We start from the raw sequence: 57,671 nt of genomic DNA on the forward strand, positions 1-57,671 counted from the left end.
AAGAGAACAGCTATTCACGGAAGTTATAAAGACTTGCGTCAATCATCTTAATTGAACCGCCGTATACGGAACCGTACGTACGGTGGTGTGAGAGGACGGGAGTTAATCGCTCCCTCCTACTCGATTGGAGAAAAAACAGCTAGTGAAAGGAAGGGGTTATTGCTAAATTCATGAAAAATAGCCAAAGGGAAAAAATAGCTTCACGAGGGAACGGATAATAGTCAACTTCAAGAAGATAATAGTCAAAGTGGCTGCGATAATAGTCAACCTCGAGAACATAATAGCCAAAGGGAAAAATCAGCTACAAGAGAGAATGGATAATAGTCACTTTCGAGGAGATAATAGTCAAAGTAGCTGCGATAATAGTCAACCTCGAGAATATAATAGCCAAAGGGAAAAAACAGCACCACGAGGGAACGGATAATAGTCAACTTCAAGGAGATAATAGTCAAAGTGGCTGCGATAATAGTCAATCTCGGGAATATAATAGCCAAAGGGAAAAATCAGCTACGAGAGAGAACAGATAATAGTCAACTTCGAGGAGATAATAGTCAAAGTGGCTGCGATAATAGTCAATCTCGGGAATATAATAGCCAAAGGGAAAAAACAGCTACGAGAGAGAACGGATAATAGTCAACTTCGAGGAGATAATAGTCAAAGTGGCTGCGATAATAGTCAATCTCGGGAATATAATAGCCAAAGGGAAAAAACAGCTACGAAAGAGAACGGATAATAGTCAACTTCGAGGAGATAATAGTCAAAGTGGCTGCGATAATAGTCAAACTCGGGAATATAATAGCCAAAGGGAAAAAACAGCTACGAAAGAGAACAGATAATAGTCAACTTCGAGGAGATAATAGTCAAAGTGGCTGCGATAATAGTCAAACTCGGGAATATAATAGCCAAAGGGAAAAAACAGCTACGAGAGAGAACGGATAATAGTCAACTTTGAGGAGATAATAGTCAAAGTGGATGCGATAATAGTCAAACCCGGGAACATAATAGCCAAAGGGTAAGCATGCCTATTTAAAGAAGGCCATCTAGAACCCCCCAGACTCTAGATAGCCAAAATATACTTTCATATCCTAACGATTGAGAATATCTTCTGGAATAATATAATATCTTCCTTTTTTATTACCCACCGTTTTTAAATTTAGTCGAGACAATATTTTAGAAGATGCATACATTGATTCTACATGGAAAAACTCCCTAAACTCTTGATTCGTAATCCGGTCGCTAATCAATAATCGATAATCATCTAACGCTCTTAGAAAAGCTTTTCTACTTTGAACGCCGCACTGCGGACAAGACCAAATTCCTCTTTTGTAAGTCATGACCACACTATAATTGCAATTTTCGCAAAGCACTCCTTTTCGGATTCTCTCAACACTGATATTTAAATCAAAATCTCGTGTGACCACATTAGAAAGAAGATATTTCGCTAATTTATCCAATTGACTGGTAGTAAGTTTACTTTCGTTCCGAACTAGACATTTTTTGATAAATGAACGTAACCCGCTCGCATGAAAAATTGGAGGAGATTTCGGAACATTTCCGATAATGGAAGAAGGATTTGCCATGACAACTGCTTTCTCAATTGGTAAGAAAATTTTTAATTTCGATAAAATCCGTTGAAATAATTCTTCATGGCGATGCAATTGATCAAAAGGATTCGTTAAAATATCTTCTGTGCCTGTTGGACGAGTGCGAGTGAGTTGATGTTTCTGTTCATCATAATCAACCCGGCCAGAAATATTTTTCACTTCCAAAATTAACAAAAAGTGTTTCGTTAATAGAACCGTATCCACTTGATGAGAAAATCCAAATTCATTTTCAATTTCATAATTAAAAAATAAGTAATGTTCATTCAAATATGGCATTTCAAACCATTCACGGTCGACTCTGTGCTCACCCTCGTATCCATACTTTAGCCGTGTCAAATAATCTTGAAAGTAAGTGAAGTCTCGATCATTTGCATCTAATCTGCGTAAAAGAGCTTCTATAATGATAATGCTTTTTGGAGTTTTTCGATCCAATAAAAGCAACGTATCACCCCCTTTATCCAACATAATAAAACCTGGAGTATCAAAAAGGAATAAATTTCCTGAAACTTTTATTTTGGACGGAAAAAGGCTGTGAAAATCAAAGTTTACCCTGCCTTAAACTAGCCATAAAAAAAGCAAGATGACGAATCACCTTGCCTCCATACAAATATAGAACTGCTTATTCTTCCACTTTTCCAGCTTTCTTTGACCAATAGGTTGCAAGTATCGGTCCGGAAATATTGTGCCAGAAGCTGAAGATGGCACTTGGTACTGCAGAAATTGGATCAAAATGTGTTGCCGCTAAACTTGCACCTAATCCAGAATTTTGCATTCCCACTTCGATGGCAACAGCTTTTTTGTCTTCATAATCCATGCGGAAAATTTTCGCTGCTAAATATCCAAGAGCGTAACCTAATCCGTTATGTAAAATTACGACAGCTAAAATTAATAAACCAGATTCGATAATTTTATCGCGGCTGCCTCTTACGACTGCTGCAACAATTAACACAATTGCAACAACCGAAATTGTTGGCAGAATATCGATGCTTTTTGCAACAACTGGTTTAAAGAATATTTGAGCAAGAATCCCTAAGATTATCGGAATTAAAACAACTTTTACGACAGACATAAACATGGCCATAAAAGATACTGGCAGCCATTCACTTGCTAAAAAATAAATTAATGCAGGTGTTACAATTGGTGCAAGCAACGTTGTAAATGACGTAATTGTTACAGATAATGCCGTATTCCCTTTCGCTAAAAATGTCATAACGTTTGAAGCAGTACCGCCAGGACAACATCCAACTAAAATCACTCCGACAGCAATTTCAGGTGGAAGTTGGAAAGTTTTCGCTAATACAAAAGCAAGCAACGGCATGATAGTAAATTGTGAAATGATTCCAATAATAACTCCTTTAGGGTGTTGCAAAACGAGTTTAAAATCATCTAATTTTAATGTCATCCCCATACCGAACATGACAATTCCGAGAAGCGTCGTAATCCAAGGTGCAATCCATGTGAAATATTGTGGAACCCACATTGCGAGAGCAGCAGCTAATAATACCCAAAGTGCAAAGGTATCTCCTGCAAATTTCCCGATTTTTTGAAACGTATTCATCGAAATCCTCTTCTTTCTATTAAATTTGTGAGTGGAATTTATTTTATGAGAATAATATAGAAAAATCAATAAATTTCTGAAAAAATAGAACTTTTAGAATGAAATGAATTATGAAAGCGTTTTAAAAATAACTGTTTTGATAAATATTTTTTCAATTTTTTAACATTGTTGTAACGGAGAATCGTTTTTGATATACTAACTATTAGTGTAAAAGTACTGTTCGTTCAGGAGGTGGGACTAGTGCATACTGTATTATTAGTATTATTAATTCTTGTGTCTCTTGCTTTAATCGCCGTAGTATTATTGCAATCTGGTAAAAGTGCAGGTTTATCAGGTGCCATCTCTGGTGGAGCTGAACAACTATTCGGTAAAACGAAAGCTAGAGGAATGGATTTAGTTTTACATAGATTGACAATTGTTCTTGCAGTATTATTTTTCATTTTGACATTGTTAATAATTAAATTTTAATGGATAAAATAAAAGTCTAACCGAGCATGGTTAGGCTTTTTCATTTATAATGGAGTAGAGTTTGAGAAAAATTTGCATACTCGTGAAAATACTGGCATCAATTCAACAAGATTCACATATAATTGGAGGATTTTATGAAAATTAAAGAGCAACAACCATTCTTTTTTCAAGCAGGAAAGAGGGCAGTATTATTGCTTCATGGATTTACAGGAAGTTCATCCGACGTACGAATGCTAGGTCGTTTTCTTGAGAAAAAAGGTTATACATGCTTTGCCCCTCACTACCGTGGCCACGGTGTACCGCCAGAACAACTAATTGAAACAGGTCCAAAAGATTGGTGGGAAGATGTTGTTAAAGCATACGAAACCTTAAAAGAAAAAGGATATGAACAAATTGCCGTTGCAGGTTTGTCTCTTGGCGGTGTGTTATCACTGAAGCTTGCCATGAACTTCCCTCTCAAAGGAGTCATCACCATGTGCTCTCCTATGACAATGAAAACGACGGATATCATGTTCAAAGGTGTTATCAAATATGCAAAAGAGTATAAAAAATATGAGGGAAAAACAGAACAACAAATTAGTGAAGAAGTTGAAGCTATTCGCCAAAAAGGAATGCCAAGCTTACCTGAACTGCAGCAATTCGTGCAAAATGTTCGAAATGAACTGGATTTAGTGTATGCACCGATTCTAGTCATTCAATCAAGAAACGACGAAATTATTGACCCGAAATCCGCTCATATTATCTATGAAAATGTGGAATCCTTAAATAAAAAACTGATTTGGTTTGAAGAGTCCGGACATGTCATTACATTAGATAAAGAAAAAAATCAACTGCATGAAGTAATCTTCGAATTTCTAGAAAGCCTAGATTGGGAAGATTAACTCATTTCGAAATAAAGGAGGGAAATCGCAGTGTTCAGTGAGCTAGAACAAAGAATATTTAATTTAATGAAGGAAGAAGATTATAAGCCGCTTAAAGTGGATGAGCTAGAAGAAGTGCTCGGTATCGAAAGTGCGGATGAATTTAAGGAATTAGTAAAAGCGCTCGTACGCATGGAAGACCAGGGATATATTGTACGCTCCCGTTCGAACCGTTACGGCTTGCCGGAACGAATGAATTTGCTTCGCGGGAAATTTATTGGCCATTCTAAAGGCTATGGATTTGTGGTGCCAGAAGAAGAAGGATTAGATGATATTTTCATCCCTCCACATGAAGTCAATGGCGCATTAAATGGAGACATTGTGCTAGTTCGGGTATTGAAAGAATCTTCAGGCGATAAGCGAGAAGGTACAGTCATTAAAGTGGTAGAACGTTCGAAAACAACGTTCGTTGGTACGTATCAAGCAAATCGAGGATTCGGATTTGTTGTGCCGGATGATAAACGCTTAAACATGGATATTTTCGTTGCCAAAGAAGATTCAATGGGCGCTGTGGACGGCCATAAAGTCGTTGTGGAAGTGACGAACTGGCCAAGCGAAATCAAATCGGCTACAGGCGTCATTATTAAAATTTTAGGGCATAAAAATGACCCGGGCGTCGATATTTTATCTATCATTTATCAGCATGATATCCCGCCAGAATTTCCAGATGAAGTGCTCAAAGAAGCGGCAAAAGTTCCAGATACTATATCGGATGAAGATTTGGTGGGACGCAGAGATTTACGAAATGAAACGATTGTTACAATTGACGGCGCTGATGCGAAAGACTTGGACGATGCGGTGACGGTCACGAAAAATGAAGATGGTACTTACAAATTAGGCGTTCACATAGCGGACGTAAGTTACTATGTGAAGGAAGGGTCTCTCATCGACCAAGAAGCATTTGAAAGAGGAACGAGTGTTTACTTGGCGGACCGAGTCATTCCAATGATTCCCCACAGGTTATCAAATGGCATATGCTCATTAAACCCTCAAGTCGACCGCTTGACGATTTCCTGTGAGATGATTATTGACCAAAACGGACAAGTCATTGAACATGAAATATTCCCAAGCGTGATTCGTACAACAGAGCGGATGACTTATCGAGATGTTTATAAAATATTAGAAGAGGAAGATGAGGAGCTTATCGAGCGGTACAAACCTCTCGTTCCAATGTTTAAAGAGATGGCAGAATTAGCTTCGATTTTACGTAAAAAGCGCATGAATCGAGGAGCAATCGACTTTGACTTTAATGAAGCAAAAGTCGTTGTGAACGAAGAGGGGTGGCCAATTGATATCGTTTTACGTGAACGCACAGTTGCTGAACGAATTATTGAAGAATTCATGCTTTGTGCAAATGAAACGGTAGCAGAGCATTTCCACTGGATGGAAGTTCCTTTCTTATATCGTATCCATGAAGATCCGAAACCGGAAAAATTACAACGTTTCTTTGAATTTATCACAAACTTCGGCTTAATTGTAAAAGGAACAGGTAATTCCGTTCATCCGAAAGCGTTGCAAGAAATTATTGAGTCCATTGATGGATTGCCAGAAGAACCGGTGATTTCGACAATGTTGCTACGTTCATTGCAACAAGCAAGATATTATCCAGAATCTTTAGGACACTTTGGTCTATCCACTGATTTTTATACGCATTTCACATCACCGATTCGACGTTATCCAGACTTAATTGTTCACCGACTAATTCGGACGTATTTATTTGAAGGGGACGTTTCAAAAGAGACAATCTTTAAGTGGGCTCAAGAAATGGAAGACATTGCGGACCATACTTCTGAACGTGAACGAAGAGCGGTAGATGCAGAGCGGGATGTAGAAGCATTAAAGAAAGCCCAATACATGTCAGATAAAATTGGCGAAGAATTTGTTGGAATTGTTTCTTCTGTCACAAGCTTCGGTATTTTCGTAGAGCTTCCAAATTCGATTGAAGGGCTCGTGCATATTACAAACTTAACAGATGACTATTATCATTTTGATGAACGCCAAATGATTATGGTGGGCGAATATACAGGACGCATCTTCCGCATTGGAGATGAAGTGAAAGTCCGCGTTGCCAACGTGAATTTGGACGAGTCTTCTATTGATTTTGAAATTGTAGATATGGTGAAATCTTTCCATAAAACGCGAAAAGAAGCTCCAAAAGTCATTCATGCAACTCGTAAACAAAAAAGAAGAAGAGACGATGACGAGGAGGAACGCGGTCGTAGCAGAAAAGGCAAACGGAAAGAAAAATTTTATGAAGGCGTCGCGAAAAAAGGGAAGAAGAAAAAGAAACGAAGATAGATGGTAGAAAATTCGACAAATAACTGTCGAAGAATTATACTAGAGGCTGTTGGAAAAATACTTTAAAATAAAGGAAAGTATTTCTAACAGCCTTTTATTTGTGTGTGAAGAGAGGTGTAAAATATGCCAAAAGGAATCGGAAAAGTCATTGCGCAAAATAAAAAAGCAAATCATGATTATTTTATAGAAAAAACCTTTGAAGCAGGCATGGTATTGCAAGGAACGGAGATAAAGTCCATTCGTTCTGGCCGTGTGCAATTGAAAGATTCATTTGTTTTAGTTCGAAACGGTGAAGCATGGATTCACAACATGCATATCAGTCCTTATGAACAAGGAAACCGCTTTAACCATGATCCATTAAGACAGCGAAAACTATTACTACATAAGAAGGAAATTGCAGAACTTGCTGGTGCCGTAAAGCGCGATGGCTACACAATTGTGCCATTAAAAATTTATATTAAAGACGGTTATGCAAAACTGATGATTGGTCTTGGTAAAGGTAAGAAGAAATACGATAAGCGTGACGATGAACGGAAGAAAGAAGCAAAACGAGAAATGGAACGCGCGTTGAAATTGAAAAATCAATATTAGTTGGTTAAATATGAAACCGTGTTTGTGGTCAGATAAATGATAAAAATAATAGATTTATAATATAAATTTATTCGGGATACTTGAAAAAAGGTTAGGATTCAAGTATAATGTATGTACATCAGCCAGTTTGAACGTTCTAAACGTTTACCGTCGTTGCATTATGCAAACCCTTTATAACATGAAGGGGACGTTACGGATTCGACAGGAATGGTTCAAGCTTGAGCTGCGCGTCGGAGGGCTCGTCTTCGTCACTAACGGCAGTTAAATATAACTGGCAACAAACAATCTTACGCTTTAGCTGCTTAATTGCTGAAGCACTCTAATCAACCATCGCCCATGTGGTTGCATTAGGGTTCATCCTGAGTGGGCTACGGCGAGTGCCTTGCTTGGGGCACTGGCAAGAGATCTCACAAGCTAGCGTGCAGGACGCCTGTTTGTCGGCAGAATGTAACGCGAAACTTCAGTAGACAAACTACACGCGTAGATGCTTAAGTATTGAAGTTTCTGGACGCGGGTTCGACTCCCGCCGTCTCCATAATTGAATTTCGTACTATTTAAATGAGCGCCAAAATCCTTTAATGATAAGGATTTTGGCGTTTTTGGTGCGCCTGGCATGGGTGTAATCTATAGGGTGTAAGTCCCGAACTGTGAAGGCAGAAGTAACAGTTAGCTTAACGCAAGGGTGTCCGTGGTGACGCGGAATCTGAAGGAAGCGAGCGGCAAACTTCCGGTCTGAGGAACACGAACTTCATATAAGGCTAGGTATCATTGGATGAGTTTGCTAAACAAAACAAAGTCCTTTCTGCCAAAGGTGGTACAGAGTAAATGAAGCAGATAGATGGAAGGAAAGATTACATTCTTACCCGGGGAGGTCTGGCGGATATGTGAAGTACGCTTCATAACCTACTTAGTGATAAGTAGCTGAACCGTCAGAAGTCAGCAGAGGTCATAGTATTAGTTGGTTTAGAACTACTAAGAAGGACCGAACAATTAAGAGAGAATAGCCCTTGGCATTCAGTGAGTCATGATGAACACAGAAAACGTAGTACCTCACTTGAGGAAGGAAGCGGTGAATCCCGTGGGAGACCTCTTGGAGGGTGGAGTGACCACTGGCATAAAGAGAACAGCTATTCACGGAAGTTATAAAGACTTGCGTCAATGATCTTAATTGAACCGCCGTATACGGAACCGTACGTACGGTGGTGTGAGAGGACGGGAGTTAATCGCTCCCTCCTACTCGATTCGTATAAAAATTGTGTTTTTGTTAAGCTAAAAATGAGCCACCAACGCAATTGAAATGAGAGCCACTTTATATCAAAATAGTCCTAACTGTAAATAGTTAGGAGGATATAGAGGTGATTAGTTTGGAGAAAAAGCAATTAGTACTGATTGAGTACAATCAGCACAATATGAGCCAACGTCAAATTGCAGAAAAGCTCAAAATGTCTCGTAATACCGTAAAAAAATACATTGAGCAAGATCTAGCAGCTAGACAACAAGACACAAGGAATTTACCAATTACAGATAATTACGTTACGTCTCCAGCATATAAAAAGCGTAATGGAAAAAAGAGAGCTTTAACAAACACAGTGATGAAACGTATTCGCGAAATGATGAAACAGAACAAAAATAAGCGTGAAGTGAATATGCATAAGCAACAATTAAAGATTATTGATATACATGAAAAACTTTTAGACGAAGGTTTTAAAATTGGCTACACTACGGTTCGCAACTTCGTGAATCGTGAGGAAAAGAAGGAAAAAGAAGTCTTCATTCGTCAAGAGCCAACAGCTGGTCGTGAAATTGAGTTTGATTGGGGAGAAGTAAAATTATTCATTGACGGTAAGCTAAGAAGTCTTTCAATGGCTGTATTTACGTTAGCCTATAGCAATGATCGTTATGCCCGACTCTATGAATCGGAAACAATGGTTTGTGTACAGGATGCACACGTAAAATGTATTGAAGCCTTGGGCTTCGTACCGAATGTTTTTACATACGACAATATGCGTACCGTCGTCAAAAACTTTATTGGTTACGACCGCTTTATTACCGACGGTATGAAAAGTTTATCTTTGCATTATCATTTTCAGATTCGACTTTGTCAGCCTCGTAAAGGCAATGAAAAAGGCCACGTAGAGCGAAGTGTAGAATATATACGCCGGAAAGCATTTGCGCACCGTGATACGTTTACTTCTTTAGAAGAGGCACAGGAATATTTAGTTTCGATCATCGAAAAATTAAATCAACGTCCTCATTATTTGAAGGAGAAAACACATCATGAATTGATGTTGGAAGAAAAAGCTGAACGTGCTGGTAGCTTAACAGCTGCACCATTCGATCCGGCAGAATTAGTAGAACTACGTGTGGACAAATATAGTACTGTTACCTATCGGCACAACCGATATTCTGTACCTGAGGGGCATGTAGGAGAATATATTAAGTTAAAAGCTCGTGCTGAGGAAGTGCTTCTGTTTAGTGAAGGTGAATGTATCGCAAAGCATAAACGAAGCTGGCAAGTGCATGTCTGGGTGATGAATATTTACCACTATTTAAACACGCTACAAAAGAAAAAAGGTGCCTTAGCCCAAAGTGAATGTTTGAGCCAAGCACCAAAACAAATAAAAAATATCTACCAACGTTATTATATCGGAAATGAAAAAGATTTTCTAGAGCTGCTTGTTTATACCAAAGAACGAGATTGCCTAGCAAGAGTATTAGAAGTCATTACTGAACTAGAAAAGAACCCTTTGGTTCAACTAACAACTGAAAAAATCATTTTCTTAGCAGAACAATCAGCGGAAGTACGTACTGTTCTAACTGGCCAAGATGATGTCGCCAGCCAATCCTTAGATAATCTCTCTTCATTAGCAGCGTTATTTCATTCTAAAGGAACAGGAGTGGTTCATTAATGGACAAGCAAAAAGAAATGATTGATATGTGCAAAGAATTACGTTTACCAAGTATTCGTTCTTTACTTGAACAGGAAGTCTTACTTGAACAATATACATCGCCAGCTGAGTTTCTTTATTTCGCTTTAAAACAAGAAATGGAGGATCGTTACGTACGAGCAAAAGCTAACCGAATTCGATTAGCCAATTTTCCAGAGAAAAAACTGTTAGAAGAATTAGATGTAGAGGCACTGCCGCAAAATGCGGCGGTCCGCCTTCCTCATTTGAAAGAGCTAAAGTTTATTCAGGACAAGCAGAATGTGTTATTAATTGGCTCACCTGGTACTGGTAAAACCCATCTTGCGATTGGATTAGGAATCGAGGCCTGTTTAGCAGGCTATAAAGTGTATTTCACGAGTGTAGCCTCACTTGTGAATCAATTAAAGGAAAGCCGTTCCGCAAGAACGTTACGCTCGTTTGAATTGAAATTTGAAAAGTATGATTTAGTCATCATTGACGAACTTGGCTACATTTCGTTCGATAAAGAAGGAGCAGAGCTTCTGTTTACGCACTTATCGTTACGTGCCGGTCGAGCAGCAACGATTATTACAAGTAACCTCACATTTGAACGTTGGGAAGAGGTCTTCCATGATCCAGTTTTAACCTCAGCGTTAACCGATCGACTCACGCATCGTGCACACATCATTAACATGATTGGTGGATCTTACCGAATTTTAGAAACGAAAGAATGGATGGAACAGAGCAACTTTTAGTGGCTCACATTTTAATTAACAATTGGCTCAAATTTAACTTGCGAAATACAAAAATGTTCGTCATTAAATAAATTGATCACTTTTATATTGTTAGAAATACAGCAATTTTTGGTCACGACACTCGTTTATAACGTGAAATGGACTAACAATGTTTACAGAAATAACTTGTTACGCAATTTTAAGTAGGTAGGAACACCACAAAAATACTATGCAATTTAATGTGACATTTTGAAGCTGTGTTTAATGATTTAATCATCAAAGACATGGTAACAAGCTGTTGTTTAATACGTTAACGTCCCATGAAAGACTTTCTCTTCTTTTACTTATTATGGATATCACATTCTTTTTTAATTAAAACTTAAATCTGTGATTTTAAAAAATAAAAAACAAAGATCCCCTGATTAATTTTTAAATATCATGAATAATTGGTTATTATTTACAATGTTAAAATAATATTTATTATTGTTATTCATTCTTCAGAAAATATACATCTTTTTTCCAATCTGATGGCTTTATGCTGTTCAAAACTTTGTGTTCCACCTCTGGTGTCCAATAGATTTTCAGTTTATTTCTTGCACGAGTAATAGCAGTATAAAAGATATTATGGGTTATTAACTCGTCGATTTCGTCTGTTATAACGATTTTAACAGAATTATATTCTAGACCCTGAGCTTTATGGATTGAAACAGCATATGCAACTTGAAATGGAACGATCGCTTTTGAAGAGTCATCGTCATCTTCATCTGTACTTTTTAATTTATTTACACAAAAACGTATTATAGAATTTCCGTTATTAGTATAATCCAATAATTCAAAATCTTGATTGAAAGCATCTATCTCATTTAACGATTTGTCGAGTTCTATATCAAATTGAATGCGCTCAGAAATCTTTCCACGATCAAGAATTTCAATTCCAACAATTCGTCCTTTCATATTATTATAAATTACTGGTTCAAAACGTTTTGATTCATTGAACAAAATCGGGTCATTAACTTTATACTGTTGAATTCCCCAAGATATCGCGGGGTTTGGATTGCTTTGTTGTAAAAATCGATTTATGTTATTAATTCCGTAAAGTCCATCATAGTTAAGACAAAGAATAATTTCGTCATCTTCTGCAGGTGTGAAAATAGAACTGTCCAAGGAAGTGGAATATTCTTGGCGAGTAATTAATTCAAGTATAGTATCATCCATTTTACGAACTTTTTCCCATAATGTAAGAAGTGCTGAATTTTTACTTCTATAAGGCTTAGTTAATTCAAAGACCGAAGTTTTAGGAACAAATGCTTGTGCAACACTGAACCAATTTCCAAATCTTATAGATGATATTTGATAAGAGTCACCAACTAATATTAATAAATTAAATGTGGCTTTGTTAAGAATTTCTCTCATATCACGGTTACTTACTGTACTACATTCGTCTATTATTAGTAAATCATAGTCATTAGTATTCCTCTGATTTATAAGAAACTTTGTAATTGTTGAAAATGTACATTTCGAAGCTGTAATTTTCCGTTTTAAATTATCTACAGCAGGATTTGTTTGTGCTAAAAAAAGTTTTCTCTTATCTGCAAATAAATGAGCTAAATGATTAATGAAAGTAGATTTGCCTGTCCCCGCTGAGCCATATACTAAAGCTACTCGTGAACTTTCGAACATACGAATTAAGGCTTCTTTTTTTTCTTCGCAATCGATAACATAATTAGAATCATTTAACCATGCCTTTACGGAGTTTGAATAATTTTGGATTCCATTTTTTGATAAGTTTTCAAGTTTATTAATAATGAATTTGGTATCATTTTTATATCCATTTATAATAATGTGACTATTTTTTATAACTAATTTGCTATTTTCAAGATGTCCATGCCATAGAGTAGAGTTATATTTTTCAACAAGTGATGGTAAATTATCAAATCTAACTATTTCCTTTATGGGTGTAAAAAGCTGCCCTTTTATTTCAGTATTGTTCCTTACTAATCGAGCAAGCAATTCATGTTGTCGTTGAGTGGCATCGATACAATAAAATAAATCTCCTAATTTTGGGTTATGTTCTACTAGAGAGAAATTAAAAGGAATTCTATCGAAAGGTAAGCAGCTATTTTTTGCATAAAGTCCAGATAAATTATCATTTGGATATGTATCTAATTGTTTCTTTATTATTTTGTTTCTCATATGAAAAAGTAAATATTTTAGAAGGTTACTACCTGAGGCATTTGCTTTTATTATTTCACGACAACGTTCCAAGTCATTGAAGAAAATAATTTCTTTAGATCGTTGTGTTGCTTGTAGCTTTACTTTTTGAAATTCTTTTTCTGGAAAGTCAATGAGTTCTGTTAAAGTAAATCCTGTTGATGTTAAAAATCGTGAGATTCCAAGTTGTTCAGAATAGCCAGTCTTAATATTTGTTCCTCTAATTATCCTAGTAAAATTCTTAAACTCACAATCTCTAATTGCAACTTCCCAACCTACTATAATAATTATGGGCATTGTTTTACCAAGGATTTCAATACTATCGTAGTCCAAGGAAAACTTCACAGCATAATTATCTGTTATTTCTAAATTTGTAAAAGCAATAACCCGATCAAACTTACTGGCATAATCGACAGCTGGTGTAAAAGTCACTTCATAGTAAATACGTTGATCAACAAAAAAAGGCTTAATTTTTTGAATATAATATTTCTCGGAATTTTCAACCTTTTTTATGGTGTGTTTTTCTATCTTTTTAGCAATTTTTTCATAGTATTCTTGTAATGTTGAATTATTGTTCAATGGAAATTTATCAAGGTTACTAAGAACTTCCAGAGAAAACTTTTCATATAGCAGTTTCTTAATTTTTAATAAATATTCGTAATATTTCAACATTAAACGCTCAGAATTTTCTTCGTCAAGTGTATAATGTGAAGCCACTATCTGCAAATAATCATGAAACCGTCGTAGCACTTTCAAATCACCACGAGATTTTACAAAATCAATAGCTTTACATATATTTTCATAACTATTTTCTATGTCTTGACCGTTAGCATAAAATTTTAACATAATATGCTCTACAAAGTTGCGTAATTGAGAAAGAATATCTTGAGAAATCTCGCCTCTTGAAAAAGTACCATAGGTGTCTATGTGACGACAAATTGCATTATCTATTATTAAAATCTTTTTATCAATTGGTAATAATGTTTCTAAGTGCAATTAGAATCACCTCTAATAAAAATATTTAAATAACGTTTAAGAATTAGGAAATTAACAAGAAATATAGAATATTATGGAATATTATATGAAAATTGTAAATATATTATTCTATTTGTTAAGGTGAAATCCGTTTTTCGCTATAAGATAGAACCTGAATTTTCTTTGTTTTTAAACTTTTAATTTGTAGGAGAATAATTACGTAAAAAACACTTGCATTTATGCTAAAGACCGAATATTATTAATTCTGTTGTTTTAAATGTTCGTATTTAGGGGGCTGAACTTTTTGTTTCGACTACAAGAAAATAATACTACTGTAAAAACTGAAATTTTTGCAGGTTTAACAACTTACTTAACAATGGTATATATCGTTATCGTTAACCCTTCGATTCTAGCGATTTCTGGTGTTCCTAGTGAACAAGTATTCACAGCGACAATTATTGCGGCAGTATTTGGTACATTATGGTTGGCGCTATTTGCCAATTATCCAATTGCAATGGCTCCGGGTATGGGGCTGAATGCATTCTTTACGTTTTCGGTTGTCCAAGCGTCTAAAGGCGAAATTGACTATATGACAGCATTTTCTGCTGTATTTGTAGCGGGTATTATTTTCTTTATTATTAGCTTAACGCCTTTACGACAAATGCTCGTTAAAGCCATACCGAATAATTTAAAATTAGCTATTACTGCTGGTATCGGTTTATTCATCGCTTTCATTGGTATGCGATCAGCAGGCATCGTGACAGATGACGAAGCGACATTAGTCCGATTAGGAGATTTATCAAGCCCTATGGTTTGGTTAACAATTGTAGGGGTTCTAGTTACGGCTATTTTCATGATGTACCGTGTATTCGGTGCAATTTTCTGGGGTATGATTGTCACAGCAATCCTCGCTGCATTTACTGGTAATTTAAATTTCGATGGTGTTGTTTCAATGCCATCATTACCAGAAGGGATTTTAGTATGGAATCCAATTGAAGCCTTTGGCGATGTCATTAAATATGGCTTATATGGGACAGTATTTTCATTCATTTTAGTTACATTGTTTGACACGACAGGTACGATGATTGGCGTTGCGAAACAAGCGGGTATTTTAAAAGATGATAAATTGCCACGAGCACGTCAAGCTTTCCTTGGTGATTCGATGGCAACAATCATCGGTTCAATGTTTGGTACAAGCCCATCAACAGCCTATATCGAATCTTCTTCTGGTGTAGCAGTAGGTGGACGTACTGGATTAACGTCGTTAGTAGTTGCAGGGCTATTTGTCATTACCTTATTCTTCTCGCCATTAGCAGCTACATTAGCAAGTGTACCTGCTATTACTTCTCCTGCCTTAATTATCGTGGGTAGTTTAATGATTGGTGTTGTCCGCCATATCGAATGGGATAAAGTAGAAGAAGCATTTCCAGCATTTTTAGTAATTTTAATCATGCCATTAACGTCCAGTATTTCAGATGGTATTGCATTCGGGTTTATTTCTTACCCATTATTTAAGTTACTGAAAGGTAAGGGTAAAGAGGTTCATCCATTACTTTACTTCTTTGCGATTTTATTCATTATCCTGTTAGTAATTATGTCTCATTAATAATTAATAGCCTCTCATTCCGCGAGAGGCTTATTTTATTGGTGTGATAGAATGAAGGGCAAATTTTGTTGTTGAGTGGCTTTCACTTGGTAAAATGATTGCCAAGTTGCTTGAAATAAAAAGCTTTTAATACTCTGGAAGGAGAGGGCTTATAAAATGAAATGAGAAATTCCCAATTAGATGTTCAATGTTCAGGAATATAACAAACGGATGATCAATTAAATTCAATAGGCTAAACTGCAAGAGGAAAACAATGTTTTAGTATGAAATAGTTTCTTAGTTGTAGACAAAAATTTAAAAGATAGAATAAAGTTTTTTGTTGTAAACGAATCAAAATAAGCATGGATGCAATAAAAAATTTCTGATCATGCTTTAACTAAAATATGGAGATTGATGAAGATGCAAAATAATCAAATATCATTAACAAAATCAATGATTTTCTTTCTAATTCCTGTTGCGTTTTCAAGCGTAATACAATCGTTAGGACAAATCATTTCAACAATAATAGTTGGACAAACTTTAGGTGAAGAATCACTAGCAGCTATATCAGCATTCTTTCCTCTACTGTTCCTATTAATATCTTTTGCGATAGGCGTTGGGTCTGGGAGTTCGATATTAGTAGGTCAGGCATTTGGTGCTAAAAATATAGAGAAGCTAAAGGAAGTTGTTGGGGTTACTATTGGATTAACACTATTAATATCTGTAGTAGTTGCATTCGTTGGTGGCTTTTTCACAGAGGGTATTTTGAAATTAATGGGTACACCTGAAAATATTTTAGAAGAAAGTGCAAGCTACGCAAAAATATTATTTGTTACATTACCAATTATGTTTTTATATATGTGTTATACAACATTTATTCGTGGTACAGGAGATTCAAAAACACCTTTAATCTTCTTAATTGTAAGTATTATTGTCAATGTTGTATTGTTACCAATACTAATGTTTGGTTGGTTAGGGCTACCTGCATTGGGATTAGATGGTGCAGCTTATGCCTTTGTACTTTCAAACTTAATAACATTTATATTACTACTGCTATACTTATCAAAAACTGGTCATATCATTAAATTAGATAAAGAAACAATCAAAAATATCCGAATTAAAGGGGACTTAGTAAAGAGTTTACTTAAACTAGCGATCCCTTCTAGTATTAGTATGATTGCAATTTCTATGGCAGGGATAGCAGTAATATACTTTGTTAATCGATATGGTTCAAATGCGACTGCAGCGTATGGAATTGTGAATCAAATTGCAAGCTATGTTCAAATTCCTGGTATGTCAGTTTCAATCGCAATATCAGTGTTTGTAGCGCAAGCCATAGGAGCGGGGAAGCAAGAAAGCATAGAGAAAATTACCAAATTGGGGTTAAAGTTAAGTTATCTATTTGGAGGAATTCTAGTAATTGTTGTCTATTTATTTGCTGAACCTATCTTAAGAGTATTCTTAACAAGTCCAGAAACAATTGCTCTGGCAAAAGGCTTAATGTTTATTTCTTTTTGGAGTTATTTATTATTAGCTCATGTTCAAGTAATCTCTGCGACAATGCGTGCAACAGGGACAGTACTATGGCCAACTGTTATTTTAATCTCAACAATTTGGCTTATAGAAGTTCCATCTGCATATTTATTATCAACTCATACTTCACTTGGTATTTTTGGAATATGGCTAGCTTATCCGATATCATTCGCTGTGAATTTAATTCTGCAATATTTGTACTATAAACTTGTTTGGAAAAAGAAAACAATCACAGCTTTAGTATCTAGTGATCATTAGAATTTTCAAAGAGTTCTTCAAGAAGTATAAAAAATGGTTGCCATAATTTTACTTAACTAAAATAGTACAAGTGATGATAAAAAAGGAATAGAGGCAGATTTAGTCTCCAAAAGTGTAGATTAAATCCTGCCTCTTTGTATTGATGAATTAAAATATTAAGCTAGAAACATCCTTTAACTCTCTTCAACGTTTATAACGAGTTCCTCAAAAAATTGATCATTAAAATATATTTTTAATTTCCATAATCCACTTGAAGGGAACATCATATTAGATGGAATATGGGAATCTGCACCGTTATGTGGGCTAATGGAAACATCAGAATATTGCCATACTGCATTATTGCCAAATAACAAAACAGGATGTTCTTTTCCATCTTCATCAATACCAACTACTTTAAAATCACCGCTGATTTTATCTTCCTCTCCCCAGAAATGCCACATATATTTATCCGGTTTATTCGCAATAAACTTTGTTGCGACTGCTTCACCTTCGTTACCAGAACCGACCAAAATTCCCACCTTACCTTCTTTCCCAATCAATACATACTCACCCTTTGTCCCGTCATGAAAAGTAACGGGTAATGAAAAAGTAGGGCTTACCTCTAACTTTTTGTTATCATCAACATTTTTACAACCGACAAGAGTCATTAACAATAGTACAGAAATCAACATAATGATTTTGTTCTTCATATTTCTCCCCTCCATATCAGCTAAAATCAAACTGGCACCTTCGTTACGATAGACGTATTTAATAAAGGAGGTGTTTCAATAAATAAATAAACTTTTACAGAATGGAAACTACTTCGTTTACTGCCTCACAGAAACAGTTCGTTAACCAGGTTGCGTCATTCAAACTGCTCTTGTTAAAATTTCCTCTAAATGAAAATATTGCATTAAACAGGTAAAATTAAAGTTAGAATTACTTACATTTATTCTATATGGCCATTACGAATGAGTTCAATATAGTTTATAAATAAATAATGGAAAAATAAGTTTTATATTGACGAGGAAGACGTACAATCAAAAGTTTTTGAACTTCTTAAAAAGTTGTAATGAACGAAGAAGTTCGAAAGCTGGCGGATGAAGTATCGAATTCGATTGAAAATATTGTGAAAATTGTAGAAGGCATTCAACAAGAATCGAAAGAAACAGTACAATCCCTTCAGGAGAGTTTCATGCAAGTTTCCGAGGGAACTTCTAAAATTAACACTACAAGTGAAACCTTCCATGCTATCAACCAATCCATTTTACAAATGCAATCAAAAATTGAAAACATCTCAATTCATTTACAAGATGTTTACCAAGAAAGTGAACAAATTAATGAAGCAGTGAATCATATCGCTGCGGTGGCACAAGAGTCATCGGCAGGAATTGAGCAGAATAGCGCTTTAATCCAAGAATCATCGAGTTCAATGGATGAAATCGTATCACATTCTGAAGGAGTCGCCAATTTAGCAAAAGAACTCAATCAATCCGTACGTCATTTTAAAATGGATAGTTGAGATAGAAAAAATGAAGAGATTATAATCGATAAAAAATCCCTTGAATAGCAAGGGATTTTTTATATTTTAAGTCTTGATTGTATTTTCGGATTAAAAAATGAATGCGACCTATATCAATAAGTCGTTTATTATTTTCAATCGAATAGTTTGAAGCATTTTCACTTCAATAATAGCTAATTTATCTGTCATTAGGTATAAGTGAGAAGTTTTGAAGGAAAATAAACATAAAGCCTGTTCAAGATGAAGTTGGCTTAATTTATATTTACCAAATCTGTGTCATGTATGTGCGAAACAGAAAAGTAGGAGGAATTTTATGAAAAAAATACTTTCGTTCATGTTGTTTTTATCTTTATTTTTATTAGCGGCTTGTGGTGACAAAACGGAAGAAAATTTAAGTGGCGACGTTGATTCCACTGATACTGAAACAGCTGAAGGCACGGAAGATCAAACAGACAATCGTGAACAGGAAATTAACGAGGTTATTGTCGATAACGAAAATGTAAAAGCGACGCTAGTGAAAATTGTAAAAATTCAAGATGAAACTTGGGGGAATTCGGTTGAAGTGGTGTTTGATATAACGAATAAACGTGATCACAGTATTGAAGTACAAGCGAGAAGTGTGTCTGTCGATGATCGAATGATCGATGAAACGATTTTATCGATGAGTCAAGAAGTAGCGCCTGGAAAATCTGCAACAGCTAAACTAACCATTCAAGAGTTTGAAGGATATGAATTCCCTCAATTTGAGAAAAACTTAGAAATGACGTTATATTTCTTCTCTTGGGATAACGTGGACTATGAAGAAGAACACCCGGTGTCTGTGACATTTTAATAAAACATGATAGCCACTCAATATACGAGTGGCTATTTTTTTGTAATTAATATTAATAACTGTTATTTTTATTTATAATAAATTTATATAAAGAATAATGTTAAAAATGTACATTGAGTTCGCTTAAATGCCTTTCGGGTGCTTACTCGTTTTTAGATGAGAGATAAGTCAATAATAGACAAAAAAAGCTTAAATCTTTTATATTTTTTATGAGAGCATAATTAATTCTAATATTCACCATTAAATGGACTGATGATAAAATAAGAGATGGAGGTGATGAATTAATAAATTTAAAATGAATACATCGAAATAAAGGAGGGAACAAGAAGATTTCTAGAATTGAAAATGCAATCTTTCATCTATTAGATCAAGAACATTTTTCTCATTTGGAAAAAGAAAAATTAAAATTAGGTATTCAAATCATTATCTCAGAGTCTTACAAGCTTATATTAATTTATTTATTGGCTTATTTATTAAATTGTATTGTTCCAACATTGATTGCGCATCTTACATTTTTCATATTAAGGCAAGTTTGTTTCGGCTATCATTTTAACAACCTAATTATATGCCTCGCTACTAGCATCATAGCATTTCCAATCACTATTAAATATTTAGCTGATTATTACTCAATTATCCCTACATTCCTCTTATATATTATTTTTATCATCATACTAGTATTTATCTATAAACTTGCACCTAAAGGAACAGAAAAGCACCCGATTATCAATCAACATCATAAAAAATATTTGCGAAGAAAAATGGCCTTCCGAGTATTCATAATAGTTGGAATATTTTGTATTTCGACATTCGAAATAAAAGTTTTTATCGCTTATGGGGCTTTATTAGAATCTCTAATGTTAATATCTCAATCAATTAAGGGGGAGTATTTTTATGAAAATGAATTGGATGAATGTTAAAAATTTAATTTCTAAAATTGCGATGGTTGTAGTTGCTGTTGGAGGTACAGCTACGATTACTGGATGTACAACATTATTCCATGAGAAAAAGATTTCAAATGAGTTACTAGAAAATAATCCTTTTGCTACAAAAAAATAACTCCATAAAATGTTTTTCTATTATTTTCCGACTAACTCTATTAGTCGGAATTTTCTTCCTCTAATTTATAAGTCCTACTAATTTATACATAAATTAGTACAAATTTACGAAAATCCGTTGCATTCATGTGTACTATCGTAATATAGTTATTATACTATTGATTCATTCCAGAATAGAATTATACATAGTAGGAGAAAAAAATGAAGCTAGTATTGATAATGATTGAGTTAATCTTGATAGTGTGGGCAGTCACGTATACATCACAAATCAAATTGCGAATGAAGCAAATTTTATTTTTCGCCTTAACCGTATTTTGTCCTACAAGTTTTATTTTCTTATGGGTAGGTCAATGGCAAGGAATTATTTACTTTATTGTTAGTTCATTAATTTATTTCTTTTTACTCACAAAAAAATTTATTATACTAATACAACTTTGTTTCTTTATTATTATAGGTATCTTAGTAGATAATCTTGCCCAATATATTATGCAATCACTCTCAATTAACTTTTTACCTGGTGTCTTAGATCAATATTGTTTTTTTATTGTTTTATTTATTATTAGTGTCTTCATTTATCGATATTTTCACAAAAAATTTATTACATTGTTACCTGAAATAAAGAGTGCTATCAAATTTATTTTTTTTGTTGTGATTGTAACGATGGTCACTTTTTACATTAATATCTACTTAACAGATTATTTATCTAAAGATACAGTGTTAATATTCAATATCGTGATTCAGATTACGTATTTTGTAATCATGCTGTTTATACTTTCATTGACGATATTAAACATCAAAAAACAACATGATATTCAAAAAATAGAGTTTGAAAATAATCAGTTTAATAGTTATATGGAATCATTGGAATTAATTAATAATGATATGCAAAAATTTCGACATGATTACAACAATATATTGTTTACTATGCAAGGTTACATTGAAATTAATGATTTTGAGGGTTTAAAAGAATATTTTAAACAACATATATTTTCTACAGAAATGAACACATTAAAAAGAAATCAATTGTTAGCAAATTTATCGAAAATGAAGGTCACAGGAATTAAGGGTCTGCTCTTAACAAAGATTTTACAAGCTGAAAAAGAAAATATATCAATTAATATTGAAATTCCAGAAGATATTGAAGACATTCATATGAATGTCATTGATTTAGCTAGAATTCTAGGAATCTTTTTAGATAACGCAATTGAAGCGAATTATCAATCAAATCAAAAAATTAATTTTGATAGTGAAATTGATATTGCATTTATTAAAACCAATGATGATTCGTTGATGATCATCATCGAAAATACATTCTATGATGAAGAGGTAGATTTAGAAAACATTTTCGAAGATGGATTCTCTACGAAAGGAAAAAATCGTGGAAAAGGATTAAGTAATGTGAAAAGTATTTTGAAAAACTATCCGAATGTTAAATTAAATACTACTGTTAATGACTATAACTTTACTCAAATTCTTGAAATAAAAAATATTCATTCTAAAAAACTGATAAAAGTTGAAAGATAATCTAATAAGCAAAAAAATATTGGGTTGGATAGGGGAGTACCTATCTAACCCAATTTTTAGTACATCTTTATTTTAGTACAACTATATTGAAATATTCATTAATATCTCCAACAATCACTCTCTTATATGGTGGTACCTTTTTATTATTTTTTGCTAAAGTTACAAATGTGTCAAGAATTGTGGTGAACTTAGTTCTTTCTTCATCATTTTCAAAAATAAACTTAACACCATATTCCGCTAGATCTTCATTCACTTCTTCTTTCCAAACAATTTTCGCATTCAATAAAATGGACTCTCCAAGCAACTCTGTAATAAATTGGTAAAGAACGTCCATACGGATTGGCAAATTAAGATTTGATATAAATCTAAGTCCTCCAGCACCGATTTCTGTAACTAATACTTTTGATACCCCGATATCCAAGTTCCGCTTTGCTATCGATGAGATTTTTAATTTTGCTTCAAGCGGGTCAGTGAAAGTAAAACGATGATGTTTTCTTCTGTCTTGTAATCCTTTTCCATCAAATGGTAATGGGATATTTTTCTTGACGACTGTTTCAAATTCAGCAATTGGAACAGGCTTGCCGAATAAATACCCTTGCATTTCGTGGCATTGTTCTTGTTGTAGGATTTTTAATTGCTCGGCTGTTTCTACACCTTCTGCCACAACTTTTAATTTCAGTCCCTCAGCTAAATAGAGTATTGTTTTAAGAAGATGTATGTTTTTGGGAGATTTGTGTATTTTTCGTATAAAAGAGCGGTCGATTTTAATTGCATCAAATGGATATTCAGTTATATAGGAAAGGCTGGAATATCCTTTTCCAAAGTCGTCTAACACCAATTTTAGACCTAATTCTTTTAATTTGTTTAGATTCTTTTTCACAACTACCGTGTTGTCTAATAATATGTTTTCAGTAATTTCTAATTCAATATCATTCGGATCAATGCCTGATTTATTAATTTCTGCAGCAAGAAAATCTGGCCAATCCGGTTTCATAAAATGGATAGGTGAGATATTGATTGAAATCGGGACAGTCTTGATTCTGTATTTTTTCCATTCTCTAATTTTTGCAATAATCCCTTTTATAACCCAGTTATCCAAATCAGTAATTAGGCCATTTTCTTCTGCAATACTAATGAATTCACCAGGTAAGAGAAGCCCCCATTTTGGATGTCTCCACCGAATTAACGCTTCAGCACCAGTGATTTGTTTAGTAGTTGAATCCACTCGAGGTTGAATGTAAAATTCTAATTCATTGTTTTCGATTGCCTTCTTTAAATCTCGTCCTATGGAATAATTTTTATAGGATTGGATACTATTTGTATGGGAGAGGATATGATACGTTCCTTTTCCTTCTTTCACAGCCTTTTGTAAAGCTACGCTAGAATTTCTTAATAACTCCAAGCTGGTTGTCCCATTTTCAGGGAAGATGCAAGCACCAATACTTACGGTAATATAAAGTTGGTATTCTTTTACAAAAAATGGATCGTTTAAGAAATTTGTAATTTGCTTAATTTTTTCTTTTAGAGCATCGATGGACTCTATTTCTTTAATTAATAAAATAAATTCATCGCCGCCTGTACGTGCTACGAAATCCTGAGGAGATAAATAGTATTTTAATCGTTTAGGAAGTTGTTTCAAAATTTCGTCGCCTATTTCATTTCCGAGGGTATTGTTGATAAATTTAAAACTATTAATGTCCAATCTTAACATGGCAAATTGTTTTTTACTCTGCTCGTATTCTTTAATGAGATTTTCTAATTCTGCTACAAAGTTTTTTCGATTAGGAAGGTTTGTTAATAAATCATAATTTGCCATGTATTTTAATTTTTCTTCTAACACCTTTTTTTCCGTAACGTCGGTAATTACTCTATCTAAACGAATCACATCTCCATGCTCATCTAAATTAGGAATGATGTAATCTTGTATCCATCTTCTATCGCCCATTTTATTGATAATTCGATATTCATGATGAACGATATTTCCTTCTTTTAGTGCCTTAAGATTTTTCAAATATTCATCGAGGTCTTCTTCGTGCACAATAGAATTCCATTGCAAACCATTATCAAAATCTTCTTTTGTATATCCGGTAATGCACTCTATTCCTTTAGAAACTTTTAACGTTTTATTGTATCGCTTATCTAAAGCCCAAATACCGACATCAGGATTATTATAGATTTCTTTTAGTTGCTTTTCTTTTTCCAACACATCTTTCATAAGGTTATGGTCAGTAATATTTTGAATGAATCCAACGAGACCCTCAACATTTCCTTTTTTATCTAGAATAATACCAGTCTGTTCTTGAACAAGGATAATGGATTGATCTTTTTGTACCATTCGGTATTCAATTTGAAAGCTCCTTTTTTCTTTAATGGCGATTTCTGTTGCTTCTCTTACCATTTCTCGATCTTCAGGGTGTACATAACGTAAATAATGGTTAAGGGATAGAGTGGGTTGTTCATGGCGAGCATTCATTTTTAACAAATCAAAAATTTGATTAGAGAAGTAATGAATATCATTAATGGCATCATAATAAAAATTACAAATATGTTTTAGTTTGTTGAGGGTTTCCAACATTCTTTTTAATTGATTTAATTCTTTTCTCTCTTTTTGGAAAACCGTTATATTTCGAATGATTGCAAACACACATTTTTCAGCTGGAATCAGTGTGATATGAACATCTATTCTTTTCCCATCTTTTGTCTTGACAACTGTACTAAATTTTTGAGTTTTTCCAAATAAAGCTTTTTCAAAATAATTAATGATTGCATTTGAATTCCCTTCATAAAAAATCTTATCAATGGATTCGTTAAACTCATGTATAGCATATCCAAATTGTTTTTCAAAAGCGAGGTTATAAGAGATTAGTTGTCCATTACAATCAAACTTTGCAATAGCATCGATATGATCGTAAATGTTCAGTATCATATCTTCATCTGTTAATAGTTCATTTGCCCATCTTACCTTCGATTTTTTAAATAGACTCTTCATTAGCAAACCTCCCAACCTAAATCTATGTATTGTGAAAAAATACCTAATACCAAAAAGTTGATAGAATTACATCACCGACAAAGGTCTCTCATTTTTTTACTTTTATGGGTAATTGTAAGTAGTATTATATATACTTTTTTTTACTATAGTAAAGAAATATATACGAAAAGTATTTTGATTAATTGAGATAATTAATACTATATTTATATTAATATACCCATATATGTAGAATTGAATCGAAAATACAGGTTTTTTTTACTATTCGTTTAAGATTCTATCGAACTGGATTCATCATTATAAGTGGGTTAATAGGGGAATTTTGTTAATGAAAAAGTAAGTAGCTTAAATAAAAAAGTGGAAAATCATTTATCGATACACTTTTTTGATTGGGATGGATGCGATGAAGAAAGTGAATAATGGAGGAAATAAAAAAGAAGGGAGTTATGAATTGACTCCCTTCTTTTAAGGAAATATTACTTTTTTCTTAATAGATAGTCACCAAGTGGTAGAAGAAATACAATAAATAAAACTGTTAAAATAGTCAGTGCTTCTAAAATAGTAATTGCAACTTGGTCAAACATCCTTATTAGCCTCCTTTCAGTCACAAATTATGTTACCTTAAATGATAGTAATTTTCCATCTTATTTAATTGGAGTAAACAATGTAAAAAATTCTTGTTCCTGTTTCAATTGTATTATTGCAATATTACATTTCCAAACTTATGTCAATGTTGAAAAGGGCGCCATAAAGTGACGGCCCTTTTTTTATTGTGTCACGATTTGTTTTGAGCCTTTTGGCCACAAAATTCCGATGATGAATCCTAAGGCAGCCGGCAACATCCAGCCTAGTCCAATATCATAAAGTGGCAAATAATCGGAATAAAATGACTTAATTGATTCGAACAATGAAATAGTTGTACTTGGTAAACTTGCAACTAATGTACTGTAACCATCAAATAAGCTTACACAGAAAGTGAAAAACATCGTTGAAGCATAGACACTTTGCTTATTTCCGTATAAAGGTGAGCAAAGGGTTAAAATAATTAGAACAATCGCTAATGGATACAATAACATTAATACAGGAATAGCGAATTGAATGATATTGTTTAAACCAAAGTTCGCTATTGTAAATGATACAAGACATAAGATGAGTACGAACCATTTATAACTAATTTTAGGGTATACTTTGTTGAAAAACTCACTACAAGACGTTATCAATCCAATACTTGTTTTTAAACAAGCAAGAACAATGATAATCGCAAGTAGTATTGCCCCATAATCACCGAAATAATATTGCGCGACTGCGGCAAAGATTTGTCCGCCATTTTCGAAAGTGCCGATTGCCAATACGCTAGATGCTCCCATATACGTAATAAGTCCATAAATGAGTGCCATCAGTGCCATGGCAAATACGCCGGCTTTCAAAGTTGACTTTGCAATTTCTGTTTTATTTGTAATTCCTTGTCCTTTTATTGCGTTAATCACGACAATGCCGAAAGCTAATGATGCAAGAAGGTCCATTGTATTGTATCCTTCTTTAAATCCTGTTATAAATGCAGGGTCGCGATAATCGCCAATTGGTTGATCGAATGACCCCATTGGTTTTATGATTGCGATAATAATTAAAATGAATAAGAACAATAAAAAGGCAGGGGTTAAATATTTCCCAATATAATCGACGATTTTCGCTGGATTTAAAGAGAAGTAATAGACAATGGCAAAAAATACAAAACTAAAAATTCCTAACAACAATGTGCTATATTCGGGATTGATATATGGTTCAAAACCTACAACGAAAGGTACCGTTGCTGTTCGTGGAATTGCGAAAAATGGACCAATCGTTAAATAAAGAGCGATTGCAAAAATCACGCCGAACAGTGGATGAACTCTTCCAGCTAATTCCCGTAAACTATTGCTACCAGATAACCCAAAGGCAATGATTCCTAAGAAGGGTAACCCGATGGCTGTAATGAGGAATCCAATTAATGCAGGCCAAAAATTTGTACCAGCTAGTTGTCCCATTTGGATTGGGAAAATTAAGTTCCCTGCACCAAAAAACATCCCAAATAGCATTGTACCAATGACTGCATAAGTAGAAAATGAACTCATCTTTTTCATAATCTCTGCTCCTTCTAAGTTGAATAATTCTAATTTTAGCAACTTTTCAGAAAGGAATCTATGTAGATTGAAAAAGTAGGAAAATGAGGAATTTTCAATTTAGTTTTTAAATTGGTAATATTATCAAAATATATGGAGTTATCATTTGCAAAAAGGTAGAATGATATTGATATAATAAAATGGAAAAAATTCAGAATAATGTAAAATTAAACTTTACAAGAACTTTTGTTCGTGTTATTGTAATTGATAATAAAAGATGAAGAGGAGTTGTTTTCATGGAAAATAGAGACGAGGATCTCCATTTTCAAAAGATGAACAAGTTTTTTATTGAATCATCAAAGAAAAAAAGAAATGCTCCAAATACTAACCCGTTTTTATTAGGTAAACAAACCGATTTTATATTAGAAGAATTTCAAAATAGTTATATACGAATTGATACTTCTATTGAAACAAATCCAGAATATCAATTGATTAATGGATGGACAAATATCATTCTCATGAATGAAGGCGCAAAAACGATAGGTTATCTAAACTTCAAAATTTACAACTCTTTTATAATGGATAAATCTGATTTGTTAAAGGTAGCCAAATCATTTTCAGATGAGGAATATACAATCATTTCTACTTTTAAAAAACATTTTCAATCTACCTTTGATGAAGGTTACATTAAGTTCCTAATAGTAAATGAAATATTCTTAAATAATGAATACCAGCAAAAGGGATACGAATTAAAAGCGATGGTAGAATTAATAAGCTTATGTCGTATTTTAGAGATTGATTACATCATTTCAAAACCTCTACCAATCATAAAAGAGAATTTTAATTACGGAAAATCCAAAAAACAAATGGCAAAAATGGCTTTTCTCAATAATAAACTAGTTTTTGATGTATATTATTTAGAGGAACAAGAACCAATCATTGTATTGGATATTAGCCGTATATGAAAACTATTTTTATGAAACACCATTTTACTCATTGACGATGGGGAGAAATGGTGTTTTTATTATGAAGGGATATTTTATTTTAATGTATGTCGGATAAAGAATCCTATTAAGGAATTATATTGAAATGAATTATGAAATTCCCATTTATAAATAGTTAATTAGTGATTGACAATCGGTTTGTAAAAATATTATATTATCATCGAAAATGATAATTATTATCAATTGCGAAATAAAAGAGGTGTACTAAGATGAAAAATAAAATATTCTCAATAGTTTTTACATTATTATTCATACTCTTGTTAGCAGGTTGTTCTGAACAATCCTCTAATCAATCAAATGGTGAAGAAAAAGAAACGAACACAAGCAATGAATCATCAGTAGAATATCCGATTGTCATTCAACATGCATTTGGTGAAACGGTAATTGAAAAGAAACCAGAACGAGTTGCAACTATCGCTTGGGCAAACCATGATGTTGCGCTTGCTTTAGGAGTTGTACCAGTAGGTTTTTCTGCTGCTAACTATGGCGTTCAAGATGATAGTGGCATGCTTCCATGGACAAAAGAAAAATTAAAAGAACTTGGTGTAGAAAAACCAAATATTTACCAAGATACAGATGGATTAGATTTTGAAGCAATTGCAGATAGTGAACCAGATGTTATTCTTGCGGCATATTCAGGCATTACAAAAGAAGAATACGATATTTTAACTGAAATTGCGCCAGTTGTTGCTTATCCAGAAACGCCTTGGGTAATATCTTGGAGAGATCAAATCTTATACAATGCAAAAGGTATGGGAATGGAAGAAGAAGGTAAACAACTGATTGCAGATACAGAAAACTTAATTAAAGAAAAGGTAAGCAAATATCCTGAATTAGCAGGAAAGAAAGCTGCTTTTGCGTCTATCAGTGCAGCAGATTTATCAAAATTCTATGTCTATACAACGCAAGACCCGCGCGGAGAGTTTCTTGAAGAGTTAGGAATGAAATATCCTGAAAGCTTACAAGAATTTATTGGAGATCCAAATAGTTTCTATATCGAAATGAGTGCAGAAAACGCAGATGCATTAAATGATGTAGACATTATCGTGACATATGGTGATGAGCAAACATTAAAAGCTCTTCAACAGGACTCAATTTTAGGAAAAGTACCGGCAATTCAAAAAGGTGCCGTTGTAGTCATTGGTGATAATACACCATTAGCAGCAGCTGGTAATCCGAATCCGCTTTCCATTGCGTACACCATCGATGAATATTTAAGTTTGCTTGCAGAAGCGGCAAAAAAGCTAAATTAATATGATGAAAACAACAACCTATAAAGAAAAAAAGCAAAACCTTATCCCGAAAAAATTGTTTGTACTGCTTTTTGTCCTAATTGTTTTACTGGGTGTTTGCATCATTGCTTCATTATTATTTGGTTCTCGAATCATTAGTTGGACGGATATAATGGATGGACTATTCCATTCGCAAGTAGATTCCCATGAAGCAAATGTTGTACGGCAAAGGGTTGTCCGCACCATTTTTAGTATTATGACCGGAGTCGCTCTCGGAGTTTCGGGTGCCTTAATGCAATCGGTGACCCGAAATCCGATTGCGGATCCAAGCATATTAGGAGTCAATACGGGGGCAGCCCTTTTTGTCGTATGTGGAATTGCGTTCTTTCATATTAGTTCTGCCAGTCAATATATTTGGTTTGCGATTGTTGGAGCAATGATTACTGCAATATTTGTCTATTCCATTGGATCGATGGGAAGTGGCGGTGCAACACCATTGAAACTTGTGTTGGCAGGTGCCGCGACAAGTGCCATTTTGTCTTCGCTTGTTTCAGCGGTCATGATTCCGCGTACAAATGTTATGGATCAATTTCGATTTTGGCAAGTAGGTAGCGTGGGATCAGGCTCTTGGGATTCCATTTCAATTTTTCTCCCTTTCTTGTTAACAGGATGTATCATTGCCGTTATTACAGCTCCCGCATTAAATGCCATACTTTTAGGGGATGAGGTTGCTACTAGTTTAGGTGTACGGATTGGGTTCATTCGGCTAATTGCTGCATTCGGTGGCGTACTATTATGTGGTGCTGCAACAGCTCTTGCTGGCCCCATAGGATTTATCGGTTTACTTGCAACTCATGTTGTTCGATTAGTAATCGGACCGGATATGCGCTACATTATACCGCTGTCTGCTCTTACAGGAGCAATTATATTAACATTGTCAGATGTATGTGGAAGGTTGTTAGGTAGTCCTGGGGAATTAGAAGTCGGGGTTGTAACAGCCTTTATTGGTGCTCCTATATTAATTTTCATTACAATGAAATCGAAAGTTCGTGAAATATGATGAATGATACATTGAGTTTAATTCGATCAGCTCGTTCAAAAAGACAACGTCGCTTTGTAATTTTGACAGCATTACTGGGCTTAATCTCAGTAGTCTTATGCTTCATGATGCTGATGATTGGTAACACGATTTATCCTGTAAAAGACGTAATACGGGTACTTTTTGGTGAAGAAGTAAAGGGGGCATCCTTTGCTGTCGGAACAATTCGGTTACCTCGAATGGTGGCAGGAGTGTTTGCAGGTTTCGCCTTTGGTGCTGGTGGTTATGTATTTCAAACGATGTTACGGAACCCATTAGCCAATCCCAATGTGATTGGGATTACGACAGGTTCAAGCGCTGCGGCTGTTTTTTGCATCGTTATTCTTCATGCCAGTCTTGCAACCATTTCAATCGCTGCCGTAATGGGTGGTCTATGTACAGTATTGATTATTTATTTTTTAGCAAAAGGGAGTTCCTTCTCCATTGGAAGATTGATTTTAATCGGTATTGGCATTCAGGCGATGTTAAATTCTGTTATTTCTTATTTACTGTTGATTGGGAATCAACACGATATACCAACGGCAATGCGCTGGCTGAGCGGCAGTTTAAATGGGTTGAAATTGGAAACTCTTTATCCACTCATTTTCACTGTCATTCTTTTGACTCCGATTTTAATTATGTACGGTAAGCAATTGGAGATGTTGGAATTAGGAGATCAAACAGCGACATCGATTGGAGTAAATGTAAATAGAACGAGAATCATGTTGATGATAAGTTCCGTATTGATGATTGCTTTAGCTACGGCAACAACAGGGCCGATTGCTTTCGTTGCATTTCTTTCGGGGCCAATTGCCAATAGAATCATGGGTACAGGCTTTTCAAATATCATTCCTGCCGGGCTTGTTGGCGTAATCCTAGTATTGGCTGGGGATTTAATTGGTCAACATGCTTTCGAAGCTAGATATCCAGTGGGTGTGATTACCGGTATCCTTGGTGCACCTTACTTGTTATATTTATTAGTTCGTTTGAATCGAAAGGGTGGATTGTAATGAAACCTACACACGTGCTTTCAGTTGAAAATCTGTTTGCAGGATACGATAAGAAGACCGTTCTGCAAGACGTAACCATCACTATTCCAAGCAATAAAATCAGTATAATTATTGGTGGGAATGGTTGTGGGAAATCAACATTATTAAAAACGATGGCAAGATTAATAAAACCTGACTCTGGCCAAGTATTGTTGGATGGAAAACCGATTCATCAAATTCCCACTAAACAATTAGCTCGTGTGTTAGGGTATTTACCACAATCTCCTATCGTTCCAGAAGGAATTACGGTGGTTGATTTAGTAGGTCGAGGAAGATTTCCACATCATTCGTTTTTAAAAGGTTGGACGAGTCAAGATGATGATGCTGTAAGCGAAGCAATGGAAATCATGAACATTACCGATTTAGCCGATCGTTATATTGATGAACTTTCGGGTGGCCAAAGACAGCGTGTATGGATTGCAATGGCCCTTGCTCAACAAACGGATATTTTATTTTTGGATGAACCAACAACCTATTTGGATATTACATATCAAGTAGAAATACTGGATATGCTTACAGATTTAAATCGAAAACGCGGCACAACGATTGTTTTGGTGCTTCATGATATCAATTTATCTGCCCGATATGCAGATCATATTTTTGCCTTTAAGCAAGGTAAATTAGTGGCGGAAGGGACTCCATCAGAAGTTATCAGTAGCCAATTAATTAAAGATATTTTTGGACTCGATTGCACTGTCGTTCAAGATCCTGTTTCATTATCACCATCAATCGTCCCAATTGGACGATATCATAATCATCTGGTGAAGAGTTAGAAAGGGAATAGGGACTCGAGCCTTCTAGAAAATGTCTAGAAGGCTCTTAAATTTCCTATTTTTCCGTTAACAGCTTTTGCAAATAAAGAGCAAATTAGAATATATCCCCAATCCTTTTCTAATCCGCTCATAAATTGACAATCCCATCATTTATGCAATAGAAGTTTTTACTGCGTCTTGAATCGCATTTTCCACATCTAGTATAGAATCGGTTGGTTCAAAGCGTTTCACTACATTTCCATTTGCATCCACAATAAATTTAGTAAAATTCCATCGAATGTTTTTTCCATCAAGGGCAAGAGGGGTACTTTCTTGAATTTTAGATTTTAGTATCTTTTCTTCAAAATCGATTCCGAACTCGCGGCATTCTGCTTGTTCTTTTAAATATTCAAATAGCGGATGAGCTTCATCTCCATTGACATCAATTACATCAAAAATCGGGAACGTTACACCGAAATTTATTTTACACATTCTTTCTGTTTCTTTTCCATCTTCAGGATTTTGTTCAGCAAATTGATTGCTTGGGAAACCTAATATGATGAGACCTTGATTTGCAAATTTTTTATACAATCTTTGTAAATCTTCAAATTGATATGTAAAACGGCAGTGGTTTGCAGTGTTTACTATTAACATCGTTTTATTGCGATAAGTTTCCATTGAAAGAATTTCACCGTTTGGTTTTTTTATAAGAAATTCATAAATAGACATGCTCTAATCCCCTTCATCTATTATTTTATTCTAATAATTATTATATAATAATTATTATAAAAGTCGAAAAAAATGCTTATCATATGGAATAAAAAAATCCTCTGCCTTTTGCAGAGGATCAACGTATTTATCGTTTCACAACGTTTGTTGCTTGAGGTCCACGGTTGCCTTCTTCCACTGAAAACTCAACTTTTTGACCTTCTTCAAGTGTTTTGAAGCCGTCTCCTTGAATTGCGGTGTAATGGACAAATACATCGATTCCACCTTCAACTTCAATGAATCCATAACCTTTTTCTGAGTTAAACCATTTTACTGTACCTTGATTCATTTTAAAAAAACCTCCAAATTTAATTTTCCATAATTACATTTTTAAACTAAAAAAATTCACACATTACAAAAAGTACCAAACGAACACGATTACTTTTTGTAATATGTGAATTCATTAGATAAAAGTTATATAATTATTAATTCATAATAAAACAAAAATAGATTTTGTCAAATGTTTTTCGTTACAAGAATCCGTGTTGATAAGCATTATTTATTAATTTTTCATTAATTTATGTTAATATAACAAGCGCAACTAAATAGGAGGGAATATAAATGGATTTTTTTGAAGCAGTGAAAAATCGCCGTTCTATTCGTGTATTGGAAGATGTAGCTGTTGTTCCAGATGAACAAGTTATTGAAATTGTAGAATCCGCATTAAATCATACACCAACTGCATTCAATGGACAGGAAACTCGCGTGGTGATTTTGTTTGGGGAAAATCATAAAAAACTTTGGAACGATACAGAAGAAATTGCCCGAAAGAAAACTAAGGAGGATTTTGCACGAATAGAGGAGCGAATTAATGGGTTTCGCAATGGTCATGGAACGATTTTATTCTTCCAAGACAGAGATGTAATCAGAGGTTTACAAGAAAAAATGCCTCAATTTCATGATGAGTTAGAAGTATGGTCTCAACAAAATCAAGGTATGCTTCAATATGTAGTTTGGACAGGGTTGGAAGCTGTAGGCTATGCAGCATCCCTTCAACATATGGAAATAAATATTCAACCGGAATGGAATGTTCCTGATAGCTGGAAGATTATTGCTCAAATGCCTTTCGGAAAACAAGTACAACCATTAATGGAAAAAGAAATAATTCCAGTCGAAAAGAAACTTATTGTCGTTAAGTAAAAGATTGCGAACGTTAAAGATAGGGGAAAGTGGCTGGCTGTGAGCTGATTTCTGTTTAGTTAGGAATGATGGAAAATTATTTCATCATCATAAAATGAGTAGCTTGCGAAAAGTCAATTAGGACTTGTTGCAAGCTTTTATGTTCAGTACACTCTTTCAATAATATTTTTTCCTCCCTTTCTGTTTTTGAATTTCTTGTGTTAAATATTGAACTTGTTTTTCAAGCTTTGCTATTCTTTCATCATATTCTTGAACTTTTTGTTGAGATTGTTGAAATTCATCTATGGAAAGTAGTTCTGCATAGGAAGAAATGATATCCCCTATTGTTGAAAGAAAAATTCCGATAATCCCTAATTTTATTGAGATATCTTCAGATGAGTTGGAGGATGTTGAATTCATCGGATTTGAATGATCATAATTTTTCATCATTCTTCCCCCCAATTCCAGTATCTTTTATATTATATGAATAACTATTGAATTGGGAACAGCAAAATCGAATATTAATGAAGTTTAGCTATCATTGCGAAGCATTACTATGAATGAAGGGCGTCGTAAAATTTGACGCCCTTTTTTATAGTGGAGCCCTCATTGGTTCGTTGTGAAAGAACAGATTGACTTCGCGATTTTCTTTAATAACATTATTCTCATGTAAAAAGGTCATTGGGGATGTTATCGTAAATTCCACTGAAAATTTCCCGTTTTGATAATTTGTATTTCGATAGAGTCCATCGATACTTTCACCAGATAAAATACCGCCATAATGAAGGGTATATGTTTGGTTCAATTTCAAATCAGGAGTGCTAATGACAATCGATTGGAATTCTTTTTCAGGTTTAACAGCAATAATTTCATTTTCCTTTGAATCGGTGATATAAAGGCTTGTATTTGCTTGTTGCTCTTTAAGAAAAGTCATCATAATTGTGTTTTGACTAGAATTATTGGAAACCCCTTGTGCTTTACCGTCGCTGCCCGCAGCTATGAGGATACCGCCTTCCATCAGAAATGTGTGGTCATAGTCTAATGGACCATTGTTGTTATTGGTTGGACCATAGACAATCACCGTACCACCTGTCATTCTAATGGAACCGTTCGAGTCGAGTCCGTCACCATCTGCATTGACGTATAAATAGCCACCTTCAATTAATAATAATCTTTCGTCATTGTTCGATTGATTTGTTTGTGAATTTTCGCCTTGTATATTCACTCCATCATCTTCCGCAAATACATGGTACGTTCCATCACGAATAATAATTTTTTTCCCTTCAATGCCTTCATAACTTTTTGCAATGTTTACATTTCCGCCTTCTAGTGTAACGGTATCATCAGCGTGAATGGCATCGTCTTCGGTAGAAATGTGAATGATACCATCTGATATAAAAATATCTTTACCATGAATGGCATCATCGAGTGAGTTGATGTTGAATGTTCCCCCCATAATCGAAATGCTTGTGCCTGCCTTAATTCCTTTTGTGCTTTTATTACTCGGAACTCGATTATTTTGAAGAATAGGTGAATTCATTTCTTCTTGTGGTAGTGGTTGTTTTACAGGATTGGGTGATGCCGTAGAAAATTGCGGTAGCATTGACCCGTTCATTTGCTTATCAGAGAAACTAGAAGAATCAGAGGGCATTGGTATGGAAATTTGTTGTAACATTTCGGGATTCGCTTGTAAAATGGCTAGCGCTTTATCGTATGTTTCCACGCCTTCCAATTGTTTTTTTACTTCATCAGAAACTTCAATATGATGAAGAAGATATTCGATTAATTCTCGATCATTAAAATTCGTCCCCGTTGATATTTCTTCAGATGTTTCAATTCTTTTTTGACCACCGCCACCTGTAGTAATAGTATATTTTCCTCCTCTGATAGCAACGATTTTTTCGCTTTGAATCCCATCGCCACCTGCATTGATTGTGAAGGTACCACTTTCTAATACGATATGACCTTTTGACTGAACTTCATGGTTGGTGGATTTTAGCCCATCACCGCCAACCGTTAAATTGATTATTGCATCTTTTATGGCTAGTAAGTCGCTTCCGATGATTCCGTCGTCAGGTGCGGTAATGTCGATGGTTCCTCCTGTTATTTTTAAATCGTCGTTGCAGTTAATGGCATCATTAAAGTGGCTTTTAATTGTTAAGGTACCGGGTCCGTTGATGGTTAAGTCATCTTTACTATAGATTGTAGCGGTTGGTTGATCTGTAACGTTTTCATAGACATACTCGGATGCATCCGTAAGGGTATTAATTGTATTTTCTTCAAGAGTGATGATGGTTTTATCTGCTTGTTTAATATATATTGGGGAAGTGGTAGATGAATGAATGGTGGCACCATTGAATACGAGGCGAACATTTCCGGAATCCTTAGTATCAACGATTATTTGCCCGTCATCCAGTGCACCTTCAAAGACATATGTGCCAGTTGTATAAATGAAAATTTGATTTCCTTCTACAACGGCTCCATCATTTCCATCGATTGTTGCAGTTATTCCTTTTAACTGAATCAAAGTAAACGTATCTTCTTGCCAAGGAGAGTAGTAGTCGCTTTTCTCATAAGAAACAAGTTTCGAGATGTCCTTTTGCTCCTCTACCGCTTTGTCTGTACATCCACAAATTAATAAAAAAGAACAAAGGGATAGGAACATGAATATCATTTGATTTTTCGCCATCAAATTCTCCTTTATTTTTACTAGGCTTACTAATAAATGGTTCTACTGTTTTATTTATGCTGTAAAATTCTTCTCATAACCTGCTAAGTTTGAGTTTTGAATGATTTTCAGTTACTTGTATTTCGAATGCAATTTCCGTCTAAGGAGGATAATAGTCAAAGGAGTAAACATAATAGTTAATCGATAAAAACAGCCTAGAGTGACGGGAGATAATAGTCAAACTTCCGAAGATAATAGTCATTCACGAGAGGATAATAGTCAAAGGGGCAAACATAATAGCCAATCGATAAAAAAAGCCTCGAGCGATGGGAGATAATAGTCAAACTTCCAAAGATAATAGTCATTCACGAGAGGATAATAGTCAAAGGAACGAACATAATAGTCAATCGATAAAAATAGCCGCAAGCGATGGACGATAATAGTCAAACTTCCAAAGATAATAGTCATTCACGAGAGGATAATAGTCAAAGGAACGAACATAATAGCCAATCGATAAAAATAGCCGCAAGCGATGGACGATAATAGTCAAATTTCAGAAGATAATAGTCATTCACGAGAGGATAATAGTCAAAGGAACGAACATAATAGCCATGCCTCCAAAGAAAAAAGAGCGAAACAACTATTCGCTCTTATTCAATCATAGAGGGTATATTCCATTAAACATTTAATAATTCCTGTTGTTTTTCAGTGAGTTCAATTTCAAATCCTAAGTCCTCAAGCATTTTATAATCTTGATTTTTTTCTTGTCCTTCCGTTGTTAAGTAATCACCGACAAAGATGCTGTTTGCTGCGTATAGTCCAAGCGGTTGCAAGGAGCGCAGATTTACTTCACGCCCACCAGAGATACGAATTTCTTTTGTTGGATTCATGTAGCGGAATAATGCAAGCACTTTTAAGCAATAGCGAGGATTCAGCTCATTCGTCCCTTCCAGTTTTGTTCCCTCAATGGCATGTAAGAAGTTAACTGGAATTGAATCTGCATCAAGTGCTCGTAAAGCCCGAGCAATATCAACTACATCTTGCTTTGTTTCTTTCATTCCGATAATGGCGCCAGAGCAAGGTGAAAGGCCGTGTTTTTTCACGATATCGATCGTATTGATCCGGTCTTGGTACGTATGAGTTGTCGTAATGAATTCGTGATGTCTTTCTGAAGTATTAATGTTATGGTTGTATCGATCAACCCCTGCTTCTTTTAACTGTTCTGCTTGTTCCTCTTTCAATATCCCTAAACAAGCACATACTTTTAATCCGTACTTTTCTTTAATTTCTTTTACTGCTTCACTAACCACGTTCACATCTTTTCGAGTTGGACCGCGGCCGCTTGCAACAATGCAATAAGTGCCAATTTTATTTTCAAAAGCAATTCTCGCGCCTTCTAAAATTTGTTCTTTTGTAATAAAAGGATATTTTTCGATAGGGGCTGTGGATTTTGAAGATTGAGCACAATAGCCGCAATCTTCAGGGCAGTACCCGCTTTTAGCATTCATAATCATGTTCAATTTCACTTTTTTGCCGAAGTAGTGTTTACGAATCGTAAAAGCTCCATGTAATAATGGCAGTAGTTCATCATCGTCAGCGTTCAAAATCTCCATTGCTTCTTCATTAGAAAGTTCTTTTCCGTTAATAACTTCTTGTGCTAAAGTTTGCCATTTCATTTAGGTACCTCCAATACATTGAACATTTTTTTATTTAATAAGAAGTAAATTCTTCTTGCAAACAGTCCAGTAACTATTGCTAATACAATGTCAACACCAACAGTGCTTAAAAAAGCAGTCATAAATACGGTTGATGCACTTGTTGGCATGTCCAGCAAGAAATTTAGTGCAAAGTATACGTATGGCGCACCAATTGCATAAATAACGAAAGTGCCGACTAAATTTGCAACAACAAATCGTAAGCGGGAAGGTTCTTCTCCTCCACGTTCAATGATGTATCCTATAATAAAAGCACCAACAGCAAAGCCGACTAAATAACCGAAAGTAGGTTGCAATACATATGTCAGTCCTCCACCTTGAGTAAAGACAGGTAGCCCTGCTAAACCAACAAAGATATATACTAATTGACTTTGTAAACCTCTTTTACTGCCTAAAATGGAGCCAGCTAAAAAAACAATGATAATTTGCATTGTAAATGGAACGATTGGCAATGGTATTTTGATAAATGCTCCTATCGCGGTCAATGCAGCGAATATCGCTACTAATGTAAGTGAAAAAATCTGTGAATTTCTCATATAATTCCCACCTTTTTCTTTTTGAAAAACTCGACAATTTCTTCTTTAGCTGTATTAACCATCCATTCTATTTCCTCTTCAGAAATGATATATGGTGGCATGAAATATAAAATATTGCCAAGGGGTCTTAGTAAAATTCCTCTATTTAATGCTCTTTTATAAATTCGATAGCCGATTCGCTCTTCACTTGGGAGAGGGGCTTTTGTTTTTTTGTCTGCAACTAATTCAATTGCGCCAACAAATCCTGTTTGTCGATATTCACCGACATATGGAAGTGAATCGAAGGCTTCGTGTGCTAATTTATTTAAAAGTTTTGCTTTCTTTGCAATTTTTTCTAATACTTGCTCTTCTTCAAATATGGCAAGCACTTCTTGGGCCGCTCGCAATGCAAGTGGATTGCCTGAGTAGCTGTGGGAATGCAAGAAAGCTTTCATTGTGCCGTAATCGTCATAAAACGCATAGTAAATTTTGTTTGTTGTTAGCACTGCTGAAAGCGGCAAATATCCTCCGGTAATGCCTTTCGATAAGCAGAGAAAATCCGGTGTTATATCTGCTTGTTCACATGCAAATAACGTTCCAGTTCTTCCAAAACCAACCGCAATTTCATCCGCAATAAGATGCACGTCGTATTGATCGCACAATGTCCGTAATTTTTTTAAGAAAACGGGAGGATACATATTCATGCCGCCTGCAATTTGAATTAACGGTTCAATAATGGCAGCAGAAAGAGTATCAGCATGCATCTTAAATTGCTCTTCCACAAACATTGCACAAGGAGCATCGCAAGTACCTGGATGTTCAGCAAATGGACAGCGATAACAATTTGGTCCTTCTGCTTGAACAACATTTAATAAAAGAGGTTGAAAAACTTTGTTATATAAATCTACCGCCCCGACTGACAAAGCTCCGAGCGTTTCTCCGTGATAAGCATTTGTAAAAGTTAAGAAGCGTTGTTTTTTTGGTTGTCCAATTTGAGCACGATATTGAAAGCTCATCTTTAACGCTATTTCAATGGCAGCTGAACCGTTATCTGCAAAAAATACTTTTTCTAATCCATCCGGAGTTTTTTCAACCAGTTTTGTTGCCACATGTATAGCTGGTTCATGGGTAAAGTTCGCAAAAATTACATGCTCTAATTTTTTTGCTTGGTCGGCAATTGCCTTGCTAATGCGCGGATTGGCATGGCCAAATAAGTTGACCCACCAAGATGAAACGGCATCTAAATAGCGATTTCCTTGCTTGTCATATAGCCAAATGCCTTCACCTCTCTCTATAACGATTGGTGGAAATGTTTCATAGTCTTTCATTTGGGAACATGGGTGCCAAATATATTTAAAGTCAAGATCTTGTAGTTCGGAGTAATTCACGATTCATCAGCCTTTCGAAAATCGTTTCTTCATCAAAGCTTTCAATCGTTCGATTTCCTTCCACAACGACAAATTGTTGATGGGGAATAAAACGTTGTAAAGTTTGAATATTATTTTTTTCGATTTCACTATGTTCGTATTGGTTGATAACGATTCCGAGCAATTCAATTCCTCTTGCATTTAATGCGCCAATTGACAACAATGTGTGATTGATTGTGCCAAGTTTCGGATGGGTAACTAATACAACAGGTAGTTTCGAGCGTTGAATGATATCTAGTAAAGTTAAAGAAGTATGAGATTGCAGAGGTACATAAAGTCCTCCAGCCCCTTCACAAATCACAACATCATATTCATCCTGTAATTGTTCAATTTTATTGAGTATTTTTGCTCCGCTAATCCACTCTCCCTCAAGTTCTGCTGCATAATGAGGAGAAGCAGGAGCGGGGAAAGAATATGAATTAATGGAATTAGGCGATAATGGTTGCAAACTATAATTTAGGTAACTAGACGTATCATGATAGTAGGTTTTATTGTTCTTTTTCATGACGCCTGTTTGTACCGGCTTATAAGGAACCACTTTGAATCCTTTTTTTTGCAAATAGCGCATTAATAATGTGGCAATAAAGGTTTTTCCTACATCTGTGTCTGTTCCAACGACCCAAAAATGGTTCAAAACATCACCTTCTTAGTTGTTTTCTTGTTAACTGGATTAATTCATAAGTTAACACAATTTATTTTCCACGTAAATACCAATTTTTGAATTTTATATTCGAATAGGTAATTGGGAGGCTTTCATAAACAGAAAGTAATGGGTGGAAGAGAGAATACTATTTTGAAACAATATGGAACATTTCTTTTGTTTATACGGACTAATAAATAGGGGGTTGGAATTTGTATTATTTTCCAAACGAAAGATAGACTGGAATTAATTGCTGAAACTATCATCTATTTTGTAGAAAAGGTATAATTATCATATTGAAGCGGATGACGTTCATTTGATTAATGCATATTGGAGGATTTTTTATGAAAAAGAAAAAATGGTTGAATTTATTTACCGCAGCGACTGCTGTCACGATTGCTGCAACAGCAGTTCCCGTTGCTTCAAGTGCGGCACAATTTTCAGATATAAAAGGTGACACTCATGAACAGGCAATTGTTCAATTAGTGGATGCAGGAATTATTAAAGGATATCCTGATGGGACATTTAGAGCTTATCAAGATTTAACGTGTTCCGATGTAGTGAAATTGATTGGTAGATTTATAAAGTTACAAGGCTATGAAATTCCTAGCGATTATAAAACGAATATGCGCTTTTTAGACCTTTCTAAAAATACGGATGATGAGTTGCTTCAGTATTCAGCACTAGTAAAAGATGCAGGGATTTTTGAAGGGAATCGATTAAATCCAACACAAGCAATGACCCGTGAAGATATGGCGGTGATTTTAGCAAATACATTATCAAAAATTTATCAAGTTGACGTTCATCATTATGTTGATGCTCAATCTTTTGAAATTGAAGTGACTGATATACAAGAAGCGAAAGAAAGTGCCCGTTCATCAATTCAAGTATTAGACTACTTTAACATAACGAATGTAAAAGAATTCAAACCCAAAGCTACTTTAAAGAGAGGGCAATTTGCTTCATTTTTACAAAGACTGATAAACACTACGCTAACGGAAAAACTCTTCCAAGTGAAAAAGGTTGAAGTAGTAGGGAACGAAATCGTAGTTCAATTTAATGAAGCAGTCAACTTGCCAACATCAACTAGTTCGAAGGAAATAGCAACATATTTCAAATTAGTAGGATTAGAAAATGAAGTATTTGCAAAAGGTGAATTAAATAAAGAGGGGGATTCATACACAATTACCCTTAATTCAAAAAATGAAGGAAACTATCGCTTCGAAATAAAAGGGGTACCTTCAAAATCAGGAAAAATTTTACCAGCATTTGACAAACGAATTAGTATTCAGAAAACTGAAGAACCAAAAGAAGAAACAAGGTTTGTAGTAGAAAGTGAAAAATTCGTTCTTGGAGTTACTCCAGATGGTCAAATAGTAGATAAATATGATGCAAATATTAAGGTTTATGGTTTCGTGAATCATGATAAAGTCGAATTACCAAGCAGTGCTTACACCATTACAACGAATAGCAAATATTTAAATGTAGATGGTAATAAAGTGACTGCGAATGTTGATGCCATTGAAGCAGATGGTATTTTAGATGAGGAAAATCAAACTTATGAAGCTGATATTTTCATCACCATTAACCAAACAGGCGAACAAATCAAGCATACTCTTACACTTTCAAGTGAAAAGGTAAAGGTAAATGGTAAATTCGTTTTAATCAATAAAAATTCTTTAAGTCAGAAAGAATTAAAAGAGATTGATGTAGAAGTTTCTGAATATGGTTTAGTATTAACAGCAACGGATTTATTCAAAGAAATCTATGAAGAGGGTTATTTTGAAATAGAGGATCAATACGGTAAAGAAGCAAACTTTAATCCGAATACAGGGCTAGTTACCTTTGCAGACGGATCCTCAAGGGAAATTCGTCCAATTATTACAAACATTAATACTACAAATGATCAATATGAAATCTCCTACAATGGAACAATAAACTTAATGATTGGTTTAGGAGAAAAAGGGCTATCCCGAGGAGACTCTTTCAATTTAAAATTAAGCATTGATGATGCAACGGTTATTGTAAAAGTTTATATGAGATAAATTTGTAATTAGGGATATTAAACTAGATTAGGGTTTAGTTTAATATCCCTTTTTTATTATGTTTCAAAAAAATTGATAGTTATTTCTAACTTTTTAAAAAATTCCGCAATAGGTAATTGATATTTTTTGATGAACTTGATATATTACTATTGGTATAAATTGTTATACTTTGAAAAATAAAACTATTATACTTATAGTGTTATTGAATTATTAGGTATATAGTTTTATTTTTCTGATTTATTATTACAAATTTATTATTGGAAGGATGGAATAGTATGAGAGAAGGATTTTACTCTATTCAAGTAAATTCAGTGCAAAAAGTAGTGAATATGGTTGTAGGAGGCTCATTTTCTCCAGAAAAAGTGCAACAATTTTTAAATGATTACCATAAGAACCTTGATCCGATTCCAGCTAGTCAATATGAATTACGCTTTGATTGTCGTGATTTAAATGTTATAACGCAAGATATGATTCCACATTTACAAGGATGTTTCGAACTTTATAAAACTACAGGGTTTAAAAAAGTAGTTGTGGAAATTAAACAAAGTGCAATTATTAAAATGCAATTGAATAGAATTGCAAAAACTGTAGGTTTAGAGCCATTTGAAGTAGTTGAAGTATAATTGTTCTTCTCGTTTCAAAGTTGTATAGGAGGCTTTTAGTAAGCATGACGCATGTTCAAATAAAAGAAGTGGAAGTCTATCATCCAAATCATGTTGTAAATAGTCAGAAGTATATTGATTACTTTAAAGAAAATAAAGGGAAAGATATTTCTAATTTATTAGAAACTTTAGGAAGAAAGAATTATTATCAAATAAATAATTCGGAAGAAAATAGTATAACGATGGCAATCGACGCTTCTAAGCGAGTTTTAGAGAAAGCAGGAGTAGAAGGAAAAGATGTCGATATGATTATCTTTTCTTCCCAAGTACCTGAGTTGACATTCCCTACAAATGCAATTTTTGTTCATGAGGCAATTCAAGGGAAAAAAGATTGTATTGTTTACGACAGTAATGCTAACTGTGCAGGAATGACGATTGCGGTTGAACAAGCTTCCCGATACTTGTTAAGCAATCCCCACATCACCAATGCATTAGTAGTAGGTTCTGACTATTTGTCTCTTGTTGCAAATCCGGATGAAGAAATTACATATGCTAGCTTTGGAGATGCTGCAGCGGCTGTATTTCTTGAAAAAACGGAAGAAGATACAGGGTTTATCGATGCAATTTACGAAACGGATTCTTCTTTTAAAGAAAATATTTTATATCCAGATCAAGGTTTTTCTAAATATGTATTGAATAAAGAGTTTCCTGGTTATATTCGTTGGCTTCCATTCGATGGTGCTGTTTCATTGCCGTATGCGTATGAAAAAATAGAAAAACTTTTGCATCGAAATAATTTACAAATTGAAGATGTGGATGCATTTTGCTTTTCACAATTTGCCCTATCAAATATCAAAAATCTTCAAGAAAGATTTAATATACCTGATGAGAAAATTATCTATATAGGAGACCAGTATGGTTATACTGGAACAAGCTCACCATTCGTCTCTCTTTATGAAGGAATTCAATCCAATCGAATTAAGCGAGGAGATATCGTATTGTTCTGGACAATTGGTGGTGGGCACGAATTTATTGCAATGCTTTATAAGTATTAATACATATTAGAAAAAATATAAAATGATAGCCCCGTAAAAGTTAAACACATTACGAAACTTTTACGGGGGTTATTTTTTGTACATTGATAATAGAAATATGTGTTAAAACTTTTTAAAATTCTATTAGTATAAAAGTAAAATATGCTTCCTAATATAAGTTGTGTTAAAATTCTTTAATATTACAAAATTCAAATATTATTAAAGGATAGTTTTGTTACTTTTGATGGGAGTGTTAAGTGATGATTGGCACAATCGTAAATACAATTTGTATTCTGGTAGGGAGTTTTGTAGGAAGCGCATTAAAAAAGGGAATTAAAGAAGAATATCAATCTGCATTATTTACAGCCATGGGGTTTGCCGCTACTGCTTTAGGAATCAATGCGATTGTTCAAAATATGCCGAATAGCAAATATCCGGTCTTATTTATTGTTAGTTTATCTGTTGGTGGTTTAATTGGGACCATTATTGATTTTGATGGGAAATTTAAGAATGTTGTTGATCGGTTTTCTAAAACAGATTTAAGTAAGGGCTTGTCTACAGCCATTTTGCTATTTTGTATCGGTACTTTGTCGATATTAGGTCCGGTGGAAAGTGCTTTAAATAATAATCATACATACTTATTTACAAATGCTACGCTGGATTTAGTGACATCTATGGCTTTAGCTGCCACTTATGGAATCGGTATCGCCTTTGCTGCAGTTGTATTGTTTATTTGGCAAGGTTTGATTTATTTATGTGCAAAATATATTGAACCATTTTTAACAGCTGAACTAATGACGGAGGTTTCCATCGTAGGAGGCATTTTAATATTAAGCTCTGGATTATCGATTTTAGGGATTAAAGACAGCAAATCGTTAAATATGTTGCCAGCACTTTTTGTTCCTGTACTTTGGTTTATTGGATTAGCATTGTTTCAGTAAAAGTTAATGAATAGAAGGAAGGATTTTCAATACTAGTGGGAGATTACCCAAATAAGTAGGGTTGCTATCTGAACGAGCTTAGGTGGTATATGCACAAGCAAGGGTGGTATTTGCACGAGCTGATGTATTATCTGCACGAGTAGGAGAGTTTTATGCACAAGCAAGGTAGTTATTTGCACAAGAAGCACCGTATCTTCACGAGTAAGAGTGCAATCCACACGAGCAATGAGAAAATCCATGTTTTAATAAAAAAGTAGCATAAACCATCATTGATAAACTCCCTATTAGATAAACAGTTTTATTTTTTTTACTGTCTACCTAATAGGGAGCATAACAAACATTCGGTTTGTACTACTATTTTTTATTTTATGAGGTTTTTTGGAAACGTTGCAAAGTATGGAGTAGTTCCTTGTCTGAAGAAGACAAACAAATACGTATCACTTTCAACAATTTTTCCTTTTTTATATTCATCATAATCTATACTAAATGGAACGATAAGTGAATGCTTCACAAGTTCCTTTTCATTAATCTGCAATTGGGCAAATTCTTCTCCAACAATATTAGGAGATTCAATTAATTTCTTATTTATTGCTTTCAATTCTTCTTTTGGAATTCGTTCTTCCCACCAAAGCTTTCGAGGGTGGAATTGTTGCTTCGATAAGAAATCGAGCTTCATTAAACTATGAACGATACCTAAATTCACGTTTGGTAACGTGCGTAAAAATTCATCCAATCTCGTAAATAAGTCCTCCAATTGATGACCTATTCTCGACCATCCTTTTTCTTCCCAGAAAGTACCAAAGTTTTGGAAGAAATCGAATGGGGTTTCAAATACTTCTGACACTAGGTATTCAATTGTATCGTCCATTCGATGAGCATTCCAATATTTTTCGAGCACATCTTCCGCTTGTTTGATGCGAATAATTTCATCAAAGCTTAATACGTTGTTTGATAAAATTTCATAAGGTGCGATATCAACATATGTATATCCAAACTTTTCGGCTTCAATTCGTAAACCTGTACCGCGCAATAGTTTTAAGAAGCCGAGCTGCAATTCCTCTGGACGCATCGCAAATACATCATTAAATGTTTTGCGGAAACTCTCATAATCTTCTTCAGGAAGTCCAGCAATTAAATCTAAATGCTGATCGATCTTCCCGCCTTCTTTCACCATTGTGACCGTTCTTTTTAATTTTTCAAAGTTTTGTCTACGTTTCACCAATTCATTTGTTAAATCATTCGTAGATTGGACGCCAATTTCAAAACGGAATAAACCTGCTGGTGCATTGTCATTTAAAAATTGAATGACTTCAGGTCGCATAATATCAGCAGTAATTTCAAATTGGAACACCACGCCAGGTACATGCTCATCAATTAAAAATTGGAACATGTCCATTGCATAACTGCGACTAATGTTAAAAGTTCGGTCAACGAATTTAATTGTTTTTGCACCATTGGCCATTAAATAACGAATATCGTCTTTTATTTTTTCCCTATTAAAATAGCGAACGCCTACTTCAATAGAAGATAAGCAAAATTGACAGCTAAATGGGCAACCGCGGCTTGTTTCAATATATTGAATGCGTTTTGAAATAGAAGCTCGATCTTCTTCAAAACGGAATGGGCTTGGAAGTTCCCGTAAGTCAATTTTCTTTGGCTGTGGATGAATATTCATTTTTCCATCTTGTAAGTAAGCAATGCCTGGAACTTCTTCTAGTGGGATTTCTCCATGAACATATCGTAGCAATTGTTTAAAAGAATATTCACCTTCCCCCATAATGATGAAATCAACAAGCCCTTCCAATCGTCGCAACCAATAATGTACATCATAAGAGACTTCCGGCCCGCCTAATACAATTTTTGTATGTGGGCTAACAACTCGCAGCATTTGAATAACCTTAATCGTTTCTTCGATATTCCAAATATAGCAACTAAAACCGACTAAATCGGGTTTTCTTTGATGAAGATCAGTCACAATATTTAATGTCGGTTCTTTTATCGTAAATTCTACAATCGTTGGGTCAAACTCCGGACGTGCGAATGCTTTTAAATAACGAATGGCCAAGTTCGTATGAATGTATTTGGCGTTCAAAGTTGTTAATAATATATTCATCAGTCGAACTCCTTTAAATCCTATTGGTAGAATGAAATACTTTGATTACCATCACTATTATACACTGATAACTCTAGACTATCTTGTATTAAAAAAAATCAGTCACTTTCATCTATTCATAAATGATTTTCACGTGGTGATTTTCAACATAATTTGGATCATCTAAAGACAAAATATATAATTCCATTTCTAAATCATTTTTAAATTCGGGAAATTCGATGTCTTCTAATTGTTGGATGACTAGTTTTGCAGTGGCTGCTTTTTGTGGTGAGATTTCCTGTTCCAATTGATAAATCGCTTCATCTACCATCCGATCATCTACTGATAGTCTTTGTGCTTGTATTTTCATTGTATCTTTTCGTTTATTTAAAATGTCAAACGTAATCGTGACAGTTTGTTTCGATTGTTCTTTGTTTTTCTTCATGTTTAATATGGTGATTTTTACATTTTCATTATCAACGACTAATTGGTTGATTTCTCTAAATTCGTGATTAGATTTTTTTCTATCGTTTTCTGGCGTACCTAAGTTTGCTTCTGAGGGTACACCACAAGCATACAATATGAAGATAGGCAAGAATAAGAAAATTAGAAACAACTTCCTCATAAGAATCTCCTTTACCAAAGAAATAGATTAATTTTCATTATGAAATAATGTCGTATAAACTATACGTGATTCGATTCGTATGAATAAACATTTATAGAATAATTAAAATAATAAACTATTAGTCAATATGAAATTCTTAAATTGTATAGAATTTCGCGGAATATTCATATAATTCTGTAGTATAATTGAATAAAAATTGAACGGATTGAAAATTTTAGAAAACATTCAACTTTCTCTTTTGAGTGTTGAATAAAGAGGTGTATAAATGGATAAAGTATTTGCCATTGGAGATATACATGGAAGTTTTCATTTATTAGAGAAAGTATTGCAGTACTGGAAACCCGATGAAGAGATGCTTATTTTTTTAGGTGACTATATTGACAGGGGAAATGATAGCTTAAAAGTATTGCGCAAAGTGATGGAGCTATCAAAAGATTATAAGGTGATTACGTTAAGTGGAAACCATGAACAAATCTTCTTGAACTGGTTAAAAAAGCCGAAAGAAATGGCAGAATTTTATTTCCATCCGAAAGTTGGAGGTGCAAGCACCATCCAAAGTTTTTATTCCGAATATTCCAGCGAACACGAACAAACTGTAGATGAAATGAATGTTGAACAAATAGTCGAATTTATCAAAACGCATTTTGAAGATGAAATTGAATTTATAAAAAATCTTCGTTTGTATTATTATTGGAATCCGTTTGTTTTTGTTCACGCAGGGATCAATGCAAAAGTAGAAGATTTTTTAGAAACAAGTACGGATGAATTTCTGTGGATACGTGAAGAATTTACGAAAGTCCCCCATAAAGCAAAAGAATATGTCGTATTTGGCCATACACCAACATTATTATTAAATGAAGATGGTTCGAGCAAAGTATGGATTTCACCTTGCCGTAAAAAAATCGGTATTGATGGAGGGGGAAATATTTATGAGGGTGGAAATATCCATGGGGTTCGTTTCCACAAAAAATCAACAGATATTGAAATATATTCTGTAAATGAAAGGGAGAGTATTACGAATTATTTTACATTATAGATAGGATTCACCTCCAAGTGAATCCTTTTTTGTATGAATTTCGTTTGGAAAATAGAAGAAATCAATTTAATAACAACGCTTAGGAATGACAAGAATGAAACTTTAGCCATACTAATTTTAATGGATATTCGATTGGAAGTGGTGAAGTGAATGAGTACAATTAGCGCACTTTTGCAAATATTAATTGTGTCAATCATTATATTTTTTATTAGCGGAAGGCTTATTGGTTCCAATGTGAACTTATTTAGAAGAGTATTGTCCGTCATCATCAGCGTCTCATTCACTACTTTTGTGTTTTGGTATACGTTTGTTCGGGAAAATGCACAATATCATACTGAAGATGGCGTTGTAAGTGTTGCAACGTTATTATGGATCGGAAGCATGTTGCTTATTTCCATGCTGATTTATTTATTCTTTGAGCTATTTGATCCGATTGCATTAGATGAAAATACTGGGCGTTATTCGGAAAAGAAGACGATTTTTAGGAAAGCATTGAATTATTGGCGTTATCAAAAGCGTCTACGAACGGTATTAAAAGTAGCTGTAACGAACGGCATTACAAGAACGGTAAAATATGCGCGAAGTCGCGATACAGATAGACAGTTAGCAATTGCATTGCGTTCTACTCTTGAAGAGAGCGGTGGCATTTTTATAAAGTTTGGACAAGTGTTATCAACTAGAAAAGAATTGTTTTCCCCAATCTTCATTGAAGAACTAAAAAAATTGCAGCAAAAAGTATCGCCAATGACCTTTGATGAAGTAAAAAGGATATTAAAAGAAAATTTTTCATGCGAAATCGATGAGGTCTTTTCTTTTTTTGACGAGAAACCATTAGCAGCAGCTTCCATTGGACAAGTTCATCGAGCGGTTTTAAAAAATTCTCATGAAGAAGTGGTTGTAAAAATTTTAAGACCGCAAGTAAAAACAATTATGAGGGAAGATTTAAGTATATTATTGGAATTTGCAGATTGGATTACGACGAAATCCCAGTGGGCTGAAAGTTTTGGGTTCAAATCGTTAGCAGAAGGATTTGCCAATTCAATGAAAGAGGAAACGGATTTCGAAATAGAAGCCCGCAATATGATCCAAATTCGAAATATATTAAAACGGAGTAAACTGAATGTCAAAATTCCACAAGTTTATGAAGAATTAAGTAATGAAAATATTTTAGTAATGGAATATGTAAAAGGTGTAAGCATTTCGGATTTAGATAAAATAGAGGATCTTTCCTTTGATCGAAAAGAGCTTGCGCGAACGATTGTTTATTCTTATTTAGAACAAGCGTTAATATCAGGAATTTTTCATGCTGACCCGCATCCAGGAAATATTTCTGTTAATCCAGAAACAGGGGAAGTAGCGATTCTTGACTTTGGAGCAGTTTGTCGATTATCAGGGCAACAACAAGAAGGATTAAAACTATTTTTCATGGGTATTCAGCAGGGAGATTCGTCGTTATTATACGATGCAATTTCCTTGCTAATCAAAAATAAAAATGAAATTAACCGTCAAGAATTGGAACAAGCGATTGGCCAAATTTTATTAAAAATAACATATGTTAATAAAGTTCCAACAGATGAAACGATTTATTCCATTTTTACAGTCATTAGAGAATCGGGGTTACAGTTTTATTCATCCGTCAGCTTGGCTCTCAGGGTAATCATTACATTAGACGGCACAATCAATATGATCGATCCTACTTTTAATATTTTTGAAGAAGCGAAGAAATTTACAAATGATTATATGAAATCTTCGTTAAGAAAACCGATTACAGAGCCAATTGAAACGATGGAGAAAATGCAAGAAGAATTGGCAATACTAATACCGAATTTGCGAAAAATTCCAAGGCGGATTGACCAATTAATTCGAAAAGTTGAAGATGGAAAAGTGATCTTGCATCACGACATCTTTTCGGATAAAACCAACTCCAAATTTGTGACGCAATTGTTTTCAAAATTTGTCTTATTGATGGTGGGCATTACATTTGGAATTATTTCAACAGCACTTCTAGCCATTTCCCAATTTATTGAAACTGCCTATGCGATTTATTTAAATACAGCAGCATATCTCGGATTATTTTTATGTTCCATTTTACTTGTACGATTATCGATTCAAGCAATTCGCGATATGAAACGGAGAGATTAATGAAAGCACTTTTCCCATATGCAATGAAATAGTCTAAACTGATAGGAGGATAATATGTTCTATTTTATGAACGTATTATCCTCTTCTTTTGTTTGTCAGCAGTAGCGTCACTTAGAATTGTAATAGGGAAGGAGAATTTTTCCGTCGCAAATGGGCTGTCTCAACATGTTATAATGAATGAAGTAGAAAGTGAGGATTTTTGAATGAATAATCAACCACATCTTTTAGTCATTGACGGAATGGCTCTATTATTCCGTTCTTTTTATGCCACGAGTGTAATGGGACATTTTCAATATTTACCGGATGGCAGACCATCAAATGGGGTGCAAGGTTTTGCACGACATGTTTTAACAGCCCAATCAATTATTAAGCCCAGCCATATTGCAATTTGTTGGGATATGGGAGCTAACACATTTCGCAATGAACTATTTGAAGGATACAAAACGAATCGAAGCGAGCCACCGGAAGAAATGATTCCACAATTTGACATGGCAAAGGAAGTTTCTGAGTGGATTGGCTGGAAAAACATTGGAGAAGCAGGAATGGAAGCGGATGATTGCATTGGTTCCATCGTTGAAAAATGGAAGGAAGAAGCCCAAATTACAATAATTAGTGGCGATAAAGATTTATTGCAATTATTGAATCCTTCGACGAACATCGCTTTTACAAAAAAAGGATATTCTGAGTATGATGTCTATACAATGGAACGATTTAAAGAGGAATATGCGATTGAACCTCATCAATTTGTAGATGTGAAAGCATTCATGGGAGATTCGAGCGACGGCTATCCAGGGGTCAAAGGCATTGGACCGAAAACAGCGCTGCAATTGATTCAAAAATACGGTTCTGTTGAAGGAGTATTACAAAATTTAGATGAATTAAAACCAGGTCAACGAAATAAAATTGCAGATAATCTGGAAATGTTAAAGCTTTCTTATCGATTAGCATCCATAGAAAAAAACATACCAATCAAAGAACGTTTAGAAGATCTCTCTGTACCTGAATATTCCGCTAACACTTTCAATCAACTAGCAAACAAGGGCTTTACATCCATTGCAAAACATGCCTATTCACTATATACATGTATATAAAGTATTGAGAAGGGACACAAACTTGTTTGAATGTTTGAGTCCCTTTATTTTTTCTTTCTTGGCTCAATTTTTACGAAGCTAATCACTTTATAGTTTTGAGAATAGGGAACTTTTCGTATTTGACTATCACGATTTATTCCCCCATTATCATGCACAATTAATAATAACTCATTTTGCTCAATTTCATAGCCAATGAAAGGAACCCAATGATAGGTAAAAGTAGGTTTTGATTTCCATTGTAGAGTAAAGTATTTATCAAATTTTATTGCTACTGGCCTGCCCTCATCGATTTGTTTCATCGCTTCCTTTAATGAACAGTTTTTTACAACCCAGTCCGTTCCTAAATAGTTTTGTAAATTTTTAATAAGCCTCCAGCGAAATAAACCGATTTTCGTTGTACCTAGCATTCGATAAAGGATATTTACATTCTGTGCAACATGTTTTCCAAACATAAATTTCAACATAACGAATATTGTAGTAGGTCCACAGGCAGAGTTTTGGTAGGCTGGATAAACTTCAGGGCTGAATTGAGACATTCCTTCTAAAGGTATGAACTTTTTCATAGCATCACCTTGTTCAATATTATAAGTAATATAAATTTTTTTGAAAGACTAGGGTAGTAATGAACATAAAATGATGATTGCACTAAGTCTTACTGCAAGTTTTATTGATATAATTTTCAGAATTAATAAGAAAAATTAGAAAAATGAAGGAATTTTTGGTAAGTATATCGAATAATAAAGCAGAGTTGTATTTCCTAGGAAATATACTCAACTTAAATAGTTCGAATCTTGCATCAAATCATCAGTTATAGTGATTTTTTGATGTTTTTATTTGCGTGAATAATCAAATAGTCCTTACCACAAAAAGAAAGGGGAAGAATTGAATGTATCAAGATCAATACAACACTCACAGAGTTCATAAAGTCAATCTTCTACTAACTATTATTTTAGTATTTCTTATTTGTGTACCGATTGTTTCATCTAGGGGATTTGAAGAGGGAGCAATTATTATTGTAGCGGGCTTGATTGTTCTTGTGATGTCGATAATCACTTTCTTTTTACCAATCAATACATATGTAAAAGGCTTAACCATATCATTAATTCCAAGTATAGTGGTATTAGCACTCTTAATTTTGGATGGATTTTCTATTATTAAACACTATATTATTATTCTTACAATTGCGATGGTTACACTCTATTTTAAGAAAGAACTGATTTTAGCGTTAGGTCTTTTGCTAGATGTAGTATATCTCGTATTATTTTTCCTTTTGCCAGAAAACTTATTAGGACTGAATAACAATTTTTCTGGGTTCTTGACTGTCTTCTTTATCATAAATGCATTTATGGTTCTTTTATATTTGCTGATGAAATGGGGAAGACAACTGATTGTTGATGCATTTCAAAAAGAACTTGAAGCGAAAGAGGGAATGAATAAGTTAACATCCACTTTTGCATCCATCGAATCTGTATCTGATTTGCTTGATAACCATATTACAAAATTTAATACAGAATTAAATACGATCTTTAGTTCAAGTAAAGACATTGTACAATCAGCAGAACAAATGGGTACTAGTATACAAGAAGAGGCGAATAGTGTAAATATCATCAATGATTCAATGGTTCAATCATCAGAAAAAATGGGACAAATCGTTATCGTTGCTGAAGATATTGTAAAAAAATCGGAAAATATGAATAGAAAAGTACAAGAAGGTTGGAATAAAATCAATCAAGTAACTGATTATATGGATTCAGTTGGTACAACGATTAGCAATACAGTTATAACGGTTTCTGATTTGCAAACTAGTTTAGAAAGGGTAAATACATTACTCGAAAGTATAAAAGAAATTGCAGATCAAACGAACTTGCTTGCACTGAATGCTGCCATTGAATCGGCTCGTGCTGGTGAGCATGGAAAGGGATTCGCAGTAGTAGCGGAAGAAGTAAGAAAACTAGCTGAACAAAGTGCCCAAATGACAGAGAATATTAAATTGGTGACGGATGAATTATTCAACAAATCCAAAATAGCTCAAGAAAAATCAGCTCAAGGAGAAAGTGCGATTACGGAAGGTAGATTATTGCTTAAGGAAATTTCTCATTTCTTTGAAGAAATAAAAAGTACATTTACAGAAATTCATAATGGACTATCAATGGAAATGTCAGAAATCGAATTGGCAAATCATAATTTCTTTACAATTCGAAATCAAATTGAAAACGTATCTGCTATATCTGAAGAAAATGCTGCGTCAACGGAAGAAATAATCTCTACATTAGAAAATACACATGATTTAATCGCTTCTATACATTCATCAATAAACGAAATAAATGTATTAATTAAACAGTTGAGAGACTTGACAAAAAGTTAGTATTATCAGTTCTCTGGATTAGTTCATCGCGATGAATGGGAATGTTTACGATTAAAATTATTATTGTCCTCCTGTTAATTTCTTTTAGATTCTCAATAGGTATAATTTTACTTTAAGGCCCAAATAATAGATTTGAAAATCCAGATTTATTTGGCGAAAAAATAGGAGGACAATATGAAATTTATACAGACACTAACGGATAAAGTCGCTAAAAAAAAGGGGCTTGGATTACTATTGCCATTTGGTCGACAACAATCGGAGCGAGTGTTCCATCAAACTGTTTATCCTATAGAAATAAAGAAATTTTCCTAGAATTACCATTGTATACTATAATATATTAAGAAGTATTAATAGGAACTGGAAAACCCTGTCTAATTTAAAAAAGGTGAAATCTACGTCTTTTTAATATTGAGCAGGGTTTTGTTAATGTTTATCATCATTTCATGAAAAAATTTCCTAATATATTATTTTTTGAATTTAAATTCAAAAATTTGTAATTTTTGTAAAATCGTTTGATAATAGAGAAAAGATGAATTGTTAAGCTTTAATGTTATCAAAGAAGCGGCTCAGCTGTGGATACACAGAAACAATATTACGCTTTAATCAAATGTATTGTTTAAAATACATCCACTTCCATATTAAAGAGCTGTTCTGTTTGTGAAAAAGGTTGTAGTTTGAAGTAACTCCTATAAATTTTTGTGAATGTCTAAAAGACTATATATTGATTGAAAGGAGTAGATATTACATGTTCAGCAACTTAAAATATCCAATAATTCAAGCGCCGATGGCAGGGGGGATTGCAACGGTCGATTTAGCTCTTGCAGTTTCACAAAATGGTGGACTTGGGTTTCTAGCAGCGGGTTATAAAACTCCAGAAGCAATCGAGCAGGAAATCATCAAATGCAAAGAAGCCGCTTTGCCTTTTGGGGTGAATATTTTTGTTCCTCAAAACGACTCCCTTGATGAGTCATTGTATTTGTATAAGGAGCGCCTTGAAGAAGATTTCCAAATTCCATTAACAATTCCAAAACCCGATGACGATTATTGGACGGAAAAATTGGAGTTAGTCAAGACGTATAAAGTCCCTTATGTTTCGTTTACATTTGGTTGTCCAACCAATGAAATCATTGAACAAATTAAAGAGAATGGCAGCTATGTAATCGTTACGGTGACCAATTTAGAGGAAGCAAAAATTGCTGTACAACAAGGAGCAGATGCAATTTGTTTACAGGGGATAGAAGCTGGAGGGCATCGAGCAACTTTTCAAAATGTGGATGAAGAATCTTATGTACCACTGATGGAATTCATATCTACGGTTCGAAAAGAAATGGCAGTTCCAATAATTGCTGCTGGAGGCATTATTAATGGTAAGGACATTCACCTCGCATTAAATGCTGGAGCTGATGTGGTGCAGCTAGGTACGGCTTTCCTTTGTACAGAAGAAAGCGGAGCTAACCCAGTTTATAAACAGGCTCTTCAATCTGGAGAGTTTACAGAAACAGCCCTTACACGTACATTTTCAGGTCGACTTGCGCGGGGATTGAAAAATGAATTTATGGTGAAGTATGAAAGCATTGCACCAGCCATTTATCCCGCTGTCAATACATTAACGCAGCCGATTCGTGCAAAAGCATTGAAAGATCAAAACCCTCAAGCCATGTCACTTTGGGCAAGTACACGTTTTAAAGAGATTCAGTCAGGTACAGTAAAAGAGATATTTGACCGACTTATTAAAGAATTGGAGCTATGTCGCTCTTCATGTATTTAGACATAGGGGAAATTTGTTGTGACATATAATGATTGAAAATTCTTTCAATTTGTAGGCAAGGGGGACATTTGTGAAGAAAATTTGGCCATATGTATGGAAAATAATTTGGTTTGTTGGGTTAATTATTTTAACAATTATTAGTTATAATATTGAACAACATTTATCAAATAAAGTTCTTTATAACGTAACTCCATTAAATTGGAGTCATTTTATCATTCATTTTATTTGGGGGATTTATTTATCGCTTATTTGTATTAATAGATGGAAGATTCAGTTCAACTTTCCATTATTCATTTGCGTATTTATTCCTAGTTTTGTGTTATCG

General features: G+C 34.3%; 47 protein-coding genes and 1 other RNA gene (1 of these 48 running past the window's edge). 31 read left to right on the top strand and 17 right to left on the bottom strand.

The features are described 5' to 3' along the window. Window positions 1-1,085: 1,085 nt before the first annotated feature. Together HF990_RS03320 and HF990_RS03325 are read right to left on the bottom strand one after the other, a co-directional pair. Window positions 1,086-2,045 carry a nuclease-related domain-containing protein gene (locus HF990_RS03320; protein WP_168411972.1) on the bottom strand — a complete coding sequence of 320 codons (960 nt, stop codon included), beginning with the start codon at window positions 2,043-2,045 and terminating at the stop codon, window positions 1,086-1,088. A 178-nt stretch (window positions 2,046-2,223) separates the two neighbouring features. Next, entirely contained in the window at window positions 2,224-3,162 is a 939-nt protein-coding gene (locus tag HF990_RS03325; protein ID WP_168411973.1) for a bile acid:sodium symporter family protein, read from the bottom strand. Window positions 3,163-3,402: 240 nt separating this feature from the next. Between HF990_RS03325 and secG the strand changes: the two genes are divergently transcribed. The 7 genes from secG (at window position 3,403) to istB (ending at window position 11,100) form a co-directional block, all read left to right on the top strand. Further along, a complete protein-coding gene (gene secG / locus HF990_RS03330; protein WP_016838676.1) occupies window positions 3,403-3,630 on the top strand; it encodes a preprotein translocase subunit SecG in 228 nt (75 codons plus the stop codon). 134 nt (window positions 3,631-3,764) lie between these two features. Beyond that, window positions 3,765-4,511 (top strand): alpha/beta hydrolase, encoded by a 747-nt coding sequence (locus HF990_RS03335; RefSeq protein ID WP_016838675.1) that lies wholly within the window; start codon window positions 3,765-3,767, stop codon window positions 4,509-4,511. Between the two features lie 66 nt (window positions 4,512-4,577). Continuing rightward, a complete protein-coding gene (gene rnr / locus HF990_RS03340; protein WP_210730745.1) occupies window positions 4,578-6,848 on the top strand; it encodes a ribonuclease R in 2,271 nt (756 codons plus the stop codon). A 123-nt stretch (window positions 6,849-6,971) separates the two neighbouring features. Continuing rightward, entirely contained in the window at window positions 6,972-7,439 is a 468-nt protein-coding gene (gene smpB / locus HF990_RS03345; RefSeq protein WP_168411974.1) for an SsrA-binding protein SmpB, read from the top strand. 183 nt (window positions 7,440-7,622) lie between these two features. Beyond that, window positions 7,623-7,977, top strand: a transfer-messenger RNA (tmRNA) gene (gene ssrA, locus HF990_RS03350). Between the two features lie 817 nt (window positions 7,978-8,794). Further along, entirely contained in the window at window positions 8,795-10,348 is a 1,554-nt protein-coding gene (gene istA, locus HF990_RS03355) for an IS21 family transposase (RefSeq protein WP_311733627.1), read from the top strand. Continuing rightward, complete coding sequence (gene istB / locus HF990_RS03360; protein WP_168411975.1) at window positions 10,348-11,100, top strand: IS21-like element helper ATPase IstB; 753 nt, start codon at window positions 10,348-10,350, stop codon at window positions 11,098-11,100. Before istA ends, istB begins: the two co-directional genes overlap by 1 nt. A 465-nt stretch (window positions 11,101-11,565) precedes the next feature. Here the strand turns inward: istB and HF990_RS03365 are convergent, their stop codons facing one another. Further along, window positions 11,566-14,286, bottom strand: a complete 2,721-nt coding sequence (locus tag HF990_RS03365; protein WP_168411976.1) for an ATP-dependent DNA helicase — start codon at window positions 14,284-14,286, stop codon at window positions 11,566-11,568. A 283-nt stretch (window positions 14,287-14,569) separates the two neighbouring features. Here HF990_RS03365 and HF990_RS03370 point away from each other — a divergent pair, with 283 nt between their 5' ends. Together HF990_RS03370 and HF990_RS03375 are read left to right on the top strand one after the other, a co-directional pair. Further along, on the top strand, window positions 14,570-15,871 hold the full coding sequence (locus HF990_RS03370) for an NCS2 family permease (RefSeq protein WP_168411977.1): 1,302 nt from the start codon (window positions 14,570-14,572) through the stop codon (window positions 15,869-15,871). Between the two features lie 393 nt (window positions 15,872-16,264). Beyond that, window positions 16,265-17,641, top strand: a complete 1,377-nt coding sequence (locus HF990_RS03375; RefSeq protein ID WP_026019130.1) for an MATE family efflux transporter — start codon at window positions 16,265-16,267, stop codon at window positions 17,639-17,641. Between the two features lie 173 nt (window positions 17,642-17,814). Here the strand turns inward: HF990_RS03375 and HF990_RS03380 are convergent, their stop codons facing one another. Beyond that, window positions 17,815-18,330: a DUF4871 domain-containing protein gene (locus tag HF990_RS03380; protein WP_168411978.1), complete on the bottom strand. Its 516-nt coding sequence runs from the start codon at window positions 18,328-18,330 to the stop codon at window positions 17,815-17,817. 362 nt (window positions 18,331-18,692) lie between these two features. On the opposite strand from HF990_RS03380, the gene HF990_RS03385 reads away from it, so the two are divergent. The 5 genes from HF990_RS03385 (at window position 18,693) to HF990_RS03405 (ending at window position 22,553) form a co-directional block, all read left to right on the top strand. Next, complete coding sequence (locus tag HF990_RS03385; RefSeq protein ID WP_016839199.1) at window positions 18,693-19,142, top strand: methyl-accepting chemotaxis protein; 450 nt, start codon at window positions 18,693-18,695, stop codon at window positions 19,140-19,142. 313 nt (window positions 19,143-19,455) lie between these two features. Next, window positions 19,456-19,974: a hypothetical protein gene (locus HF990_RS03390; protein ID WP_168411979.1), complete on the top strand. Its 519-nt coding sequence runs from the start codon at window positions 19,456-19,458 to the stop codon at window positions 19,972-19,974. A gap of 350 nt (window positions 19,975-20,324) precedes the next feature. After that, a complete protein-coding gene (locus HF990_RS15340) occupies window positions 20,325-20,891 on the top strand; it encodes an accessory gene regulator ArgB-like protein (RefSeq protein WP_339289667.1) in 567 nt (188 codons plus the stop codon). Then, entirely contained in the window at window positions 20,866-21,030 is a 165-nt protein-coding gene (locus HF990_RS03400; RefSeq protein WP_016839202.1) for a hypothetical protein, read from the top strand. The genes HF990_RS15340 and HF990_RS03400 overlap by 26 nt, the downstream gene beginning before the upstream one ends. 200 nt (window positions 21,031-21,230) lie before the next feature. Beyond that, complete coding sequence (locus HF990_RS03405; RefSeq protein WP_016839203.1) at window positions 21,231-22,553, top strand: sensor histidine kinase; 1,323 nt, start codon at window positions 21,231-21,233, stop codon at window positions 22,551-22,553. Between the two features lie 67 nt (window positions 22,554-22,620). Here HF990_RS03405 and HF990_RS03410 read toward each other — a convergent pair whose 3' ends face one another. Together HF990_RS03410 and brnQ are read right to left on the bottom strand one after the other, a co-directional pair. Continuing rightward, window positions 22,621-25,542, bottom strand: coding sequence for an EAL domain-containing protein (locus HF990_RS03410; RefSeq protein WP_168411980.1), 2,922 nt, complete (start codon window positions 25,540-25,542; stop codon window positions 22,621-22,623). A 764-nt stretch (window positions 25,543-26,306) separates the two neighbouring features. After that, complete coding sequence (gene brnQ / locus HF990_RS03415; RefSeq protein WP_016838625.1) at window positions 26,307-27,659, bottom strand: branched-chain amino acid transport system II carrier protein; 1,353 nt, start codon at window positions 27,657-27,659, stop codon at window positions 26,307-26,309. A gap of 275 nt (window positions 27,660-27,934) precedes the next feature. On the opposite strand from brnQ, the gene HF990_RS03420 reads away from it, so the two are divergent. From HF990_RS03420 to HF990_RS03440, 5 genes are all read left to right on the top strand, one after another. Then, window positions 27,935-28,603, top strand: a complete 669-nt coding sequence (locus tag HF990_RS03420; RefSeq protein ID WP_016838626.1) for a hypothetical protein — start codon at window positions 27,935-27,937, stop codon at window positions 28,601-28,603. A 248-nt stretch (window positions 28,604-28,851) separates the two neighbouring features. After that, window positions 28,852-29,895: an iron-siderophore ABC transporter substrate-binding protein gene (locus HF990_RS03425; RefSeq protein ID WP_016838627.1), complete on the top strand. Its 1,044-nt coding sequence runs from the start codon at window positions 28,852-28,854 to the stop codon at window positions 29,893-29,895. Between the two features lies 1 nt (window position 29,896). Beyond that, on the top strand, window positions 29,897-30,934 hold the full coding sequence (locus HF990_RS03430; RefSeq protein WP_016838628.1) for a FecCD family ABC transporter permease: 1,038 nt from the start codon (window positions 29,897-29,899) through the stop codon (window positions 30,932-30,934). After that, entirely contained in the window at window positions 30,931-31,962 is a 1,032-nt protein-coding gene (locus HF990_RS03435) for a FecCD family ABC transporter permease (protein ID WP_016838629.1), read from the top strand. Before HF990_RS03430 ends, HF990_RS03435 begins: the two co-directional genes overlap by 4 nt. Further along, window positions 31,962-32,774, top strand: a complete 813-nt coding sequence (locus HF990_RS03440; RefSeq protein ID WP_016838630.1) for an ABC transporter ATP-binding protein — start codon at window positions 31,962-31,964, stop codon at window positions 32,772-32,774. The genes HF990_RS03435 and HF990_RS03440 overlap by 1 nt, the downstream gene beginning before the upstream one ends. Window positions 32,775-32,924: 150 nt before the next feature. On the opposite strand, the gene HF990_RS03445 is transcribed toward HF990_RS03440, so the two are convergent. Continuing rightward, on the bottom strand, window positions 32,925-33,482 hold the full coding sequence (locus HF990_RS03445) for a glutathione peroxidase (protein WP_016838631.1): 558 nt from the start codon (window positions 33,480-33,482) through the stop codon (window positions 32,925-32,927). A 127-nt stretch (window positions 33,483-33,609) separates the two neighbouring features. Beyond that, window positions 33,610-33,810, bottom strand: coding sequence for a cold-shock protein (locus tag HF990_RS03450; protein WP_016838632.1), 201 nt, complete (start codon window positions 33,808-33,810; stop codon window positions 33,610-33,612). A gap of 272 nt (window positions 33,811-34,082) precedes the next feature. Between HF990_RS03450 and HF990_RS03455 the strand changes: the two genes are divergently transcribed. Next, window positions 34,083-34,661 (top strand): nitroreductase family protein, encoded by a 579-nt coding sequence (locus tag HF990_RS03455; RefSeq protein ID WP_016838633.1) that lies wholly within the window; start codon window positions 34,083-34,085, stop codon window positions 34,659-34,661. Window positions 34,662-34,817: 156 nt separating this feature from the next. On the opposite strand, the gene HF990_RS03460 is transcribed toward HF990_RS03455, so the two are convergent. The 6 genes from HF990_RS03460 to bioD form a co-directional block, all read right to left on the bottom strand. Next, a complete protein-coding gene (locus HF990_RS03460) occupies window positions 34,818-35,087 on the bottom strand; it encodes a hypothetical protein (RefSeq protein WP_016838634.1) in 270 nt (89 codons plus the stop codon). 145 nt (window positions 35,088-35,232) lie between these two features. Further along, entirely contained in the window at window positions 35,233-37,329 is a 2,097-nt protein-coding gene (locus HF990_RS03465; RefSeq protein ID WP_096551727.1) for a carbohydrate-binding domain-containing protein, read from the bottom strand. 656 nt (window positions 37,330-37,985) lie between these two features. After that, entirely contained in the window at window positions 37,986-38,984 is a 999-nt protein-coding gene (gene bioB / locus HF990_RS03470; RefSeq protein WP_016838636.1) for a biotin synthase BioB, read from the bottom strand. After that, on the bottom strand, window positions 38,981-39,559 hold the full coding sequence (locus tag HF990_RS03475; protein ID WP_016838637.1) for a biotin transporter BioY: 579 nt from the start codon (window positions 39,557-39,559) through the stop codon (window positions 38,981-38,983). Before HF990_RS03475 ends, bioB begins: the two co-directional genes overlap by 4 nt. Next, the gene (gene bioA / locus HF990_RS03480) at window positions 39,556-40,926 is read right to left on the bottom strand and encodes an adenosylmethionine--8-amino-7-oxononanoate transaminase (protein WP_168411981.1); all 1,371 of its coding nucleotides are present in this window, start codon (window positions 40,924-40,926) and stop codon (window positions 39,556-39,558) included. The genes HF990_RS03475 and bioA overlap by 4 nt, the downstream gene beginning before the upstream one ends. Next, entirely contained in the window at window positions 40,898-41,599 is a 702-nt protein-coding gene (gene bioD / locus HF990_RS03485; RefSeq protein WP_016838639.1) for a dethiobiotin synthase, read from the bottom strand. The genes bioA and bioD overlap by 29 nt, the downstream gene beginning before the upstream one ends. Window positions 41,600-41,949: 350 nt before the next feature. Between bioD and HF990_RS03490 the strand changes: the two genes are divergently transcribed. The 4 genes from HF990_RS03490 (at window position 41,950) to HF990_RS03505 (ending at window position 46,227) form a co-directional block, all read left to right on the top strand. Continuing rightward, on the top strand, window positions 41,950-43,650 hold the full coding sequence (locus HF990_RS03490; RefSeq protein WP_016838640.1) for an S-layer homology domain-containing protein: 1,701 nt from the start codon (window positions 41,950-41,952) through the stop codon (window positions 43,648-43,650). 275 nt (window positions 43,651-43,925) lie between these two features. Beyond that, window positions 43,926-44,273 (top strand): hypothetical protein, encoded by a 348-nt coding sequence (locus HF990_RS03495; protein ID WP_016838641.1) that lies wholly within the window; start codon window positions 43,926-43,928, stop codon window positions 44,271-44,273. Between the two features lie 44 nt (window positions 44,274-44,317). Further along, entirely contained in the window at window positions 44,318-45,307 is a 990-nt protein-coding gene (locus HF990_RS03500; RefSeq protein WP_168411982.1) for a ketoacyl-ACP synthase III, read from the top strand. A gap of 239 nt (window positions 45,308-45,546) precedes the next feature. Continuing rightward, window positions 45,547-46,227, top strand: a complete 681-nt coding sequence (locus tag HF990_RS03505; protein ID WP_016838643.1) for a DUF554 domain-containing protein — start codon at window positions 45,547-45,549, stop codon at window positions 46,225-46,227. A 361-nt stretch (window positions 46,228-46,588) separates the two neighbouring features. On the opposite strand, the gene HF990_RS03510 is transcribed toward HF990_RS03505, so the two are convergent. Next, entirely contained in the window at window positions 46,589-48,340 is a 1,752-nt protein-coding gene (locus tag HF990_RS03510; protein ID WP_016838644.1) for a B12-binding domain-containing radical SAM protein, read from the bottom strand. A 112-nt stretch (window positions 48,341-48,452) separates the two neighbouring features. Continuing rightward, complete coding sequence (locus tag HF990_RS03515; protein ID WP_016838645.1) at window positions 48,453-48,944, bottom strand: hypothetical protein; 492 nt, start codon at window positions 48,942-48,944, stop codon at window positions 48,453-48,455. Window positions 48,945-49,209: 265 nt separating this feature from the next. Between HF990_RS03515 and HF990_RS03520 the strand changes: the two genes are divergently transcribed. The 3 genes from HF990_RS03520 to HF990_RS03530 all read left to right on the top strand — a co-directional run bounded on the left by HF990_RS03520 (window position 49,210) and on the right by HF990_RS03530 (window position 53,213). Continuing rightward, window positions 49,210-49,980, top strand: coding sequence for a metallophosphoesterase family protein (locus HF990_RS03520; protein ID WP_168411983.1), 771 nt, complete (start codon window positions 49,210-49,212; stop codon window positions 49,978-49,980). Window positions 49,981-50,130: 150 nt separating this feature from the next. Continuing rightward, on the top strand, window positions 50,131-52,122 hold the full coding sequence (locus HF990_RS03525; protein WP_016838647.1) for an ABC1 kinase family protein: 1,992 nt from the start codon (window positions 50,131-50,133) through the stop codon (window positions 52,120-52,122). Window positions 52,123-52,325: 203 nt separating this feature from the next. Beyond that, complete coding sequence (locus HF990_RS03530; RefSeq protein WP_096551710.1) at window positions 52,326-53,213, top strand: 5'-3' exonuclease; 888 nt, start codon at window positions 52,326-52,328, stop codon at window positions 53,211-53,213. A gap of 44 nt (window positions 53,214-53,257) precedes the next feature. On the opposite strand, the gene HF990_RS03535 is transcribed toward HF990_RS03530, so the two are convergent. Further along, window positions 53,258-53,776: a C39 family peptidase gene (locus HF990_RS03535; protein WP_096551708.1), complete on the bottom strand. Its 519-nt coding sequence runs from the start codon at window positions 53,774-53,776 to the stop codon at window positions 53,258-53,260. 323 nt (window positions 53,777-54,099) lie between these two features. Here HF990_RS03535 and HF990_RS03540 point away from each other — a divergent pair, with 323 nt between their 5' ends. The 4 genes from HF990_RS03540 to HF990_RS03555 form a co-directional block, all read left to right on the top strand. Continuing rightward, window positions 54,100-55,578, top strand: coding sequence for a methyl-accepting chemotaxis protein (locus tag HF990_RS03540; protein WP_016838650.1), 1,479 nt, complete (start codon window positions 54,100-54,102; stop codon window positions 55,576-55,578). 174 nt (window positions 55,579-55,752) lie between these two features. Continuing rightward, window positions 55,753-55,890 carry a hypothetical protein gene (locus HF990_RS03545; protein WP_168411984.1) on the top strand — a complete coding sequence of 46 codons (138 nt, stop codon included), beginning with the start codon at window positions 55,753-55,755 and terminating at the stop codon, window positions 55,888-55,890. A gap of 433 nt (window positions 55,891-56,323) precedes the next feature. Then, window positions 56,324-57,346, top strand: coding sequence for an NAD(P)H-dependent flavin oxidoreductase (locus HF990_RS03550; RefSeq protein ID WP_016838651.1), 1,023 nt, complete (start codon window positions 56,324-56,326; stop codon window positions 57,344-57,346). Window positions 57,347-57,416: 70 nt separating this feature from the next. Next, a protein-coding gene (locus HF990_RS03555) for a hypothetical protein (protein ID WP_016838652.1) crosses the window boundary here: on the top strand, window positions 57,417-57,671 show its 5' portion. The gene runs 162 nt beyond the window's last position; only the first 255 of its 417 coding nucleotides appear in the window; it begins with the start codon at window positions 57,417-57,419; its stop codon lies off the right edge, out of view.

It is taken from the genome of Ureibacillus thermosphaericus (genome assembly GCF_012396605.1).
In the GTDB taxonomy this organism is placed as follows: Bacteria; Bacillota; Bacilli; order Bacillales_A; family Planococcaceae; genus Ureibacillus; species Ureibacillus thermosphaericus.

Bases quoted from the DNA above. Each gene is read 5' to 3' on its own strand.
- HF990_RS03325 (WP_168411973.1), bottom strand. From the start codon at position 3,162: ATGAATACGTTTCAAAAAATCGGGAAATTTGCAGGAGATACCTTTGCA.
- HF990_RS03515 (WP_016838645.1), bottom strand. From the start codon at position 48,944: ATGAGGAAGTTGTTTCTAATTTTCTTATTCTTGCCTATCTTCATATTG.
- HF990_RS03385 (WP_016839199.1), top strand. From the start codon at position 18,693: ATGAACGAAGAAGTTCGAAAGCTGGCGGATGAAGTATCGAATTCGATT.
- HF990_RS03545 (WP_168411984.1), top strand. From the start codon at position 55,753: ATGAAATTTATACAGACACTAACGGATAAAGTCGCTAAAAAAAAGGGG.
- HF990_RS03530 (WP_096551710.1), top strand. From the start codon at position 52,326: ATGAATAATCAACCACATCTTTTAGTCATTGACGGAATGGCTCTATTA.
- HF990_RS03505 (WP_016838643.1), top strand. From the start codon at position 45,547: ATGATTGGCACAATCGTAAATACAATTTGTATTCTGGTAGGGAGTTTT.
- HF990_RS03430 (WP_016838628.1), top strand. From the start codon at position 29,897: ATGATGAAAACAACAACCTATAAAGAAAAAAAGCAAAACCTTATCCCG.
- HF990_RS03540 (WP_016838650.1), top strand. From the start codon at position 54,100: ATGTATCAAGATCAATACAACACTCACAGAGTTCATAAAGTCAATCTT.
- HF990_RS03445 (WP_016838631.1), bottom strand. From the start codon at position 33,482: ATGTCTATTTATGAATTTCTTATAAAAAAACCAAACGGTGAAATTCTT.
- HF990_RS03390 (WP_168411979.1), top strand. From the start codon at position 19,456: ATGAAAAAAATACTTTCGTTCATGTTGTTTTTATCTTTATTTTTATTA.
- HF990_RS03520 (WP_168411983.1), top strand. From the start codon at position 49,210: ATGGATAAAGTATTTGCCATTGGAGATATACATGGAAGTTTTCATTTA.
- HF990_RS03380 (WP_168411978.1), bottom strand. From the start codon at position 18,330: ATGAAGAACAAAATCATTATGTTGATTTCTGTACTATTGTTAATGACT.
- HF990_RS03410 (WP_168411980.1), bottom strand. From the start codon at position 25,542: ATGAAGAGTCTATTTAAAAAATCGAAGGTAAGATGGGCAAATGAACTA.
- HF990_RS03405 (WP_016839203.1), top strand. From the start codon at position 21,231: ATGAAGCTAGTATTGATAATGATTGAGTTAATCTTGATAGTGTGGGCA.
- HF990_RS03500 (WP_168411982.1), top strand. From the start codon at position 44,318: ATGACGCATGTTCAAATAAAAGAAGTGGAAGTCTATCATCCAAATCAT.
- HF990_RS03460 (WP_016838634.1), bottom strand. From the start codon at position 35,087: ATGAAAAATTATGATCATTCAAATCCGATGAATTCAACATCCTCCAAC.
- HF990_RS03435 (WP_016838629.1), top strand. From the start codon at position 30,931: ATGATGAATGATACATTGAGTTTAATTCGATCAGCTCGTTCAAAAAGA.
- istB (WP_168411975.1), top strand. From the start codon at position 10,348: ATGGACAAGCAAAAAGAAATGATTGATATGTGCAAAGAATTACGTTTA.
- HF990_RS03450 (WP_016838632.1), bottom strand. From the start codon at position 33,810: ATGAATCAAGGTACAGTAAAATGGTTTAACTCAGAAAAAGGTTATGGA.
- bioB (WP_016838636.1), bottom strand. From the start codon at position 38,984: ATGAAATGGCAAACTTTAGCACAAGAAGTTATTAACGGAAAAGAACTT.
- HF990_RS03510 (WP_016838644.1), bottom strand. From the start codon at position 48,340: ATGAATATATTATTAACAACTTTGAACGCCAAATACATTCATACGAAC.
- HF990_RS03440 (WP_016838630.1), top strand. From the start codon at position 31,962: ATGAAACCTACACACGTGCTTTCAGTTGAAAATCTGTTTGCAGGATAC.
- HF990_RS03425 (WP_016838627.1), top strand. From the start codon at position 28,852: ATGAAAAATAAAATATTCTCAATAGTTTTTACATTATTATTCATACTC.
- smpB (WP_168411974.1), top strand. From the start codon at position 6,972: ATGCCAAAAGGAATCGGAAAAGTCATTGCGCAAAATAAAAAAGCAAAT.
- HF990_RS03465 (WP_096551727.1), bottom strand. From the start codon at position 37,329: ATGGCGAAAAATCAAATGATATTCATGTTCCTATCCCTTTGTTCTTTT.
- HF990_RS03455 (WP_016838633.1), top strand. From the start codon at position 34,083: ATGGATTTTTTTGAAGCAGTGAAAAATCGCCGTTCTATTCGTGTATTG.
- HF990_RS03535 (WP_096551708.1), bottom strand. From the start codon at position 53,776: ATGAAAAAGTTCATACCTTTAGAAGGAATGTCTCAATTCAGCCCTGAA.
- HF990_RS03495 (WP_016838641.1), top strand. From the start codon at position 43,926: ATGAGAGAAGGATTTTACTCTATTCAAGTAAATTCAGTGCAAAAAGTA.
- HF990_RS03550 (WP_016838651.1), top strand. From the start codon at position 56,324: ATGTTCAGCAACTTAAAATATCCAATAATTCAAGCGCCGATGGCAGGG.
- HF990_RS03475 (WP_016838637.1), bottom strand. From the start codon at position 39,559: ATGAGAAATTCACAGATTTTTTCACTTACATTAGTAGCGATATTCGCT.
- HF990_RS03375 (WP_026019130.1), top strand. From the start codon at position 16,265: ATGAAGATGCAAAATAATCAAATATCATTAACAAAATCAATGATTTTC.
- HF990_RS03420 (WP_016838626.1), top strand. From the start codon at position 27,935: ATGGAAAATAGAGACGAGGATCTCCATTTTCAAAAGATGAACAAGTTT.
- brnQ (WP_016838625.1), bottom strand. From the start codon at position 27,659: ATGAAAAAGATGAGTTCATTTTCTACTTATGCAGTCATTGGTACAATG.
- HF990_RS03335 (WP_016838675.1), top strand. From the start codon at position 3,765: ATGAAAATTAAAGAGCAACAACCATTCTTTTTTCAAGCAGGAAAGAGG.
- HF990_RS03525 (WP_016838647.1), top strand. From the start codon at position 50,131: ATGAGTACAATTAGCGCACTTTTGCAAATATTAATTGTGTCAATCATT.
- HF990_RS03400 (WP_016839202.1), top strand. From the start codon at position 20,866: ATGAAAATGAATTGGATGAATGTTAAAAATTTAATTTCTAAAATTGCG.
- rnr (WP_210730745.1), top strand. From the start codon at position 4,578: ATGAAGGAAGAAGATTATAAGCCGCTTAAAGTGGATGAGCTAGAAGAA.
- HF990_RS03490 (WP_016838640.1), top strand. From the start codon at position 41,950: ATGAAAAAGAAAAAATGGTTGAATTTATTTACCGCAGCGACTGCTGTC.